The following is a 57,671-nucleotide window of genomic DNA, read 5'->3' on the forward strand; positions in this document are numbered from 1 at the left end:
TGACATGGGCATTTTTGCATATAAAACAAACAGTGAATGGCAAGCGTTAATAATGCTCTCTTTGTGAGAGTGTATTGCGTCTAATCATGGTGTCACTGGGTGTAAGCATCATTCGAAATCGTTTTAAGCATGACGATAAAATAAGCAAAAATGCGCATATATTTAACAGTGATATTATATTAGCGTTAAGTGGCAATTTTTGACATTCATATGAATGATTTTTTGAGGGTTTTTGCTCGCAGTGCGAACTTATTTCTCGCTGCGCTGTGATTTTTGCGTCAGTTAGCGTGTTGTCTTTCTTCTTTCTTCTTTCTTCTTTCTTCTCTCTTCTCTCTTCTCTGTCTGCCAGTTCGCACATTTCCCCAGTGACCAGGTGCTGAATGTTACGGAAAGGAACGTCAATGTTGTTCGCAGAAACCCAGTGGCAATGCTTAGTGTGCTAAATAATTAGCCAGTTGAATTGCATGGGTGTCTGTGTGTGGTTTTATGTAAATTATTGAATTTTAATTATATATACCGTTTCGTTCATATTGATTTACTTTTACACATCAAATCTTCTTTTGACAACAAGTGCTTTATTTGTAAGTCTTATTTTAATTGAACGTTCAATCAAAAAACATTTTTGCTACATTTTTAACCAATCAAGGAGGGTTCGATGCCAAAAGTAGGGATGCCCGCAATTCGCCGCCCACAGCTCGTTGAGGCAACCATGTCTGCCATTGACGATGTTGGTTTGGCCGGAGCAAGTGTCGCCCTGATCAGCCGAAAGGCTGGGGTATCAGCGGGGATCATTAACCATTACTTTGGTGGCAAACACGGATTGCTAGAAGAAACCATGCGTTCTGTGCTCCGTGAACTCTCTAAGGGTGTTCAACAAAGGTTGAACATGACCGATCCAAACGATGCCAAAGGGCGCATTCTCGCCATTGTTGATGGCAACTTCGACCCCAATCAGGTGAGCAGCAAAGTGACCAAAACCTGGCTGGCATTCTGGTCTCATGCCATGCACGACCCCGCTTTATTTAGACTCCAACACGTCAACGAAAGGCGTCTGCTTTCACATCTTCGCGTTGAACTCAAAAAACTGATGCCCTCGGATCGCGCTGCGTTTGTTGCGCAGGGAATTGCTGCGTTGGTTGACGGCATCTGGCTTCGTGGGGCGCTCAATCCGCAAGGTATCGATTCGCTAGAAGCGGTTGCGACGATTGAAGACTACCTCGAACGCCAACTTCAAGACTTTCCATCCATATCAAAAGGCAATAATTAAATGGATATTAAACAGTTATACATTCACGGAGGCTACGTTGATGCGACCTCCGGCGAAACGTTTCAAACCCTAAACCCAGCAACGGGCGAAAAGCTGGCTGACGTGCAACAAGCGAGTCAGTCCGATGTGGATGCAGCAGTCAAATCAGCTTGGGAAGGCTTTCAGGTTTGGTCGGCAATGAGTGGTGCGGAACGTCGTGCTATTTTGAACCGCGCCGTGGCTATCTTGCGTGAACGCAATGATGAGCTGGCAGCACTAGAAGTGCTGGATACCGGTAAGCCGATACAAGAAGCGCAGTACGTTGATGTGGTGACAGGCGCAGACGTGATTGAATATTACGCGGGTCTGGCGGTGTCTATTCAAGGCGAACAGCAAAGCCTTGGTGAAAATCAGTTCTTCTATACGCGCAAAGAGCCTTTGGGCGTATGTGCGGGCATTGGTGCATGGAACTATCCGATTCAAATCGCGATGTGGAAAGCGGGCCCAGCGTTGGCGGCAGGCAATGCCATGGTATTCAAGCCCTCAGAAGAAACCCCGTTAACCACGCTGAAACTGGCTGAGATCTTTACAGAAGCAGGCATGCCTGATGGCGTGTTTAACGTGGTTCAGGGCGATTACCGTGTCGGACAGATGCTCTCTCGCCACAAGGATATCGTTAAGGTCTCGTTTACGGGCGAATGCGGAACGGGCAAGAAAGTCATGGCTGATGCAGCAGGCTCGCTGAAATCTGTCACGATGGAGCTAGGCGGCAAGTCACCACTGATCGTGTTTAACGATGCTGACATTGATAACGCCGTTTCAGGTGCCATGCTTGCGAACTTCTACACCCAAGGTGAAGTGTGCACCAACGGCACTCGCGTGTTTGTACATGATGATATCTACGACACTTTCCTCGAAAAATTGGCAGCTCGAACAGACAAGCTAATTGTGGGCGACCCGACACATCCTGATAGCCAAATCGGCGCGTTGATCTCCAAAGACCATCTCGAAAAAGTGCTTGGCTTTATCGAACAAGGTAAGCAAACCGACGCGCGCTTGCTGTGCGGCGGCTACCAAGTTACCGAAGGTGGGCTGGACAAAGGTAACTTTGTTGCGCCGACCATCTTTGCTGATTGCACCGACGACATGCCTCACGTGAAACATGAGATTTTCGGCCCTGTGATGTCAGTGCTGCGTTTCAGCGATGAGCAAGAAGTGATTGCCCGTGCAAACGATACGCAGTATGGCCTTGCCGCTGGCGTGTTTACCACCAACTTCTCTCGCGCACACCGTATGATAGCCAAGTTGCAAGCGGGTATTTGTTGGATCAATAACTGGGGCGCATCGCCAGCAGAAATGCCCGTTGGCGGTTATAAACAGTCCGGTATTGGCCGCGAAAATGGCGTCGAAACACTGAATCATTACACCCAGACCAAGAGCGTTTACGTCGAGTTGGGTGATGTAGATAGCCCGTACGCGTAATAGGATTTTTTTAGCATCATGGCAATTGAAACAGAATTTGATTACATCATTGTCGGGGCGGGTTCAGCGGGTTGCGTGCTGGCGGATCGCCTGACGGAATCTGGCGAGCACAACGTATTGATCCTCGAAGCGGGCGGAACAGACCGAAGCATTTTTATTCAGATGCCGACCGCGCTTTCTTACCCAATGAACACCGAAAAATACGCATGGCAGTTTGAAACCCAAGCCGAAAGCGGATTAGACGGCCGTAAATTACATTGTCCTCGCGGCAAAGTGCTGGGTGGCAGTTCTTCCATCAACGGCATGGTGTATGTGCGTGGTCACGCCAGTGACTTTGACCAATGGGAAGCCAACGGGGCGCAAGGTTGGAACTATCAATCTTGCTTGCCGTATTTCAAACGCGCTGAAACCTGGATTGGCGGCGAAGATGACTATCGCGGCGGCAATGGCCCTGTTGGAACATGTAACGGTAACGACATGGCACTGAACCCGCTTTATCGTGCGTTCATTGATGCAGGCGAACAAGCGGGTTATCCGGTCACCGAAGATTACAACGGCTATCAGCAAGAAGGCTTTGGCCCAATGCACATGACGGTGGATGGCGGCGTACGTGCGTCTACGTCGAATGCCTATTTACGTCGTGCCTTGAAACGCAGCAACCTCACGCTGATCAAAGGCGTAACGGTGAACAAGATCTTGCTGAAAGAAAAGAAAGCCGTCGGTGTTTCGTACCAAAAAAGCGGTCAACACCATGAGGTGAACGCACGCAAAGACGTGATCAGCGCGGCGGGCTCTATTGGTTCACCGCAGTTGCTTCAGCTCTCCGGTATTGGCCCGAAAGCTGTGCTGGAAAACGCAGGGGTTGAGGTAAAGCACGATCTGCCGGGCGTGGGTGAGAACCTGCAAGACCATCTAGAAGTTTACTTCCAGTATTTCTGTAAAGAACCCATCACCCTTAATGGAAAGCTTGGTTTGATCAGCAAAGGGTTGATCGGTACGCGCTGGATCTTGTTTAGAGATGGATTGGGCGCAACCAACCACTTTGAGTCATGCGCATTTATTCGCAGCCGTGCTGGGATCAAATGGCCGAACATTCAATACCACTTTTTGCCTGCCGCGATCCGTTACGACGGCAAATCAGCAGTGGAAGGGCACGGTTTTCAAGTGCACGTTGGCCCAAACAAACCAGAAAGCCGCGGTTATGTGCGTATCACCAGTGCGAGACCTGACGACAAACCCGCGATCGTTTTCAACTACATCAGCACAGAACAAGACAAGCAAGACTGGCGTGATTGTATTCGTTTGACCCGAGAAATCATTGCACAAGCAGCCTTTGAGCCCTATCGCGATGGCGAAATTCAGCCGGGCGAAAACGTGCAAAGTGACGAAGAAATCGATGCATGGGTGAAAGCCAATGTGGAGAGCGCGTATCACCCATCATGTACCTGCAAAATGGGCGCAGACACTGATCCAATGGCGGTGCTTGATGCTGAACTGCGCGTACGTGGCATTGAAAATCTGCGCGTGGTGGATTCTTCCGTGTTCCCAACAATCACCAACGGCAACCTCAATGGCCCAACCATCATGGTGGCAGAGCGTGCCGCAGACATGATCTTGAATAACGCCTTGTTACCTTCCGCTGATGTGGCGGTATGGCAGGATCCAAACTGGCAGACTCAGCAGCGTTTGGTTCTGCCAGAAAACGCACCTGAAAGTGAAACGGTTTCGGATGCGCATAGGCAATAACAGTCAACCAAGAATAGAAAAACCGATCTTGTGCATCGAGTAGCTAAACCAAACTCGAGAATAAACAAGACAACGCATAAAAACTGAAGGGCGCGGCTTACTGCAACGTCCGCAGACAAAGAAAGGAAGAGGAAAGCATCATGGATACTAAACAAACTCAACGACTGAGCGCACTAAGCCTGACCGTAGCAGCAAGCTTGATTGCTGCGCCAGCGATGGCAAACCAGTGTGAGAAAGTGAGTTTTTCAGATGTAGGTTGGACGGATATTACCGCCACCACCGCAGCAACGACGCTTGTACTGCAAGGTATGGGATACGAAACCGACATACAGCTGCTGTCTGTCCCTGTTACCTATACCTCGCTGGCAAACGGTGACATCGATGTATTTTTGGGCAACTGGATGCCAACCATGGAAGGTGATATTGCCAAGTACCGCGATGCAGGCACGGTTGAAACCATCAACATGAACCTTGAAGGCGCGAAATATACCTTGGCCGTGCCAAAGTACGCCTTTGAAGCGGGCGTAAAAACCTTCGAAGATATCGCCAAGTTTGAAGATAACTTCAAAGGCCGCGTTTACGGCATTGAGCCGGGTAACGATGGCAACCGTCTGATCCAAGACATGATCGATGCGGATGCATTCGGCCTGAAAGACTTTGATCTGGTCGAGTCCAGCGAAGCAGGCATGTTGTCACAAGTGAAGCGCGCTGTTCGTCGTGACCAGTGGATTGTGTTTTTAGGCTGGGCACCACACCCAATGAACAGCAACTTTGAGCTGGAATATTTGGCGGGTGGTGACGAGTACTTTGGCCCTAACTATGGCGGTGCGAATGTTTACACCAATGTGCGCCAAAACTTCACCACCGAGTGTCCGAACGTTGGCAAGCTGCTGACCAACCAGAAATTCTCGTTGGCGATGGAAAACGACATCATGAACGGCATTTTGAATGATGGCGTGAAGCCAGAAATCGCTGCAAAAGAATGGCTACAAGGTAATCCAGAAGCGCTAACCGCATGGTTAGACGGTGTGAAAACGCTCGATGGCAAAGATGCACTGCCAGCCGTTAAAGCACATCTCAATATCCAGTAAGGCATTGACTGCTGCCCGTCCGCAGTAAGTGTCGGGAGCAGCGGGTGAGGGCGCATTGATAGCGCCACTCACCCAAACCATGATGGATTTTGGAGTACACATGAACTGGATTACTGACAATAAAATACCCCTCGGCGATTACATGGAAACCGGCGTAGATTGGCTAACCGATAACGCTGCTGGCTTCTTCGATGCGCTTTCCCTGTCACTAGAATGGCTGATCTTATCCCTTGTCGATGTGATGCAATGGATGCCGCCATATGTGCCCATTCTGCTGACCGCCGGCCTTGCTTGGCTTTTACACAGAAGCATCCCGCTGGTGGTGTTTGTTTGTGCCGCATTATTGCTGATTTTAAATTTAGGCTACTGGACGGAGATGATTGAAACCTTCGTACTGGTGCTCACGGCTACCTCGCTATCGGTATTGATCGGTGTGCCACTTGGCATTCTCGCCGCACACCGCCCGTGGCTGTATACCTTTATGCGTCCGGTTCTCGATTTAATGCAAACCATTCCTACGTTTGTCTACCTTATTCCAACGCTGGTGTTGTTTGGTCTTGGCGTTGTGCCGGGATTGATCTCCACCATTATCTTCGCCATCGCTGCGCCAATTCGTTTGACCTATTTAGGCATTCGCAGTGTGCCGGAAGAGCTGATTGAAGCGGGCAAAGCCTTTGGTGCGACCCCAAGTAAACTGCTGTTTAAAGTCGAACTGCCCGCCGCCATGCCAAACATCATGGCGGGGATTACCCAGTGCATCATGCTGTCGCTTTCCATGGTGGTGATCTCGGCGCTAGTGGGCGCCGATGGTTTGGGTAAACCGGTTATCCGTGCGTTGAATACCGTGAATATTTCTCAAGGCTTTGAAGCGGGTCTGGCCATTGTACTCGTGGCCATCATTTTGGATCGCTTATGCAAAGCACCGGCATCACAAGGGAAAGAGGGATAATCATGAAGGCAGTAACCATAGAAAATTTGGACGTGATTTTCGGTCAGTCGATTGATAAAAGCCTGACCTTGTTAGATGACGGAAAAACGCGCCAGCAAATCCAAGAAGAAACGGGCGATGTGATTGGCGTGCATAACGCCACACTGAGCGTCGAACAAGGCGAAATCTGCGTACTGATGGGGCTTTCAGGCTCCGGCAAATCCAGCTTGCTTCGTGCGGTCAACGGCTTGAACCCCGTCACTCGCGGTTCGCTAAAAGTACGCAATGGTGATGAGATGGTCGATCTCGCGGGTATTGATGACAATGCGCTGCGCCATTTGCGCTCACACCGTATTTCCATGGTGTTTCAAAAGTTCGCATTGATGCCTTGGCTATCCGTGGTTGACAACGTCGCTTTCGGTTTAGAAATGCAAGGTGTGGGCAAAGACGAGCGCCGTCAACGTGCCATGGAAAAACTCGACATGGTTGGTTTAACCGAATGGCATGACAAATTGCCCCATGAGCTTTCAGGCGGCATGCAGCAGCGTGTTGGCCTTGCGCGCGCGTTCACCATGGACAGTGACATTCTGTTGATGGATGAACCCTTCTCGGCACTGGACCCACTGATTCGAAACCAGTTGCAAGACGAGTTGTTAGAACTTCAACGTAAGCTCAACAAAACGATTTTGTTCGTGAGCCACGATTTGGATGAAGCGCTGAAACTGGGCAATAACATTGCCATTATGGAGTCAGGCAAAATTATCCAACACGGTAAGCCAGAAGACATCGTGTTGCGCCCTGAAAATCAGTACGTGGAAGATTTTGTGGCGCACACCAATCCGCTCAACGTCTTGCGTGGCCGTTCGTTAATGACCGCCATTGGCGATCTTGAGCGCGAAGGAAACACCTTGGTATTGAACCGACACGAACAAACCGTGTTAGAAACCGATGCAGAAGGCCAAATCACGGGTGCGAAACGTCTAGACACCAATCTTCCAATTGTTCGATGGCAAGAAGGCGAGAGCATCACTGATCTTGCTGTGGACTCGGTTGTGATTACGTCGGCAGATACGTCTATGCGTCATGCACTGGAAATCCGCTATCACACGGGGCAGTCTGTGTTGCTCAGTGACGAAGAAAAGATCATCGGTGTGTTGTCGGACAATGATTTCTACCACGCGTTGCTTGGTAAGCATTTCTCTCAAGACGCCGCATAGCAATTTTGGTAATGGGAAAACAAAAAACGCCAACTTTTTGAGTTGGCGTTTTTTTGTATTTAAGATTGCTGCTTATTTACCGCAGCATTTCTTGTATTTCTTTTCGCTACCGCATGAACATGGGTCATTACGGTTTGGCGTTTTTTCAAACACTGTCGTTTGTGGCTTGCAAAGCAGTGTTTCGAATTCAGTGATTTCTTCTGGTTGCTCTGCATCTACTGTAATGGTCACAAACAGTTGGTTTTCAAGCGCCTTAGCTTCTAGCTCAGCTTTACGCTCTTCTGTTTGTACCGTCAGCATCAACGGAAGGTCTTCTGAACCCGGTTTTGCTGCACGCTTGGTGTTATAACCAAAACTTTCGTATTTTGGTTTTTTTTCAATTCTGCCTTTATAGAAAAACTTAGACATGGGATTTTCCGGGTTAGTTGAATGCGGAGTGAGGTTATACAGCAAAACGCACCCGCAATAAATATTAACGAGACATGAACCCGCAATTCATTGCTGCTAACGCACCAGAAGGCGGGGATTCTGCTGAAATCATCGCCTACAGCGGCTCAGGTTAACAAAATGCTTTAGCGGGTGGCTTTGAGCATCAGTTGATGAAAGGCATCACTGTGTTTGTCTTCTTCACTGCAAACACTCAGTAAATCATCGATGAAATGCTTTAATGCACGGTGCTCAATCTGCTTGATCTGCACTTGCTGGGCATTCGGTAACATGTGATACATGCTTGCCGCGCCAAAATCACCGAAGATGATATTCGCTTGGTCATCGAACAAGGTGTTATGGGCGTACAAATCGCCGTGACAAACCTGACTGTTATGCATGTGCTGAAAAACGTCTTCCATCTGCGCGACGATTTTTTCGATCTGTGCAATCGACAGAGTAAAACCGGGTGGGAAGGTATCTCGCGTGCAGGTTTCGAAGTTTGGTGGCAGGCCAAGATTCTTAAAGTGCGACGGGATCAAATTCATCACCAGTGCAAGAAAACCGGGCTCGCTGACCTGTGCTAACGACTGCACAAGGCTAGGATGATTGCCGACCTTTAAGCACGCATTAAGCTCGTCCTGTGGGTAGCCATCACTGGTGACTTCGCCTTTAAATACTTTCACCGCAATGTCATTGGGAAAATCGTCTTGATTGGCATTCCATACGGCTTTTGAAATCACGCCCGATGCGCCCTGACCGAGCACTTCTTGCAGTTCAAAACTGGATGATGGCACATGCGGCACAGACTCAACATTCGCATCAGATTGGCAGAACGGATTCCCTGCAAACGCAAACCACGCCAGTTTTGGCAGGCTAAGCAAGTGATCGGGGCATTCACGCAATTGGTTTGCAGAAATACGCAAGAGTTCGAGGTTTTCCAATTCGCCCATCGTGTGTGGCAGCGAGGTTAACTTATTCCCTGCCAATGCCAGTTTTTGCATGCGTGGGCGTTGGCCTACTGCATCTGGCAAGGTCTCGAGTTGATTGTCAGTTAAGATCAACCAGCGCAGTTTTGGCGGCAACGCCTTTTCGGAAACATAGCGGATTTGGTTAGCTTTAAAGCCAATCATTTCTAACTCTGGGCATTCCCCAAGCACTTCGGGCAGTGCTTCAAACAGGTTGTTTGAGGCAAAGATGATTTTCAGCTTGGTCAGTTGCTTGATCTCAGCGGGCAGAGACGAAAGCTGGTTTCCAGACAAATCGAGAATTTCTAAGCTGTCAGCCAGCGAAAGGATCTCTAGCGGGAAGGTGGTGAGATTGTCGGAAAGGCTTAGGCGTTTAATGCCTGCAAGTTCGCCGGAAACGAGCTGAGAAAGCGTGTGCAAAATGAGAAATCCATGCTGATCAAAACAAAAGGGGGCTAGTTTACAAGAAAGATGATCAAAAAGGGTAACGACTTACGCTGCTAGAGGCTGGCACAGCTGCCATAGCTGACATAGCTGGAAAGGTTCAATGGTTCGTCAATGCCAATACAAAGAGAAAACCTACGAAAGCCTCAACGCGAAAACCGAAGGATATGCCCTTTGAAAATCTGATCTAAATAATCGGTGTTTTCTGGCTTGGTGTGATCGCTTACAAAACCGTACTCAACCATCTTGGCGCTCAGTTTGTTTTTTCGTCCTCTGCCGGGGTCAACAATAATGACTTCGCACTTTTCGTTGGCATGGTTCTGAATGAAATGCGCGAGCAAATCCACATGCTGATCTTCATAGAGCAAATCACTTCCAATGATCAGGTCAAACAGACCGAGCTCGCTTGTGTCATCCGCCCAATCAACACGTTCAAAGGTAATGTTATTGCCGTTGTTTAGCTGGGTGTTTCTATCAAGAAAACCTTCTACTTCAGGGTGATGATCTGTCGCGGTAATGTCGGCATCTTGCTCGTTGAGTAACAAGCTCGATAAGGCAATGCCACAACCCATTTCAAGAATTCGCTTCCCTTCGGTATCAAAGCTCAACATATGGTTGGCGAGAACCAAACTCGAAGGCCAAACCACACCAAAAATCGGCCAAGAGGCAGAGGAAATACCCAGCCCGAACGCGATGCCTTTCGGATCACTGAACTGCTGCTTGTCACGCAGTGTGCAGATATGGATATCGGTGTTGCCGATCTCGATCGTTTGATAGCGAACACGAACAGGAGGAGTTTGGGTTGTCATAACATTTCCTAGCGAATAGAGAGACGAAGCTCAGCCAAATATCGCGTGGAGATATAGATGACGAAACAGATGAATATTCAGGTTATAGCAAATAGGGAGTGACACAAGGTATTAAACGTAGTGCTGTGGGTAATGCGAGGCAGAGATACAAAAAGAGCGCCATCGCTTAGGCGCTCCTTGTCGAAAGCAGTTTTGCTTGCGCAGGCAAAAGATTCGCGTTGTCGAATCAGTGCGTTTTTCTTGGGCCGTTACGCACCATGTCTTTACCGTTATCGAACACTTCTTGTGTTACCCAGCGAGCAAGGATCAACTGATGGTTGTCGTCTAGAACCGCAACAAATGGGCGACCATCTGAGTTGTTGGTCGCAAGGGCCACGCCTGCCACACCTTTTAAGCCTAAGCCGCCGCTTTCAATCGAGATAAGGAAAGCTTCTAGTTCTTGAAGGTTGTCGATAATATCAAGTTCGTTATTCATTTGTTCAACACTCTTTGTGTGCTTGAAGAATTTTACTGCGCGGGATTATTTCACGTCAGACCGTGATTTGGCAATGCACTGCGCCTTTGCCAAGCATTCATCAAAGTCACCATCCACCTGGATATGGGGGAATAATCGGCACATTTGTTGATGCTCACTCGAAAATCCAAGGGCTTATTGATGCATTCATCTGTTGGAGGGCGACAATACGCACCCATTTATTTTCGAGGAATCATGGTTCATGGAAGAACTGGTTGGCGGTCGTGAAGGTGCTATTTATAAACGTGGGGATGTTGTGGTAAGGCCATTGAATCCTTGGTCTACCACTGTTCATCGCTTGCTGAGCCATTATCACGCGCAAGGTATCAAAGAATGCCCCACATGCTTAGGCGTAGAAGGTGACACTGAGTTACTCAGTTACGTGAAAGGCGACGCGTACAATTACCCCTTAACGGGCGCGATTGCCAGTGAAACCGCCCTGATAACGGCGGCAAAATTGTTAAGAAAGCTACATGATGCTTCAACATCGTTTCTAACTGAACACCACACCGATTCATTGACATGGATGCTACCCGCGCGACAACCGCAGGAAGTGATTTGTCATGGTGACTATTCGCCATACAACGTGGCATTGAATGGCAAAACAGTGGTTGGTGTGTTTGATTTTGACACCGCCCATCCCGCCCCGCGAGTCTGGGATATTGCCTATGCCGTGTATTGCTGGGCCCCGTTCAAAACCGACAAGATCGACGCATTGGGTACGCTGATAGAGCAGAGTGAACGCGCCAAGCAATTTTGCGATGCCTATGGCGCGACAAAGCAAGATCGCACTGCATTGGTGGATACCATGGTGGCGCGTTTAACTGCCTTAGTGCGGTTTATGCATGATGAAGCCAACGCAGGCAATGCGCAGTTCAAAGCCAATCTTGAAGATGGGCATCACCTGAGCTATTTGGCAGACATTGATTATTTAAAGCACAACCAAAAAACGATAACGGCGAGGTTGTTGGCGTGAGGTAGGGATCAAGCTGAGGTTTTGGGGGTTTGTGCCTCAACGTTGCTTAGAGTAAAAGCGCATCAAAATTCTGCGCAACTGAACTTCTCATATTTAAGCCAATGACCGATAGCGTATCTGTATTGATTTAAGTGTTGGTTAGATACTCAGGCCTGATGGTGACGGTGCATAATCTTCAATCTCACCGGTTTGTCACTTTTCAACAACGTAATTTTTTCAGGTCGGATCTTAGTTTTATAAAACAGAACGTTACGCTTGATGGTAGAATTGCAGTTTGTTTTTATGTCACTAAATGGCGTGTTTAAACACACCATTTCTGGGTCTAATACACTGTTAGCCATTTACACAAGGATGTAATGTGTTCGGAAACCTATTTAAAAAAAGAAAAAAACAAATGCCTATTGAACTCGATCCAGAACAAGATGAGTTCCTAGGTTTGGCAATTCAAGAATATAACCAAAAAAGAAAAGAAACTCACAAGAAATATGATTTTGATAAACAAGCTTGGTCTTTTGAGCAAGATACAAACGTATTTCAATTGCTAAAAGATAAAAAAGTAATTTATGAGGCAGATGGGCAGATACTTGGCTCATAGCTTAAAAGTGATGGCAAATTTGAGTGGGCGTGGAATAATCCAAACTCCTCTAAATCATCATCAATTGAATCCAAATTAGTACGTAAATATGGTAAAGAAAACAACTTACCATATTTCTCTGACGGAACAGCATTAATTGGTAGTGAGGAGTTCGCCGCATATTTTTGTGCTGTTGGTGTAAAACTTTCAGACTCAGAAAGTGCATTTCATGGTGATGTAGGTAATATGGTTGTATATATTATGCTCAAAAATTTCCGTGAAGTAACAACTGCAAAGTAATGTTATTTATATAAAAATGGCTAACAAGTTGCTTAAACGGAATAAAAACAGTTGGCCATCGCTTCGCGATTATAGCCAACCATTTTTATCCGCTTAGCAAGGCATTAAGCCCCAGAATTCAAATAGATGATTTATCGTTAGAAAGGAATGAAATGAATTTTTTAGAGCAGATTGAAACTTTGGTAATTCAAGTTGCAACGTCAAGTTTTACGAAGGATGTCGATAGAAATATAGATATCGTTAAAAAGAGATTTGGCTTAGGAGATGAAGACTCATATACACTACAAGAAATTGGCGATTACTATGGTATCACACGTGAAAGGGTTCGCCAGATTGAAGCAAAATCTCTAGCTAACTTACGTAAAGTTTTAAATGGTGATGAAATCCGGAAGTGCTTAACAGCTCCCGATTCGACGATCATGGAGTTTGAAGCCCTTAAGCTGAACATTTATGAACAAGATTATATTCTCATTGAAAGCGATGTGATTAACTATTTCTGTGAAAGGTATAACGTAGATGCTGACTCTCTAAGCTTAAATGTTGTTCCAGTTATTTTAGAAGTATTGGGCTACGATAAACTACCAAGTAGAATTAATGGTTATTCAGAAGAACTAGTGGACTGTTGGTTCTTGACTGATATGTTTGATCGAAAAACAATTGAAAGCGTATTTAGGTCATTGCAAAAATATAGTGGTAAAGCTGAAAAAGTTAAAATATTTGACCTTATAGTGAAGGCAAAGCGTGAATGTGGTGAAAATCTTAATAGAGATATATTACATCTTATATTGAAAGTTTGCTCAAATTTTCAGAAGGTAGATGAAAATTTGATTGAAGTAAGATTTGAAAGTTTATCTAGTGTGGCTGAGAAAGCATACAGAGTTCTTGAATATTATAACGAACCCAAACATTACAACGACATATTGCGAGAAATTAACTTTAGACTATCCAAGGCAGGAGTTGAAAGGTTAGTTTTAGACACTAACGTAAAAAACCAAATGGTTTCCGACAAAAGATTTGTTGCCATAGGTAAAAGTGGTTATTGGGCTTTAAAAAAGTGGAATAGTATTTCAACAAAATCTATAGCAGAACTGATGGAACTTCATTTTCACAAAGAAAATATGCCTCAGTCAATTGATCAATTGTTTGTCTATGTCTCTTCTAAAAGACCAGGAGTATCTAGGAAATCAATCATAACATACCTACATGATAAGCCACAGTTTATTAGGGTTGGAGATGGTTTGTACTCACTAAGTACATGGGGGGAGCTTTCGATTTCAAAGGTTCGAACTGATTCTAATGAGGTTTCTCTTAAGGTCAAAGATATCGTTGAAGAAGTATTTTCTAAACAAGAGTTTATTAGTAATGCTGAACTCATTAGTGTTATAAAGAGCAAGTCTAATATATCTGAAGCAACAATCAGAAAAACCATACAATCATGTTCGGAGATTGAAGTTGTTGATACTATAGGTAAGAGCAATAAACTGAAGTGTACAGATCTCCGTTTATTATCCTTATCAGATAGAAAATCGAAGAAACTTCTTCGAGAAAAAGTTCAAGAAAAGATTTTGTCAATTATGCTTGAGCGCTCTGGACGTAAAATACAGAAGATAGAGTTATATAAGCTAGTATCGAGTGAAATTGAGTGCATTCGACCTACTTTTTATGCTTATTTAAGTGAGATGACAAATGTTAAACAATATGCGTCCAATAATAAATACTACTGTGAAATGAATGTGGCTGAAAAAGCTGGTCATTCTATTGCTTATTTAGATCTTTCACCTCTAGAAAGTTGTTCTGACTTTGAAATTGTTGAAAATGTCGTTAAGGCAACTGATAAGTTGAATGAAAAGGATGTGGATATTGGACTGTTTGAGCTTGGTAGAATTTTCGAAAGTACCCTAAAGAAATATTTGTTATCTTCTAAGGGAAAAGAAGAGTTTGATATTGTAAATAAAGATTTGAATAGACTGGTGTCTATGATTTCTTGTGTGGAGAGAAATAAAAATGTTATTCCAATCACATTGAAGCAGCACCACTTGACCCTTCTTAGAGAGGATAGGAACTTAAGGGCTCATGATGATATACCAACAAAAAATGAGCGATTAATAATACTAGCGAAAGCACCTTTTATAGTAGAAATGTATATAGACTACATTATCAAGTTTTCTCAACTAACTATGGAAAGCTCAGAAATATAGGCTTAACAAATAAGAATAAGTGTCGCGCAGCCGACACTTTATTCGGGTGTTGAACAAGCCCGACGCCTCTTTATTTTGTAAATTGCTCGGATGAGCATAGGATGGATCTACGCCCGTCACTTTTGTCAGGACGAGCGTAGCCATGAGGTTAGTGGAGAACCATCAACTTCAATGATTTACGTTAACGGTACGTGTGTTCTCGATTTGTCCTCCTCTGAGCCAGTGACGGCAACACTGTGTCACGCATTCGGTGAATAGCCAAAATGGCTTGGCGCTCAGGCGATTTAACGGGAACAAAGCGCGTATTGGGGCGCTGTTTCTGAAAAACTGAACGGCTTCGCAGATAGCGATGGCATCATTAAGGTCATTTTTGCCTTTGGTGCGATACGGGCCGACATATTTAGCGGCCATAATACGAGCATCATGGCCTAACTTGATGAATTCTCTGGCCCAAAAATGCGCACCACTGCAAGCTTCCATGCCTATACGCATGGGTGGCATATTTGCTAATGTAGTCAGCAATTTAGCGCGTGATAGAGATTTATGAAGAATGACCTTTCCACGGTCATCAACCGCGTGCAGTGAGAAGTGGTGTTTGGCAAGGTCAACACCGCAAAAAATTTGAGAAGACATAGAACCTCCGGTTTTGAAAAAGACACCTAAGTGTGGCAAATCCACATGAGGGGGGATCCATGTCATTCGTTATGTGCCTTCACAAACCACTTATCATACGTTCAGTTTAGGGAAGGGTGTCGCACAATTCCGAAGTGGCCAATTTTTGTATGTTTTCAACTAAGTGTTTTTGGCATAGTAGAAAACAACTGTAAAACAAAAGAAAAGTCATTAAAAGTAAATTTGCTTTTGGTAAACACATCGTTTTGATGCCCAATATTTTGTTAAATATCTGAGGAAACTATGGATACAACCAAATACATTCAATTATTAGCCAAATTATACTTGGGTCTCTTGGTTCTTTACATATTTTCAACGTTTATGTTGCAAGATTATTTACCTCAAGAACTCAGGGGGTTTTTAGAGGCTGAAATTGAACGAGAGCCCACACAAATAGAAGATATCGCTTTTGTTCCTATTGTTACTCTCGTCATCTTACATATAGCGTCTTTAATTGGATTTATCCGAACTAAAATATGGTCTGCAAAATACTTTGTATACACCACTATAGGTTTAGCTGTTGGTTCGTTATTTATGGGACCGTACGTAGATCACGCGGTAGCAGCGACGATTAGTAGCGTTTCAGTATCAATCGCGGGCGCAATAATTGCTATGCTATACACCACAAAATCGGCATTTAACCCATAGTTGAAAAATAACGCGACAAGCTCTGTTCTATAGGTAGGATTCAAATATAGTGGTCAAATCAAATTGGCCACCATAACCACACATCTCGGCAGATAACAAGGCCATTAAACACCGCCCCTTTGGGGGCTGGACTCGCAAAAAACGTACTCGCCGTTTATGGCAGCGTTATATTTGTTTTGCATAACAATACTCAGGAAGATCGTTGAAAATTCTAAACGTAATTATTCTCGGAATACTTATACTTACGCTGCCCATAACTGCAATAGGTATACTTTTCGGGTTAGCGGGAAGTACATCCCATTTCATTATGATCATATTGATTGGATATATTGTAACAATTGTAACTGGTGCTCTAAGTTTTTTTTGGAAAGTGTTCCGCTATTACCCATTAATTGGGTTGCTACTGATTGCTATTGGTTTCAGCCTAAATCATCAATACTGGAAGCAACATAATATAGATTTGTGCGTAAAGCTAAGAGCAAACCCCTCTTGTATTGAAGATAATATCGGCTTCAATTGTTCAAACTTTGAAGGTCATGGTTTTTCGACCGGAAAAGGTATATGTAAGAATGTACCAGAAAAAATATAACAAATTGCTTAACAAAGACTCCCAACGCTTGGCGACTTCAGTCGCAATTTCAGCTCCGTGTTTATGGCACAATATTCAAGTTGAGTGGCATCGCGTTGTCGCTTGTTAGCAAGGCGTTATACAATTAAGGAGAAAAATGAAGCCTGATGTACACGGAAGTAGAATTGTTTTGAGGTCAATTCAAACGGATGATTCTGATGATTTGTTTGAAATTTATGGTGATATTCAAACAATGGAATTTGCCTCAGATCCAGTTTTTACATCGAAAGATATGATGGTTCAGATGCTAGAAAGCGTCGTCCGACTAGAGAAATCAGGTGAATCGTTGGAATGGGCGGTTATGGAGCAAGAGACAAACAAAGTTATTGGAACTTGTGGCTTACATAACTTTAATGCTAGCGGTGATTCCTGTGAGGTCGGGTGCTTACTAAATTCATCGTACTGGCGACAAGGGTATATGTCGGAAGCGCTTCGTTTACTATTTTCTTATGCCAAATCTTTGGGCATTGAAAAATTGCATGCAGATATTGATGACGGTAACTTTCGGTCTCAAGCTTTGTTTAACAAACTAGGTTTCAAAGCTAAAAACGGTCAGTTTCAGCGCTTGCTGTGAGGCATCGTATAACAAAGGTTTTGAAGGTGGACGAAAAACATCTCCGTCATTTTTGTTAAATCAGTTTTTGGCGTTTAAGGTGGCTCTATTGCGTGAATCTAATGTTTTTCGCCCCTTAAAAAGACTACATGGATCCCCCTGTTCGTCAAACATCCGCAAGACATTCTGAGATCTGTTATGGACTGCCGCTCTACATTCGGGTTTTCTCTGACTCTCGTCATGGCCCTTATGACATTGCACGGTTGCAGTGCCCCTTTTCTACTAAACAGATTGGCGTTAGAGGGCATCAAATGTGCCCGCCGCATTAACAGGCTCTCTGCAAATGGTCTTAACCTATTCTCATCAGCTGCGTCTGCAATGACCCGGTTGGGGTGTTTCTCTATGTGGCTTGTGTATTAGGCCACGTAGTCTTGGTATTCGGTTTGATTGTGTAACAAAGCCCAGATGATTCGGGCATTCTTGGCGGCGAGCGCAACAATGGCTCGATTCATGCCTCGCCGTTCAAGCACATTTCGCCCCCAGTTGCTGAGCCTGTCCTGTTTCTCTCCAAGGTTAGTGATGGCCGCTCTCGCACCATGAACGAGCAAGGTTCGGAGATACTTATCACCCTGTTTGGTGATGCGCCCAAGCCTGGGTTTACCGCCAGTCGAATACTGCTTAGGTACGAGTCCGAGCCAAGCGGCGAAATCCCGACCTGAGTCAAATTGCTCGCCTTTGCCAATGGTTGCAAGGATGGCGGTTGCCGTTTGAGGGCCAATGCCTCTGACCTTCATGATCCGCATGGCATTGGGGCTAGCTTTTACAACAAGATCGAAGCTCTGCTCTGTCTCCTCGATACGTTGGTTGAGCGTTTGCAGGTGCTCAAAGCAATCCGCTAAAACAGCACGCGCAATATCGGGTATTCCGTTTTCAGCGGCCTCAAGAATGAGCGGTACTTCGCGATGGATCGCGGCGCGACCTGTAGGAAGGACAATCCCGAATTCCGCCAATAGCGCCCGAATTCGGTTGATAAGGGCTGTACGTTCCCGAACCCAATGCTCACGCATTCGGTGAATAGCCAAAATGGCTTGGCGCTCAGGCGATTTAACGGGAACAAAGCGCGTATTGGGGCGCTGTTGCTGAAAAACTGAACGGCTTCGCAGATAGCAATGGCATCATTAAGGTCATTTTTGCTTTTGTGCGATACGGGCCGACATATTTAGCGGCCATAATACGAGCATCATGGCCTAACTTGATGAATTCTCTGGCTCAAAAATGCGCACCACTGCAAGCTTCCATGCCTATACGCATGGGTGGAATATTTGCTAATGTAGTCAGCAACTTAGCGCGTGATAGAGATTTATGAAGAATGACCTTTCCACGGTCATCAACCGCGTGCAGTGAGAAGTGGTGTTTGGCAAGGTCAACACCACAAAAGATTTGAGAAGACATAGAACCTCCGGTTTTGAAAAAGACACCTAAGTGTGGCAAATCCACATGAGGGGGATCAATGTCATTCGTTATGTGGCAAATGGTAGGGATAAATTGCGAGAGTTTAGGAAGGCATTGCCAAAAGATAGTGATGCAATAGCACTAATATCAGTCGAAGGCTGGAAATATGCGTATAAAGGCATAATGACAGATAAGGAATTGAATTTAATCGATCCAATTGCAAGGGCAAAAGGTAGAGCAAAATTCATAAGTGAAAACCCTCTATCAACTCTTGTTGCTAGTTATGGTGGTTCGCTTGTTGGGTTTGTCGACTTCGAAAAATCCCGAGATGATGATAGCCTCGATTATGTTGGTGAGATTTGGGCTATCTATGTTCTTCCGCAGTTTATTGGTAAAAGCTTTGGAAATGATCTCATTGCATTGTCGTTTCAGGAGTTATCTCAAATGGGTTTCAGTGAGGTGACGGTTTGGACTCTGAGGGATAATCAGGTAGCTAGAAATTTTTATGAGCGGCAAGGCTTTCAGCTCGATTCAAAGGAAAGGCTATACAAAGGTTTAAAGGAAGTAAGGTATCGCAAGACGTTAGATAAAGTCACATAACCAGGCTATCAACGGGACGCTTTTGTCAATGCGGCAGATTATGGAAGTGTTGTAAATACAAAGAATTAAAGCAGTTTGGGCGGTTTGATATGCGCCTGTTATCGCGACGTTATGTGAACGGTGATGTATGAGATTTAGCGACATTTTGGATATATTTGAGCGTGAGTATGAGCCGATACTATGTAAGTTTTGTCATTATAACCTTTCAGTGCAAGAAGCTATAGATACTCAAGATGATTACATTTGGCATCCTGGCGTTTATGTGTGGTTTCATCCGAAGGATGGTGTTTTAAGAGTAGGACGAAGCTTATCTAACTCGCGAAAAAGGTCTCTTGAGCACGTCGGGCATAACACCGGTGGTCTTATTAAGGAATATGCACAGGATTCTGAGACACGAATATGTTTATTCAACGTGAAAGATATTAGTGACTCTCACTGGGTTGCTTCTCTAGAAATCTACTTTGAGAGCGAGCTAAATCCAGTTTTGAAAGCTGGGCGGCAAGGCTAACAGAACAAATAAAAATAAGTGTCGCGCAGCCGACACTTTATTCGGGTGTTGAACAAGCCCGACGCCTCTTTATTTAGTCAATTGCTCGGATGAGCAGAGGCCGGATCTACGCCCGTCACTTTTGTCAGGACGCGCGTAGCCATGAAGTTAATAGATAACCATTTACTTCAATGATTTACGCTACTGTTTTATGTTTTCCGTTTCAAATTGAATGGCGGCCTGTTCTTCAATGTGGCGGAAGTAGTCACGGTCTTCGGTCAGGATATGCATGATCAACCAATCGGTTAGGAATGTTTTTACTTTTTCGGGCTGGTCAATCAGGCGATTGTCGGTGATTTCATACTGGGTTTCGTACACTTCAAAAATTTGAGTGATCAGCTTGTGGTGGTGCGCTTTGTGACGCAGGATTTTCTCTTCAGGATAACCCACTTCTTCAAGCAACTTTTCTTCACGGCGGAAGTGCGTTTCTGCATAACGAATTAACTTATTCAGCGTTTCAAAAATCACCTGATCATCATCACCCCGACGAATGTTGTCGTAGAAGCGATTGGCAATATCGAACAGCATCTTGTGCTCGTCATCAATGCTTTTCACGCCGGACTCGAAAATCTTTCCCCAAGCAATAAATTTTGTCGTCATATCATTCCCTTAACCTAATAGAGCGAGTGTAAGGCACTTAAAATTTGGGCGAAATGATAAGCCTCACGAATACTAGGTTTTCGCTCAGTAAGAGTGATAAATGAGTGGTGGGTGTATTTCCGTGCGCTAGATCGGTTGATTGGCGGGATTCGCGTTAAAGAGTCATTGGGGGTTGACCTTGTCGTCTATTATTCGATATATATCGAAATGAGCTTGTTGTGCTCGCGAATACCGGATTAAGGGTTACTTGATTATGGCCTACAAAAACACAGAAAAAGCCAAAAACGAAGCGGTGGAGTGGGCTTTAACCCATGGCATGGCGTTGAAACAAACCCTGGATTCAGCAAGGCACCCCGCGTTTACGCTAACGCCTACTGTGATTGAAAAAGCGCGTTTTGAACGGTTGCAGTCCTCAGTGCATTTGATGGGGAAATTGGTTCATGCGGTGTCGCAAGATCATGCATTTTTGCTTGAGGCGATTCGCCCGATAACGGCAGGGAATGTGTTCTTCAAAACGTTGCTGAATATGGCGGAAGATGTTCACAGCGATAGCACCAGTAACAAGTGTTTGCCTCTGCTGTTGATGCGCAGCGATTTTATGGACGATGGGGTGTTAGGCCCGAAGTTAGTGGAATTTAATGGCATTGCGGCGGGCATGGGGCCGTTTGGTCAGCGTATTCATGAACTGCATTGCTATTTGTCGAAGCAATGGCCTTCACCGTATGCGGAGTGGTCGGGTGATGAAGTCGGGCTGCCTGTTAGCAATTCCGCGTTACAAGGTTTAGCGGAAGGCATTGCGGCGGCGACATGGAAGATCAAACAGGAATTTTCAGATGCAGGTGCACCGACATTTCTCATGGTGGTGCAAGAGCATGAAGACAATGTGTATGACCAACATTTGTTGGAACACGCACTTCAAGACAAGGGGATTCGCACGGTACGGCGCACATTTCGAGAACTGTATGATGGGCTTTCATCAGGTGAAAATCAGCGCCTGTTGTTAGATGGTATTGGCGCAATTGATACGGTGTATCTGCGTGCGGGTTACCAGTTTTCTGACTATGTGGCGCACGACATCATTGATCGCGCATGTTGTGAGGCGCTTACGCAAACTCGTGTGATGATTGAAAAGCATCGCGTGGCGGTGAATGCCACAGTGAGCCAACAGTTGGCGACCAGCAAACGCGTTCAAATGCTGCTTTCTTCCCAAAGTGCTGAGTCGTTAACTCGTTTTGGCTTGACCCAAACAGAAGCGGAAGAGGTGAAGCATTTGTTGGGGGATATGATCCCAGTTGACGCACAAAGTGCTGATTGGGTTCAACACCGTCCGTTAGATGAGTGGGTATTGAAGAATCAGGGGGAGGGCGGTGGCCACTGTGTATTTGGCGAGGACATTTATACTAAGCTGAAGGCGTTGGATCCCAACGAATATGACGCGTGGGCGTTGATGCGCAGGCTGCATCCTCTTCCTCGCTCGCGAGCCGCGTATGTGGTACGAAAAGGCGAGATCTATGTGATTGACGATCTGATCAGTGAAATTGGCCTGTTCACGGTTCATATTGATGGAGAGCCTGCACTTGAAAGCGGCGGTTATGCGGGCTATTTGATCCGCAGTAAATCGTCGCAAGTTAGCGAAGGTGGCGTTCACAGCGGCATGGGCGCGTTAGATTCGTTGGCGTACAAGCGGTATGAGAATACCTAGCAGGCTAATTTTCACTATCCGGTGCTTTGGGATAAGGGAATTTGACGTGGCCGAAACGAATAATAAACACGGTAATGGCCATGATCAGCGACGCCACCGAAATGGTCATGATTCGCCAATCGTCCATGTTTTTCATGTCGAGAATCAGGTAACGAGCAAGGGCGACAATACCGATGTAAAGCGGCATACGAACCGGCACTTTGCCGGACTCAAAGAAGCTGTGAACCATCGCCAGCACTTCAAGGTAGATAAACATCAGCAGCAAATCGCCGACTGAAACGCTTCGGTTGGCGATAACTAAGAAGATCTCTTCACCTATGGCGTAAATCGTCGCGATGACAATCAGCACCAATACAACATTTTCTAGACCATGTATGACTTTGGTTGTCGTCTTATGCTTCGGCATCGCCATCTCAAACTGTCCGTGGTTATAAGATCAGTCTAACGAGATAACTTGGGAGGGGTTTGTATCATTAGCAAGAGCACACTCCCTCAGTGCTGAGAGAGTGTGTAGGTGAACAACGCGAGATCTCGAAATGTTTAGCGTTGTGCTACCAAGTAATTCAACGCACCGCGAATCGCCGCGACTTGCGCATCGTTGCACTCTTGGTCGGTGACTTTTTCGCTGTCTGGGTACACTTCGGTGGTGGTGCTGTACTGGCAATCCGTAAAGCCAGTGCACAGTCCCAATGATTTCACTGGGTAGTTGATCACGCCTTCCTGTTGAACAGGCGAACCGATAATGTTTCCTTCAGCATCCGCAGGGGCAATGTGTGTCACTTTGCGCACCTCGTCGATCACCGCGGTTTGAAAATCTGCATTCGGGTTTTCACTGTCTCCCACGGTATAGAATCCATCAGGCACAGTGTCTTCTTCGTAATCTTTGCCATCACGAGCGGCCAGTGCTGGGCGGAACTCGGATTCGTCTGTGTCTGTGGTTTCATGAAGGTCGATATGTGTGAAGATCTCTACGCCCAAGCTTTTCACCCACGCCATTACATTGGCGGCCTCTTCCGATGGGCTGTTCTGCACAAATGAACGGTTTGGATCAACCGCAATTGGGTTCCAACGGTTGATGGTTTCATAACCCCAAGGGCTGATACACGGTGCAACAATCAGGTTGAAGTGCTCGGTATAATCCAGCGCCTCGGTATCAAGAAATTGCAACGCGCCATGCACACCGCTGGTTTCGTAACCATGCACGCCGCCCGTGATCAGAATCGTCGGTTTGCTTTGGTCAAAATCACGGCTTCGAATACCAAACTGCGGGTAACGCGATGCATCAAAAGACAATGCGCCGTATTGCGTGACATCGAAGCGGTCTTTTAACGCCTCGATTTTTGTCATCACATCCTCTTTGTAGCTGCGCTTAATGCTGGTGGTTTTGAGCCACTGTGCTTTTTCTTCATCTCCCCAAGGTTGGCCCGGTGTGCCGATAGGAAAAGTGATGGATGTTGTCATGGTAATTCCTTACTGAGAGATGGTGAGTTGCTTTCTAGGTTAAACGGCTTGTTGGCTGACAGGGTCAGCATTTTCTGCAAAGAGAGTAGCACACTCTTTTGCGCATTCCATTGCCATCATATTCTGATTGATGACTATTTGGCCATTAATGGAAAGAGGTCATGGTGACATTTATTCCTGTTTATATTTCATAGGGTTAGTGCCTGGCTAAAAAATAATTTCTCTTTTTTAAGCCATCCTTAAGTGATTCTTAAGACTCACTGATTAGGCTCTCATTATCGCTTACAGCTAGGGAAGAAGCGGAATGGAAAAGAAGCCTACATTCACCACCTTCGAGATAGTGACAGAATCGCATCCATTGAGAGCGGACGTGGAGCACTATATTGCCGAACGTTATCGCATCGCGTTTGATGCCACTGTCACTGAGTTCATGCCTTACTTCTCCTGCGCGTTAGATGAAGAAGGGAGCATCTTATCGGTGTGTGGCTTTCGCACAGCAAACAACGAACGCTTGTTTCTTGAGCAGTATTTGCATCTTCCGGCTGAACAGCTTATCTCACAGCATTTTGGTGCGCGCGTTGAACGCAGCGCGCTGATTGAATTTGGTCAGCTCGCTTCATTTTCACGCGGGGTATCGCTACAGCATTTCACTTACCTTTCCCGCTATCTGGTTGAGCAAGGATTTAGCTGGTGTATTTTCACCGCGACGGGGCCACTGCAAGCCATGATGAAACGATTTGGCTTGGCGCCCGTGTCGCTGGTAGATGCCGATTCAGCATGCATTGATAACGCTGAATCTGTGTGGGGGAGCTACTACCAAACACAACCTAAAGTATCGGCGGGAAGCTTAGTGGCAGGGGCTAAGCAGCTTTCGCAGATTGACCTGAGAGCATCAAACGCACATTTGGCTTCAAATACGCCCATGTACAAAACAGGGCTGGGGGTGTCCCATGGTTAATGTGTTAGCGCGCATCCGCCATTTTGCACAGACCACGCCGACCAAAACGGCGTTGGTCGGCCGTGACGCCATTGGTGTGATTGGTAACGTGGATTACTGCACTTTATGGCGCGACATTCAAACCTTGAGTGACACGCTTAAACAATGGAAGACCAAGCGTATCGCGTTGCTTGCTGAGAACGGCATTGCCTGGGCGAAGGTTGATCTTGCTGCATTACTGGCACAGGTGACGGTTGTGCCCGTGCCGACGTTTTTCTCTCGTGAACAAGTGGCGCATCTTGTTGCGAAAGCGGATGTGGATTTGTTGGTGGGGGATTGGTCGACACTGGCTATTTCACCCCAAGGTGAACTGGCCGGATTACCCTGCTACTCGCGCCTTGCCGCCCACACATTGAGCAGCGATACGATAGCAAAGATAACGTTCACCTCGGGGTCAACCGGTTCGCCAAAAGGTGTTGCCCTTAGCGCGGAAATTATTGATGCGGTGACGCAATCTTTGGTTGAGGCTGTCAGCACCCAAACTGTTTCGACTCAGCAAATCAGTTCGACTCAGCAAATCAGTTCGACTCAGCAAAGCATTTCGCCAACTCGTCATCTTGTCGCGCTGCCGTTATCGACGCTGCTTGAAAATATCACGGGGATATACGTGCCATTGTCATTGGGTGTTGAAACTGTGGTGTTAGAAGGATTCGAAGTGGGGCTTCGCGGATCAAGTGGCTTCTCACCGGATATTTTCGGCGCGGCGTTGGCACAATACCAACCAGAGAGCATGGTGGTGACGCCCATGTTGCTGTTGGCTTTGACAGAAATTGCCAGTGTGCAGCCAAGCATTACACAGCCTTTAACATTCATCGCCGTCGGTGGCGCGAAAGTGCCGGCGTCTTTGCACCACAAAGCGCAACAGCTTGGTCTGCCCGTGTTTGAAGGTTATGGGCTATCTGAATGTGGCTCGGTGGTCAGCCTCAATACGCCATTCGCACACCGCCAAGGCAGCGTGGGGAAACCGCTGTCACATTGCCGAGTCCGTATTGCCGATGACGGTGAAATCGTGGTGCAAGGCGCGGCGATGAATGGCTATATCCATGAAGCGATAGATTGCCAAAACGATGACATTCATACCGGGGATCTTGGCTACCTCGACGAAGAAGGTTACTTGTTTGTTTCAGGCCGCAAAAAGAACGTATTGATCACCGCGTTTGGACGCAATGTCAGCCCTGAATGGATTGAAGCAGAAGCCTTGGCTTACCCACATTTGCGTCAAATGGTGGTGCTTGGCGATGGCTGTGCCGTGTTGTCTGCGGTGGTGGCAAGTCATGACCATGAACAAACGCTTAGCCAAATTGCGCAACTTAATCGCCGCCTACCGGATTATGCCGCCATCGGGCACGTTATTTTCACCCAACCTTTTCAGCATGAGGACAGTTTAATGACCGCGAATGGTCGACCGCGTCGTGATGTGTTTGCACAACAATTCTCTTGTTTTATCCCAAATAACCAATGCGTGAGCGTGGCGGATTTTTCCGTGACCAGTTGCTCCGATATTTCACTGACTTGAATACGTAGGGAAGCTATTGCCATGAACATGAATACTTCAAGCAACACGATGACAGACAACAACACCCCGTTTTTTAACACACTGGAGCAGCAAACCTTGGCGGCACGAAATGCCATGTTAAGCGCACCCATTTTTGAGGCGTGTCGAGCGGGCAATGTTGACCTGAATACTTACACCGCGTTTTTGGTGCAAGCCTTTCATCACGTTAAACACACCGTGCCTTTGCTAATGGCCTGTGGCTCGCGATTGCCAGAAAGCGATGAGTGGCTGCGTCAGGCCATTGGTGAGTACATTGAAGAAGAAAAAGGCCACCACGAATGGATTCTAAATGACTTAAACCGGTGTGGGTTTGATGCCGAATTGGCTCGCTATAACCAGGCTGAAGGTGCGGTGGGTTTACCTATTGAAATGATGGTTGCGTATCTCTACCACCAAATCGATAGACGCAATCCCATGGCCTTTTTTGGCATGGTTTGGGTGCTGGAAGGCACGAGTGTGTCCGTCGGTGGTGACATGGCTGCACTGGTGAAACACGGTTTGGGTTTGCCTGATGCGGCAATGAGCTATTTGACCTCACACAGCACATTGGATGTCGAGCATATCGGCTTTTTTGAAACGCTAATGAACCAAGTGACGAACCCTGACGATCAGGCCGCCATTATTGACGGTGCTAACCGCGTGTTTGCTCTGTATGGCCAAATGCTGTGTGAACTGCCGCTTAAGCAACAAAGCCATGCTGCATAGCGTTTAGCCAATAGCAAAGTGAAGAAGGGGACAAACATGAAACTGAATGGCAAACGCGTTTTGCTGACAGGCGCAACGGGTGGGATCGGGAAAGAGATCGCTGCTGCGCTCGCAAAGCAAGGTTGTGAACTTATAGTGGTGGGCAGAAAAGCGAACCAGCTGGCTGAACTGGTGGCAAGCCTTGACGATTCATCGCGCCACCAATCTTTGATCGCTGACTTGGCGCGAACCGAAGGCCTTGACGCGGTATCGCAGTTTTGTGCCTCGCTTGATGTTGCGGGAAAGCCCGTCGATGTCGTGATCAACAATGCTGGCTGTAACACCTTTCTGTATCTGCAAGATCGCGATGCAGCATCGGTAAAACGAGACGTTGAATTGAACCTGATCGCGCCCATTCTACTGAGCCAAAGTGCGCTTGGTTGGATGGCGAAAGACGGGGTGATCCTCAATGTGGGTTCTACGTTCGGGGCGATTGGTTTTCCCGGTTACACCAGTTATTGCGCCGCAAAAGCAGGGTTACAGCGCTTTAGTGAAGCACTCAGCCGAGAGCTAAATGGAACGGGTAGGCGCGTTCAGTACTTGGCTCCCAGAGCGACCAATACCTCGTTGAATGATGCGCGTGTGACTGAGATGAACGAAAAGCTAGGAAACAAAACTGACGAAGCGGCATTTGTGGCGGCGCAAACTGTCGCCATGCTCAAACAAGAGGCGTCAGTGAAATGGATCGGCTGGCCTGAAAAATTATTCGTCAGGCTCAATCAGTTGTTTCCGTCTTTGGTGGGTTCTGCAATCAAAAAGCAGCATCAGACCATCACGGAATACGCGACAAAAACACGCTGCAAATAAGCAAACGGATAATCTTGAGGGAACGACGATGAACACAAGTATCAGCAAAACCATTAACACCATCTTGAAAACCACCACCAAATCATTGTTTGTTATGCTGGCAATGGCTGCGAGTTTTAACGTTACCGCTGCAAATGCAGATGAAACGCTCAAAACAGTACAAAAACAGTGGGCAAAGTGCCAATACGACACCTTTAATAAAGAGAACAAAATCAGTTGCCTGAATTCTTTGATTGCAATGAACCAAGAAGAGTTGGACAGTGACCCATCACGTGATGATCTCAAAGTCTGGCTTGCCATCAACAAAAGCACGCTAGCCGGTGCGGAAGGCGGATTGGGTGCTTTGTCTTTGGTGAAAGAAGCGAAAGGTCTGCTTGAAGAAGTGATTTCGTCAGACTCACAAGTACTTGAAGGGTCGGCATACACCAGTTTGGGCTCACTGTATTATCAGGTGCCGGGGTGGCCAATTGGGTTTGGGGATGACGATGAAGCCGAGCTTATGTTGCAAAAAGCCCTCGCAATTAATCCAAACGGTATCGATCCAAATTTCTTTTATGGTGACTTTCTAGCGAACAACGGCGACACAGCACAAGCCATCGCCTTTTTGAAAAAAGCCCAAAAAGCCGCACCGAGAGAAGGGCGTGAATTGGCAGATCAAGGGCGACAACGCGAAATTGAGCGCAAGCTGAAGGAACTAGAATAACAATGCGAATTCTTTTGATTGAAGACGATCAAATGTTAGGTGAATCCATGGTGGCCTCATTAAGCCGCCATGGATTCACCGTTGATTGGGTACAAAAAGGCGGCGGCGTAGAATGGCTGCTCAAAACGGAAAGCTTCACCGCAGTGATTCTGGATTTAACCCTGCCAGATGTCGATGGCATCGACGTGCTCAAAAGACTGCGACAGGCCAAACACACCATACCTGTGATGATTCTGACAGCGCGAGATGACATAGAAGATCGCGTTGAAGGTCTAGACGGTGGTGCAGACGATTACATGGTGAAACCGTTTGCGCTGGAAGAGTTGTTGGCGCGTCTGCGTGTGATGATCCGCCGTATTTCGGGTTATGTGGACACGAATATTGAACTGCATGGCGTGTCGGTGTCTCTGGCAAACAATCGTGTTGAGTTAAACGGCGAAGCGATCAAAGTCACACCCAATGAATTTAAGTTACTCACAACACTCATGACCCATGCAGGCCGCGTGATGAGCAAAGACCAATTGCAGCAAACCTTGCATGGCTGGGATGAAGGTGCGAGCGAAAATGCCATAGAAGTCCACATTCATAATCTGCGAAAGAAAACGGGCGGTAATTTGATAAAAAACATTCGAGGTGTGGGATATATCATTGAAAAATAAAGCGCCTATTTCGATTAAACGAAACCTGATTTTTAGCGCTGCGGTATTAAGCAGCTTGCTGGTTCTGGGTTCATGGTTTTTCATGTATACCGAAACCCGTCATGAGATAGACGAAGTCTTTGATGCTCACCTTGGTCAATCCGCAAAAACATTGGCGCTCGCCGCGATGAGTTGGGGTGACAGTCCACCGAAAAAACTGGACGAGATCTATGCCGATTGGTTTTCTTCCATTAACAAAATGGCGGTGGATGAAGAAACGGCTACGCCGTATGGGCATCCGTACGAAAAAAAGGTGCTGTTCCAATATCTGTCTAACGGCAAGCTCGTCGGCAAAAGCGCCAATGCTCCGGATGTATTTTTAGGCACCTTAAACGAAGCGGGCTATAAAGATGTGACGTTTGAAGGGGAACGTTGGCGTACCTTTCAATTGCCTTTTACGCCGCCTGGTGACACGTCACCGGCATTCACGATCCTCGTCGCTGAAAAGATAGGTATTCGAGAGGAACTGACAGCAGAAGTGGCGCTTTCTATCGGGCTTCCACAAATTCTATTGATCCCCTTCCTTATAGCGTTAATTGCTTTGCTGGTTAACCGCTATTTTCGCCCGATTGAAGAACTACGAAAGCTGATTGCTTCGAAAAGCATTAATAACTTGCAGCGTATACGCGTAGAAAACGCCACGATTGAGCTTGAGCCTTTGGTGAACCAGATTAACTTTTTGCTGGCGGAGTTGGAAAATGCGTGGAAGCGCGAAAGACGCTTGATCAGTACGGCAGCCCATGAATTAAAAACACCATTGGCCGTATTAAGGTTAAACGCTGAAAATGCGATTCAAAGTGATGATGAAAAAGAGCGCAACAAAGATCTGAGCAGCATTTTGGCAGGCATTGATAGAACCGATAGGGTGATTCAACAACTCTTGGTGCTCTCTCGTGTGGAGCAGCAAAAAGACATTGTCCTGCAGCCAATGGATCTTGTGAGCATGCTTCGTGAAGAGATCGCCAACTTGGTGCCTATTTCACTCAAGTATTCACAGACAATTTCTTTGGTTGGAGCGGAAAAAGCGTCGGTTAACGCGCACCCCGTTATGCTTTCCATTTTGTTTGCCAACTTGATAGACAACGCTATTCGCTATTCAGGGCAAGGTTCTTCGATCACGGTAGACGTTGAGCTGCTTACTGACTCAAGTCAAGTGGCAGTGACGGTGTCTGATAAAGGGATGGCGATGCCAGACGACGTTCGCCAGCGCATTTTTGATAAGTTCTATCGCGGTCATTCTAACAAAGGGGATGGTGCAGGCTTGGGTATGTCTATTGTGAAAGACATTGCGCAGATCCACAGTGCGAATGTGCAGGTAAAAAGTGCAGGTGAAGGCGAGAGTGGCAATCAGTTTGTCGTCGTGTTTGACCGTATCTGACTGTGTTTAGCAGCTAAATGCTGATCGTTAGCGCCAAAAAAAGGGCCTAAATGTCTTTAGGCCCGATCAGCAGTCGTTTTCAATACTTGGAGTATTTAATTACTTGTAGAAAACTTCTACTTTGCCTTTCAGCGTCATCAGAAGCGGTTGACCACGACGGTCCAATGCTTTCGGTGATGGAAATTTAACCCAACCTTCGCTGATGCAGTATTCTTCAACGTCAAAACGCTCTTTGCCGTTGAACATAATGCCGATTTCGTGCTCAAAACATTCTGCTACATGATGCGGGCTACGTGGATTACCTGAAAGGCGATCTGGCAAAGCGGGTAGCGAGTTAGTGTCGTTCATGTTCGTGACCTGTAGTCAAAAAAAGTGCGTCATTGTAGTCAAGATAACGCCCGCGCTCAAGCAGCGCTGACGGTTAGATATAATTGGTCGAAAATGTAGCCAGATTGCTGTTTGTATTAACGACATGTCAGGTAGTCAGAAACACAAAAAATGATAATATGTTGCCTCTCGACATATCATGAGATAGAACACCAATGTCAGCTCAAAACCCAGTAGTTAACGATGTATTTGTCGCTTTCCAAGTGATACCTCGACTAAAAGAAGGTAACAACTTTGAGGTTGTAGACAAAGCCATTGAAGTTGTTAAAGCAGCGGATGTCCCTTATCAAGTTGGGGCAATGGAAACAACAATGAGAGGGGAGTTAAATCATCTACTTGAGATCGTTAAACGAGCCCAGCAGGCTTGCTACGACGCAGGTGCGCTTGAAGTGATAACCAACATCAAGATTCACAGTAAAACTGAAGCGGCCACAGACACGTTTTGTACCTATGATCGCGGCGTGACCAAAGCAAACCATATGTTTGTTAACAAGTAACGTTTTAGCCGTCATCGTGCTTTCATCCGATGACGGCGAACAATTTCGTGATCCCGCTTTTTGATTTATAACCTCGCACTGTTTACACCTTTGATTTTAAGTATTCTCCGCCAAATACTCTTCCAAGCGATCTGATAACCATGCGGTCAATGCACCGCCTTGTGCATCCATTGACGTAATTTCACCATAAGGTTGTAACTGCATGGCGCTTGAGTGGCGAAGTACCTGCAATGTGCCGCTTCTTAGGTACTTTCTCAGCAGTACCGAAGGGACGTTTGACCAGCCTGAACCGTCCAATACGGCATCGCGCAAGTGCTCATAAAACGGCAGCGCAATGTAGTGGGGCGAAATAGGGTCGAGGGCTTTAAGCCCTTCGTCATCGACGTAAGCTAGCGTGATTTCGGTGTAACGTTCTAAATCGGCGCGTTGAACACGTTTGAGGTTGGCGAGAGGGTGGTCTTTGTGAACCACCGACATCATGCGAACCTGCCCCAACTTTTTCGAACTGATGCGCCCAAACGCGCGTGTTTCTGGCAGAAGACCAAAGGCCACATCGACCATGTTCTCATCGACCATTTCGTAAAGTTCTGGGGGCGGCGCAACATACAGCGACACACTTGAATCGGGAAATAGCTGGTGGATTTCACGCATGGTGGCGCGCCAAAACGCTTCGGGAATGGCGTCGTCTCGCCCAATTCGCAGGGCGGATTCAATGCCGCTTTCAAATTGTCGACATTTCGCGTCTATATCATAGGCCGCTTGTAATAGGCGTTCACAATCATCGTGGATCATTCGGCCCACATTGGTGAGGGTGACGCTGTTCCCTGAACGCGCCAGAAGCTCAACACCCAAATTATCTTCCAATGCGCTAATGGCTGCACTGACCGTGGTTCGACTTTTATCTAGCTCACGCGCCGCTCCGGCGATGGAACCTGTCTCGACGGCGGTGAGAAACATTTCTATTTGGCTACTTCGCATTTTATGTCCATGTTTGCGCATGTAATCGGCAAAATGATTTTAACTCTAAATAAAAATAAGAAAAGCTCAGCGACAAAAAACCTGTCGCTCAGCAACTCATTCATTGTCAAAAAAGCCGTTATTGTGTGTCTCAAGCGCTAATCAAAGGCGCAGCAGTCAAATTTTTTGTCACTTTGTGGGGATTTATGTCGTGTGAATATGCGAAAGAACGTAACTTACTGAAATTTTCTACCTTTGCTTGTTTTTGCTTTGCCGCGTTGGGTGTTGGCATTGGCCTTTGGGCAGGTTCCATGGCGATCGTTTTCGATGGTGCTTACTCTTTGGTCAGTTTGGTTCTGTCATTGATGGCACTGGGCGCAACGATCTACATCGGCAACGGAACAACAAAGAACGGAAAATCGGGTAAGTCGGTTTCTGCGCAAAAAGCCGCGGTTATTGAATCACTGGTGGTGTTGATTAAAGGTCTCGCTGTTTCAGTGGTCTGTGTGGTGTCGTTTGCATCTGCTTTTGAAGCGATGTTTAACGGTGGCCGTGAAGTAAACGCAGGCTTTGCGCTGATTTTTGGTGTGGTTAACCTTGTTGCGTGTATGGCGTGTTATTACATCGTCAAAAAACACTCAGGCAAAAACGCGTCGACGATTTTGAAGGCGGAAACCAGTCAGTGGCTGATGGATACCGTTATTAGTGCGGCAGTTCTGGTCGGCTTTATCGTGGCGGCGGCTTTGATGGAGGCGGGTTTCACTGAGTATGCAATGTATGCAGACCCAATCATGGTGATTCTGGCTTCGGTTTACTTTGCTACTGTGCCAGTAAAAATGGTGGGTGACTCAACGAAACGTCTGTGGAGCATCTATCAGCAACAAGAACGCGTTACTGGCCATCGCGTATTGGCTTGAAAGCACCGCAATTAATCGAATGAAATTTTAAGAAAGGGCAGCTCAGTGAGCTGCCCTTTTTTGTTTTCAATCTGCGTCAGTCACTGCACGTTATCGATTAATGGTTGCGTCTCTACGTTAAATTCGTCGGATATCAGCAAGTTTGGTCAAGTCAGTGGATGTTGCGTGAGTTATTGTTGTGTCTGTAACTGGGACATAGCAGAACGAACGGAGCGCGTCACGATGTGTAACACTGCTCAGCGTATGGAAAAGGTACGTGAGTATATTGAACTCAATTTGGATGACCATTTCGATCTCGATATTTTGAGTCGCATCGCTCATCTCTCTAAGTACCATTTCCATCGTTTATTCTCAGCGGAATACGGGATCAGTGTTGCCACTTATGTGCGCCTTCTTCGGCTAAAAAAGGCCGCATATCAGATCGCGTACCGCACAGAACTGCCTATCACCAATATCGCACTAGATTGTCACTACGAAAGTAGCGAAGCGTTTTCTCGCGCATTTCGCAAAGTTTTTGGGCAAAGCCCTTCTGCGTTTCGAGAGGATCCTGATTGGCCGGCTTGGCAATCGCACTTTGAAGGCATCTTTAAACTGCGTAATGAGGCATTTATGAAGCAACCCAAATTTGATGTGGAGTATGCGGAACTGCCTACGATGCATTTGGCGGTATTTGAGCACAGAGATGTACCTGAAAAACTTCACTATTCAGTGAAGCAATTCATTGATTGGCACAAAGGAATGACGCTTCTGCCTAGCCACTATCGAACCTTCAATTTGATTTATGACGACCCAGAAGAAATTGTTGATACCTCTTTTCGTTTAGACATTTGCTGCCAGATTGATACGCACACGGATGTTTCTGATCCGCGAATGGTTCGAAAAACACTTGAGGGAGGGCGATGCGCGAAGATACGTTTTGTTGGCAGTGATGATGTCATTGGTTGTGCGGTGAGGTTTCTATATTCGCAGTGGTTGCCGGCTTCAGGTGAAACGCTACGCGACTTTCCCGTGTTGTTTGAGCGAGTGACGTTTTTCCCTGATGTCCTGGAGCATGAAATGGTCACCGATGTTTATCTTCCAATTGCTTAAAAATTTGGCTGTTAAACCCCAACTATTCGTAGGCTTACTTCATGAACCTTTCTTTGAATATCTCGCTAAAAAGAAAAGCCCTAGTGCTTCGCAGTCACCTTACTCTTTTTATCAATTACTACTTATTGACTGTTCTGGTGCTGATGTTAAAAGGTGAACTGTTCAACGTCGCCTTGCGAGTTTGGTCAGACGAGCCACTGACATTTTGGGAAAATGGGTTGTGGCAAGTCACACTGATGGTTTCCTTTGTCGTTGCCCTGTATGTCTATCTCACGGATATCAACAATTAGTGCGACGATGCTTTCTCTGGCGATAGTCGCTCTGCCACAAGCTCAATCCAATGTTTGACGGGCATATCGCTGCCGCAAGCTAGGTGAAGTTGGCAGCCAATGTTCGCGGTAACGATAACCTCGGGGCTATCGCACTGTAACGCATCGAGCTTACGCTTCAAAAGTTGCTGGCTGAGTTCAGGTTGCAATAAGGAATAAGCCCCCGCCGATCCGCAGCATAATTGGTCTTCTTTTGTTTGCGTTTGGATCACGCCAACTTGGGTTAGGGTTTTGTATAGATTGTCTTTGCGGTCGATGCCGTGTTGCAGTGAGCATGGGCAATGCACGGCAGCGCGTTGTTCGCTGTTATTAAGCGGCAAACGGCTCAAATCTTCTTTCGCCAACACATCACTAAGATCTTTGGCTATGGCAGCGACCGCGTTGGCTCTATTTATATACGCCGCTTCATCGCTTAATAGCTCTGGATATTCTTTAATGGAAATCCCACAGCCAGAAGCCGAAATCACAATCGCCTCTGCGCCGTTTTCAATGTGCGGCCACCATGCATCGATGTTTTGTTTTGCTTGCTCGATAGCACGTTGGTGTTCAGCGAGATGAAGATTCATCGCGCCGCAGCAGGTTTCTTTGTTCACGGTGATAAGTTCAATGCCAAGGTGACTCATGACAGCACGCGCAGCCGATAAGGTATTCGGGGTAACAGCTTGTTGTACGCAGCCTTTAAACCCAATCATGGTTCGATGTGCTGGTGCTGGTGCTGGTGCTGATGCTTTTGTCGTTGGCATTGACAAGCTTGATGCTGAGACGCTGGCATAGTGCTTATCTGCGGTTTGCCGCTCGGGCAGTTTCTTTTTTAAGTGACGCGGTAACAAAAACTGAAAGGTGCGGGCCATGGTGACACCAAACCCTACCAGAGCGGAATGGGGAAGCAGGCGGGTCAGCGTGAAACGTAGCAATTTTTCTTTGGGTGATCGGGGGACTTTCGATTCAATGTGTTGCCGGCCAATATCGAGCAGTTGGCTGTACTTAACGCCGGACGGGCAAGTGGTCTCACAGCTTCTGCATGTTAGACAGCGATCGAGATGACGCTGGGTGTTTTCGGTGACTTCCCCTCCTTCAAGCATCTGTTTGATGAGATATATCCTCCCGCGTGGGCCGTCTCGCTCATCACTCCGTTCTTGATAGGTGGGGCAGGTGGCATTGCAAAATCCACAATGCACACAGCGTCGCAGGATATCTTGGGCTTTTTGGCCTTCTTTTGATTTTAGAAACGCACTATCGAGGTTCGTTTTCATCGTGAAATCTCCCCAAGCCAAGGATACATGCGACCGGGATTGAACAGGCTTTGTGGATCAAACGCGGCTTTTAGCGATTGGTGCAATCGTTGGTGGGTGGGGGATAACGGATGAAAACAAGGCGGTTGCCTGTTTTCGGTGCCATAGCAATCCACGTGTCCGCCGTGTTCTTCTGCGACAGGGACCAATTCTTCAAGTGTGGCGTCTGTTTTTACCCAACGTAGATTGCCCGCCCAGTTGATCAGGCTGTGCTCATACTGCGCCAAATGTGGCGAGGCAGGATTGATAGAAAACCGATATAGGTGGCCTTGTTGGTGAAAAAAGGGATGACGAAAATTACGAATAGAACGCCAAAATAGAGACTGGTGCTGGAGCGCTTCTCCACCCAGACTACTCGCGGTTTGCCGCACTGTCTGCTTTGAACCCGCAAGACGAAGGAACATGCTGCCATCCACCCATGCCGCACCAGAAAGCGGACAACCATGGGTAACCAGTGATCGCATTTTCGTGATGGCAGATTGGGCGGACATTTCCAATTGCAGTGTTTCGATAAGCTCTGGTTGTGGCATTACACGGAGACTGACTTCGGTAAGAATACCGAATGCCCCCATGGCGCCTGCTTGAAGGCGTGACAGGTCGTAGCCCGCCACATTCTTCATGACCTGACCGCCAAACCGCAGATGCTCACCAAAGCCGTTGATCAGTTTTACGCCAAGAATCGCATCACGCAGCGAACCATGAAATGGGCGAGAAGCACCATTAATGTTGCAAGCCACCGAGCCGCCTAACGTGGCTTTTCCTTCAAACGCGGGCGGTTCACCAACCAGTATTTGGTTGTGTTCGGCCAAGACTGATTGTAACTCCGCGATACGTGTGCCCGCTCGTGCCGTGATCACCAATTCGCTGGGGTGGTAAGCAATGATGCCGCTGTGGTTGGTTAAGGAAACGGACTGACCGACTGGCTCATGGCCAATGAAAGCTTTGGTATTGCCGCCAATCAGGTTTAGGGCAGTGTGGGTGGCCTTTGCATCCAAAACTTGCTCTAAAAGGGTATTGGAAAGATCAGCCATTCGGGTTTCCTCCCGCGAGTTGCTGATTTTCCATCACCGTGTGTTCTTGGCAATGCTTGGGCGTTGGAATGCCTTTGCCAGGATTGAGCAAGCTGTCAGGGTCAAAGGCGGCTTTTACTCGATGAAATTGCGTAAGTTCGGCGTCAGTAAACTGGTGATACATTTGTTCGATTTTTTCCAGCCCAACACCATGCTCTCCAGTAATGCAGCCACCCGCTTCCACGCAAACACGCAATATTTCTGCACCAAAGGCTTCGGTTTTTTCGAGTTCGCCCGGCACATTGGCATCAAACAAGATCAGTGGATGAAGGTTGCCATCTCCGGCGTGAAACACATTGGCAACGCGCAACCCAAAATACTCAGAAAGACGATGGGTTTCGGCCAACACGGGGGCCAATTGTCTGCGCGGAATGGTGCCGTCCATGCAGTAGTAATCCGGTGAAAGCCGACCGACGGCAGGGAACGCAGATTTACGGCCTTTCCACATCAGTGCTCTCTCAGCATCATTGCTGGAGACTCTTAACGACGTTGCCCCCGCTTTGTCGAGGATAGATTGCGTGATGGTGAGTTGGTGGTTCACATCGTCTGCGTTGCCATCCAATTCACACAACAACAGTGCTTGCGCCTCTTTGGGGTAACCGGCATGAGCAAAGTCTTCCGCTGCTTGAATGGCGTAGCTGTCCATCATTTCTAATCCGGCAGGAATAATGCCTTGGGAGATGATGTCGTTGACGGCGTTGGCGGCATTCTCGACCGTATCAAAACCTGCGACGATCACCCGCGCCAGTTCGGGCACTGGCAAAAGCTTCACGGTGATTTCGGTCACTATAGCTAACATGCCTTCAGAGCCTGTCAGTAACGCGAGAAAATCAAACCCCGCAATGTCTGCACTTTTGTCACCGACAGATAAGCGTTCACCCTGCGCCGTGACTACAACCAGTGAAACGATGTTATGCACCGTGAGGCCATATTTGAGGCAATGCACACCCCCGGCATTTTCCGCAACATTGCCGCCAATCGAGCAGGCGATTTGCGAAGAAGGGTCGGGCGCGTAATAAAGACCACAATCGGACGCTGATTCTGAAATCGCTAAATTGCGAACGCCGGGTTGTACCACGGCGAGGCCGCTTTCTTTGTGGATGTTGAGAATGCGATTGAATCTCGCGAGAGACAACACTATGCCCCCTTCAATGGGAAGCGCACCCGCGGAAAGCCCTGTACCTGCACCACGCGCAACGACCGCAATGGCATGTTGATGGCACAGCGCCATGATAGCCATCACTTCTTCTGTTGAAGCGGGAAGAACAACACAGGTAGGTAGCGAGCAGTAGACGGACAGCCCATCACATTCATAAGAATGGAGTGTTTCTTTGTCCACAATGATGTGTTCACTGCCAACGATGCGCTCAAGCGCGTCGAAAACTTCGGCTTCCATGCATGCCTCCCTTGTCCGGTGGGTGTGGTGTTTGCGTTCAGATGTTAAAACGTTAGTCGATCCTGTTACCTTGGCGCGGACAATCCCTACACTGCTCGGTAAAAGTGTGGGGCATGTTGCTTATTGCTCGCAACTATTACCGCTAGCAATACTGAATTGCTATATGCGATCAAACCTTGCGTCATTGATTTTGGATAAGAGGTCAATGTGCAGTCCCTATATATAAGATATTCATCTACATTGGATTTTCATGACTAGTGGTTGTATGGTTTGTGTTCACTCAAGGAGGAGTTATGGATAGCTTAAAACTGAAAGTACCACCGGTGCTGCAGGTGATACTGGTGTTGTGGCTGATGAAGGGAATCGCCAGCATATCGCCATCGAGTGAATTTTTAATGCCTTACTCTAAGATGTTAATGGTGGGCTTTTTGGTTATCGGTGGCGTGTTTGGGATTTCAGGTGTACTCGCGTTTCGTCGACATCAAACGACGGTGAATCCGACGCTAAAGACGACGTCGACGTCGTTGGTACAATCGGGGGTTTACCAAATCACGCGTAATCCTATGTATGTCGGTCTCTTGTGTATCTTGATGGCCGCAGCCTGCTATTTTGCTAATTTATATACCTTGTTTGGCTGTGTGTTGTTTGTGTTCTACATGAATATGTTTCAGATTGAGCCGGAAGAAATGTATCTAACAGAACTGTTTCCTGATGAGTACCCAGAGTATAAAAACAAAGTTCGCCGTTGGCTTTGAAGCATTTTCACTTCATGTGGTTGCGCTAAAGTGAGATCTACATGTTTCAATTAGCGAGTAGTGCGAAGAAAAAGACAACATGCGTGTTTATGTTCGATAAACTCAAGGTATCTCAGACGGAAACCAACAACTAAGTCAAATGCTTGCCATACCTGTTCCTTTCGTTGTGTCACTGCTGCTTGTGATTGCCGCCATGCTTTTGTATTTAAAGCTGGGGCAATCCGGTATGAAATCGATCCTGTTCGCGCTTCTTTGTGCCATTTGTACGTCGGTAGTTGGACTACGTTGGACGTTTGACCTCCAAATGCTGAGATTTATTCAGCCTATTTTGGCATCGATTCTGCCAGTTGCTGCGTGGTATTGTTTTGCGAGAGCGCATCATATAAAGCCGCCTTCTCGTTGGCATTGGTGTTGGCCTTTTGTCATCGCGGCTTGTTCGTTTAATTATCAAATTTGGCCGCAAGCAACTGATATCGTCTTAATTGCTTTATATGTGGGTTACGGCGGTGCATTGATACGTTCTTCTTTCACAATGCCGGAAGAGGTGCGCTTATCAAATGTCGAAAGAGTCATCATGGCGGAACGAACGGCAGGGGCAATGCTGCTTTTCTCTGCTTTTATTGATAGCGCGTTGTCGTTTGATTTCGTGGTCTATAACGGCGACCACGCGGCATTCATTATTTCACTGTCATACCTTGTTTTGATCCCTATAGTGGTTATCGCCGTGGCGATTGTTGGTTTCAGTACGCTGCAAAACCACACAGAGACGACGAGCGAATCAACACGGATTTTGGTCAGTGACGCCGATAGACAAACGCCCGAATCACCCACACAGAGCAAATCTCAAATGTCTGATCAAGATGCTACCGATATCATGAACAAGCTTGATGTGTTGATGATAGAAAAGGCATCATTTCGAGATCCCGACATCACGTTAAGTCGTTTATCCCGGCAGCTTGGGATACCTGCCAAACAGGTTTCTATCGCAGTGAATCAAATTCGTGGTGAGAATATTTCTAAAGTTATCAATGCTTATCGCATTGAACATGCGAAGGTTTTGTTATCAACAACAGAAGACAGCATTACGGAGATCTATCTTGCCTCTGGATTTCAGACTAAATCGAATTTTAATCGAGAGTTTCTTCGTGTGGTTGGTCAAACGCCAAGTGCCTTTAGAACCTTATCGGAATCGCCATCTTAGTTATCGCTCACTGCTGGGGGTGACTGCCGAGTTAAAAAACTGCGCAATATCCGTGAATATTTGGTCGTGTAGCGTATTTCTGTCTGTATCAACGCCGTCCTTACATACCACACCATCGCCGGGCCGTTCCTCTTCTAATATTTGGTTTGCTCCGGGTTTACACAACTGCATAAAACTGAAATGGGTCGCTTGCTCAAAAACTTTATAACGACGGTTGAGCAAGGGAATGTGTTCGGCAAGATAGCCTGACTCCAATGCTTGCGGCAAATCTCCAATATCAATACCCGCTGCCAGAATAAGTACCGGTGTATTGATGGTATTTAGACTCGCTGTCGAGAAACTGCGGGCAAGGCCGAGATCAAGAATAACCACGTGTTTGAACCTATCATCGGAAAAGTCGTTGGATGTTGGTTCGCCCATTTGTGAAGACTGCAATCCAAGCTCCTTTGCCAGCCCACAAGTCCGTGGGTTCGGAAATAAAAGACACTGTTTTTGGAAGGTGCCTCGGTCGAATTTCGCGCCCACTAACTGCGCAACACTCCAGCCCCCCAATGAGTGTCCAACAGCCGATATGTTGTTGGCATCAATGACACGATTCCAGCGCTCATCGCTTAACAAAAAGTCCAACACTCGTGTTAAATCGCGAGGACGTTGCCACCATTGTGCAGCTTGATGGGGAGAAATATCAAAAGTGGTGGTGCCGGGGTGATCAGGGGCGGCGACGATGTAACCCTTTTTGACCAGATCGTTTGCCAGCCAGTTGAGATTCCGCCAACTGCCACGGTATCCGTGTGACAACAAGACAACGGGATGTTGGGCCTGATTCACTATTGCATTCTTCACAACAGGGGTGCCTTGAAATGCAATGTTGTCTGCGACCAATGCGGCTGGAGAGGTGTCAATTGTTGGATACCAAAGCGTGACATTTAACGGGCGATGGGGATCATCTTCAAGTTGAAATTGAGTGAATCCGACGGTATTTGCCAACGCATTGAAAGAAAGAAAGAGAAGTAGCAGAGAGGCAATAGGGTTCATGTTGTCATTCCTTGTCAGATGTCAGAAGGTTGTATCGAATACGGTTTCGAATAATATTCCCTCAAACCCTGTATTGATGCGCCTTAAAACCGGATCGAGGACGACCTAAAACCGATTCGAGTACCTATTAGGCGCAATTTTCAGCTTTCCTTTTCTTTCTTCACTAAAGTATTCCAATCCAGAGATTTAATGATACTGTATATAAAAACAGTTAAGCTAGGTGTCTTCGATGCTCACATCTCTTTCGATTGCTAACTATCGATCTATCATGTCTCTTACGCTTCCCCTTGGGGCGTTGAACCTGATAACAGGACCTAACGGCAGTGGTAAATCGAACCTTTATAAAGCGCTTCGTTTACTGGCCAAAACGGCCTCTGGTGGCGTGATCAATTCACTGGCGGAAGAAGGTGGTTTGCACTCAACCTATTGGGCGGGGCCAGAAACGATCTCTGACGCGATGAGGCGCGGTGATGTTGAGGTTCAAGGCACTAAGCGAAACAATGTGATGAGGCTTAAGCTGGGATTTGCCAGTGACACCTTTGGTTATGCGATCTCGTTGGGGCTTCCTGCACCGCAGCAATCTGCATTTGCGTTTGACCCTGAAATTAAACACGAATGCATTTTTAACGGTGACTACTATCGACCGGCAAGTTCGTTGGTTGAGCGTAAAGGGGGCGTCGTTAAGATCCGTCAAGGCAGGCAGTGGGAAGTGATTTCTCAACACATTCCTAATTACGACAGTCTGTTTGATTCTCATGCCGACCCGGCGTCGGCAGCGGAAGTTTTTCATGTTCGAGAAATGATTCGAAGCTGGCGTTTTTATGATCATTTCCGTACTGACAGCGATGCCCCTGCGCGAAAACCACAGCTCGGCACACGTACGCCTGTGTTACATCACGATGGTCGAGACTTGGCAGCTGCGCTACAAACTATTATCGAAATTGGCGACAATGAAGCGTTAGATCACGCCATAGAAGACGCTTTTCCCGGTTGTAAGCTGCGTGTTGTCACCAAAGACGATGGCCGTTTCTCGTTGGAGTTTTTCCAAAAGGGTTTATTGCGACCATTAACGGGCGCAGAGCTTTCTGATGGAACGTTGCGATTTGTGTTGTGGATAGCGGCACTGCTTACGCCAAGGCCGCCTGCGTTGATGGTACTGAATGAGCCAGAAACCAGTTTGCATCCTGATCTATTGCCCGCTTTGGCGCGTTTGATTGGTCATGCTTCACAGCACTCTCAGATTTGGGTGATCTCTCATGCAAATCGACTTATCAATGCGCTGAATGAACATCCCGATTGCCATTCCATCGCGCTGGAAAAAGTGTTGGGCCAAACGGAAGTGCAAGGCCAAGGAATGCTAGATGGACCGAATTGGAATTGGCCTGAGTAGATCAGAATATCGAGTGGGATTGGAAAAAGTGACAAAAAATCGTGACAAATGCCTCTTTAAAATTGTCAGCTAACTCCTTTTGTTTCAAGTAAAAAGATCGCATATCAAATAAAATGCCCAAAAACGCATGCAATTCTGTATGTGCTGTTAAAAATTTGTGTCTATAATTATCTCGCTTAGGTAATTTTTAGGATGAGCGTGCTGTAAACATGTTTGCATATAAAATGTGAGATGTTCATCGCCGAACGATGACAAGGATAACCACTATGCGGGTTCCATTTATTATCAAACTTTTGTTTCCAATTTTGCTGCTGATGGGCTTGTTGATTAGTCCGGTACTTTATGCGTTTTAGCGTGCGTGGATTCGAGTAAAAAAAACAGCCACCTTTTTAGGTGGCTGTTTTTTTTGTTTCAGCATCGTAGTTGAAACTATGATGACAAGCTTTCCAGCGAGTTTTCTTTGTCCAGTGGATAGGCGGAAACCGCGAGCTTAAAGGCCGCAGGGACAAAGTAGAACGAAAGTAGAGTTGTAAGTAACGTACCCCCTGCGATAGCAATCGCGAATGGTGGCCAGAAACCACCGCCCGCTAAGATAAGTGGCAAGAAGCCTCCAATCGTGGTGATAGTTGTGGAAGTGATGTGGCGTCCGCAACTGCTGACGGCTTCAATAATCGCTTCTCGGTCTCCCGCTTTTGCTTCTGGGCTGGCTTTTAGCTCTGCCAATATGACGATTGCCGCATTAATGGCCAGCCCGACTAACCCCAATAATCCAATGATTACTGTGAAGCCAAATGGGTAGCCAAAAAACCAGACAGAGAGAAGGCCGAGTCCAGCAGCCTGTATGCCCACCAGGAAGATAATGCCACTGAGTCTGAATGAGTTAAAAGACACCACGACAACGGCAATGAGCAATGTAATGACTATGGTCAGATTCGCCATGAGCTGATTGACGGATTCGTTACGTTCTGCTGATTCGCCGCCGAATTCAATCCTATAACTAGGGGGCAACTGAATGTTGGCCTCTGCAAGCTTTTGGTTGAATGCATTGAGTGCGGTTTGAGGCAAGACACCTGCGGTGAGGTAACCTTCAATGACATTGATGCGCTCACCGTTCCGCCTTGGGATCGCACCGCGACTCGGTTCAACATTCAAATCAGCGATCGCCGTTAAGGGCAGATCCGTCGGACCTTCTTCTCCAGCCAGTGGCAATCTAATTCGGCCTAACTGCGAGAGGCTGTTACGCGCTTCGTCATCCACCCTGACGCGCACAGGGATAGATTCCGTTTCCTCAATCACGCTGCCTTGTACAATGCCAGACATTGAGGCGTTAAGCAGTGTGGCGATATCCCTGAGGGACATGCCTGTAAGCTGACTTGCTTCCTCGTTCACCTTAACAGTGACTTTGGGCACGCCGGGCTGCAAGGTTTCACGTGTGTTGATCACATCGGGCGTTTGCGCCATTAATAGGCGGATTTCCTCGCCAATTTCACGTAGTGTACTGAGGTTTGGCCCGTAAACACGCACTTCGAGTGGTGCATTAAACGGAGGACCTTGCTCCAGCTTTCTGACCAAGATCTGAGCGTGGGGCAAGGCACGAGAAAGATCCCTTTGCAGTTGTGGGATCATTAAGTTGGCGGCATCAAAGTCTTTCGCTTTCACCATCGCTTGCGCGAAGTTTGGTGCGCCACGTTGTCTGCCCATCATGTTGTAGTAAAACGATGGGAAGTTGTTGCCAATCACCCAGCCAACGCTCTCCACATCCTCATTTTTTGCCATTATACGATCGATTTCTTGCGTGGTTTCTAAGGTGGCGGTCATGCTGGCTTGCGGTGCGAGATAAACCTGAATCTCAAACATGTCTCTGTCTGACGGCGGGAAAAACTGCTCAGTTAATTGGCCTGCCGCCCAAAAGCCTGTCATTGGCAAGATCAAGACCAAGGGGATTGTGATGAGCGGAAAGCGAATGGCATGTCTGATCGAGCGTCGAAACCATGAGCTGAGCCAAGGCAGGGTGATGCCAGCGTGATACCAACGAGTGCTAGAGTCTCCTGCTGGTAACCAGCGAGCTGCAAACGCAGATACGAGCAATTGAGAAACAATGTATGAACCTACCAAAGAAAAGCTGACGGTGATGGCAATCGCGCCAACAAACTCGCCCGCCGGCCCTGGCATGAGAAAAATGGGGGCAAAGGCCAAAATGGTAGTAAGGGTTGAGCCTAGCAGCGGCAGCCAAAGATGACGAATAGCGCGCATGGCGGATTCTAGTCGTTTCACGCCTTGCTGGCGGTAGTGCTGAATGGTATCAACCATTACGATGGCGTTATCCACCATAATACCCAGTGATACGATCAAGCCCGTGACGGACATTTGGTTGATCGGTAGTCCGGTAAAGCTCATCAGCGCAAGGGTAAACGCAGAGGCAATGGGCAGTGACAGCGCCACCAGTATCGCGGAGCGAAAACCCAAGGTGATGAACAGAACAATCAGCACCAGCCCAAAACCAAGCAGCAGGCTTTCCACGAGATCGGACAGGCGGTTTTCGGTATAGCGTGCTTGTTTGAAAATAGGTTCAAGCGAAATATTGGTGGGCAACTCAGTGCGAAAGGCATCCAGCATCTTGTCTGCCGATGCCGTCCAACGGTCAACACGAATATCACTTTGCATACGTGCAGAGACAAGAACTGCGGGCTTTCCGTCAATAATGGCGAGCTGAGAAGGCGGTGATGCTGCCGCTCTTTCAATGGTGGCAATGTCTTCGAGTCTGACCAAAAAACCATTCCTGTCTATGGCGACGGGCACACGTTTGACGCGATCGACCGAATCTAATGCGCCTGCCACTTCAAGTTGAAAACGCGCATCTTTGCTGTGCAGTTCTCCCGCAGCATTCTTGGCATCGGCACCTGAAATGGCATTGGACAATGATAGGGCTGATTGACCCAATGCGCTGGAGGCCGCGACATCCAAGGTGACAAGAATTTCTTCATCAGGTAAGCCGTGTATATCAACAAAATCCGTATCAGAAAGGTTTCGCCATCGCTTTGCTAATTCACTGGCATAGCGTCCCATGATCAATGCGTCTGGCTCACTGGCACCTTGCCATTGCAGCGATACTATGTAGGTAAAGGCGTTGGAGTGGTCGTTATCAAAGTGAGGAGCAAAAGCATCTTGTGGAAGCTGAGGTGCGGCATCGCCTAACTTATCGCGGATCTTCGACCAAACAGGTTCGGCATCGATCACTTCGTCGTTTAGCTCAACGGTAATAACTGAAATGCCGGGCTTAGATTGCGATTCAATTAAGTTAATGTCATCTAATCCTCGCAGCGAGCTCTCGATTTCTTCTGTCACCAAGGCTTCAACCCGTTCTGCACTTGCACCAGGATACACAGTGGTGATGGTTGCCCATCGGTTGATCAGCGCAGGATCCTCAGCGCGGGGTAAAGTTGATAGCGCCGATAGCCCTGAAACCAGAAGTAAAACCGTAAACAGCACCAACAATCGCGTATTTTTGAGTAGCTTCTCCATGGTGCTTACTCCGTCGCCATTTGGACTTGTTGCCCAGCAATGACGCGCTGTAATCCTTCAACCACCACCCATTCACCGTCTTCTACTGCCCCAGACACATAGGCATTTTTGTCGTCAGCATGAAGCACCTGCACGGATCGACGTGCGATTTCATGCCCCCCGTTTTTGTTTGGCACGACAGCATACACATTCCACATACCGCGCAGTCCATCCGTGATGCCGGAGATCGGCATCCAAAACCCTTGGTCGGGTGAAAGGTAGTCATATTGCAGATAAGCCAACTCGCCATTTAGGGCTGTCGTCTCTTCCGGTAGCAGAAAGCGTAAGGTGACGGTTCGCGAACGCATGTCGATGTCTGCGCCCGGGTTGAGTAATTTGGCAGGGTATTGCGCGTTGCCAATGCGAATGGTCGGGTTTGTCATGTTTCCGATATCCGCCAACGCTTTGGCTGGCACGCCAATATGTGCCTCTTTTTGAGCATTTGCTAACAAGGTCACTGTGGGCGCACCCATGCCGACAACATCACCTTGAGACACGAATCGATGACTGATCTTTCCGCTGTAAGGGGCGTAGATAGTGGATTTTTCTTTTCGCAATGCACTGGATGCGAGAGAGGCATCGAGCTGGCGAATGTTGGCCAATAGCGCATCGCGTTGACTGGTCAGGGAGTCTATTTCAGCATCTGCACTAAAGCCTTTTTTCTTGAGTTGACGTTGGCGTTGCAGGTTGTTTTTGATCAAATCAAGCTGGGCGTCGAGTTGCTCTAATTGCGCTGAAAGCTGCTGCGCCTCAGTATCAAGCAGCAGGGTGTCGAGTGAAATCAGTGCATCTCCCGTTTTTACCGTGTCGCCCACATCCACCAAGAGTGCGTTCACCTTCCCGCTTAATTCGAAACCAAGGTTGGCACTTTGGCCTGCTTGCACGGTTCCTACAAATTCACGGTTAACGGTGTAACCGGGTGTCATTTCTACGGCCAATGTCGTCACCGTAGGGATGTTCTGTGAGGCTGTCTCGTCTTGAGCTTGTGTTTCACCATTACACGCCACAAGTAGAGAGAGTGACGCAACTAAAACAAGGGAGGGCGCATATCTATGCATGGCAAAATACTCATCATCCATTTAGTATTTAGACTAGACTGTCTAGTCCATATTGAGTAAAAATAGAGCAATCAAACTAGACTGTCTAGTTTGATTTGACGTAAATTTAGTGACGTTTCATTTAAGGAACATTGATGACAGCGCACCTCACTCAGCGAAAAGAGCAAAAAAGAAAGCAGATCTTAAAAGCCGCTATCGAGCTTTTTTCAAAGCAGGGCTATGGCATATCGATGGATGTGATCGCCGAGCATGCGAATGTCAGTAAGCAGACGGTTTACGCACACTTTTCGAGCAAAGACCATTTGTTTGAGACCTGCATTATCGACAAATGCATGAGTGCTGGTTTGAACTGGGATCTTGAAAGTGATGATCGTCCTGGACATGAAGTATTATTTGAATATGGCTGGCTGTTTCAGAACATGTTGTTGGGTGAAGAGGCGCGGAATACGTTTCATAACACCATGCGTCAATCGGATACGCACCCAGAGATTGCGAAGATTTTTCTTGAGCAGGGGCCGAAACGAAATATTGCCTTGCTGAGCGATTACTTGAGCAAGTTGAAGAACAGCGGCGATTTACCCTTTTGTGAAGATACCGAAGCCGCTGCCATGCAGCTTCTTCTTATGCTGCATGGCCGTTCAGTGTATTGGGGCTTTTTTGGCTTTGATGCGGGCGAAGATGAAGCTACGCGTCAAACCTACATCAACAAGAGTGTTGAAGTGTTCCTCCGCGGCTATGGATACCCCTCGACATTGCTCTAACACTTATACATTACTTTAACACTTATGCTGATACGAGCAGGCGCGCTGATTCAATGCAACAGAACGACTAGTTGCTCACCATCAGAGATTTGTATTCGTCGAAAGCAAACTGATCCGTCATGCCACTGATGTAATCTTGCAGTAAGCGACAGCGAAGATAAAACTCCCACAGTTCGGTGTTTTCTGCCGTCGAGTGCTCCTTCAATGCCAAACTGTATGCCGCAACATGTTTGCGAGACAGCTTATTGAACAATCTGCGCTCTACGGGAAAGTAACGTCCGTCACCTTGTACAATCTTCTGAAAATCCGCCAATGTTAAATCGAGCAGCGGACGATACTGATCGAGTAACCCGCCAATGATCTTATAACCCTGCAATTCCAGCGTTTCTACTTCTGGATCGTTAAAAACGTGTTTTATTGCCACTTGTTTGAAGGTTTGCGTAATGGCATGGAATTGGCTGTTGTCTTCAATTAACGCGCGGTTAAATTCACCAGTGAAAACGGTATCAATATGATCGGTGAATTGCTTGGCGGCATGATTCACCAAAGGGTGAACCATGACGACGCGTAGCTTGATGAAAAATTTGTGGGTTTTACTGATTTCATCAACTTGGGCATCGTTGTACACGCGATTTAGTAAGTCGTCGAACGTCTGATTGTTTTTGATCGGGCGGTTTTCAGGCTCAAGCGCTTTATAGGTGTTCTTCAGGTGCTCGGTCAATGCTTCAAGAGATAGAATGCGCTTTTCTACAGCATCTTCCAAATCTGCCATGCAGTAGGAAATATCGTCAGCGGCTTCCATGATATAGCTGAGAGGATGACGACAATATTTCGCCATATCGAGTTCACGCATCATGTCTTCGACATAGCTGGCTTCTGTTGCGTAGTAACCCACTTTCTTGGTGAGATAGCTTTTACTCTCAGGCACTTCTTCCTTGGTTTCTGTGGCAGGACGGGTGTACTTCAACACCGCGGCTGCTTGGCTATAAGTCAGGTTAAAGCGGTGAAGTGAATGAACTAATCGTATCGCCTGTGCATTGCCGTCGAAATGGCAAAGCTCATGAACAATGGGCGCAATGGAGGAGGCTGGACGTTCCGCCAACAATTTCGACAAGGGGTTAAGTTGGGCTAAATTGTGGTTAAACCAACGATTAATGGCATCTTCGCCACAGTGCCCAAATGGCGGATTTCCCATGTCATGCATCAAGCAGGCAATTTCGACCAAGGACTCGACAGCGCGTTCGAGCCCTAACAAACCATATTGTCGTTTTTGGTTTTCACTTAACTTGTCGTAGATGGTGTGCACGATAAAGCGGCCAACTTGTTGCACTTCCATCGAATGGGTCAGACGGCTTCTTACTGCGGAATTGCGTTCTAACGGGAAGACTTGCGTTTTTTGTTGCAGCCGTCGGATTGGCGCAGAGTTAATGATGCGTCCACGATCGCTTTCTAAAGCCCTTTGTAAGTCATTTCCATAAGGGTGAGGGCGAGCGAGGCTGATTTTCTTGTTGAAATCAATCGTAGACATTCAGGCTTCCTTGACATTAAGCAACGTTATTTCATCACCTTAGCGCTGGAAGGTAATAATGTATACCCACACAACCTCAAGATGAGAAGCGCTATATCCTGTATCTAGAGGTTGCTTGGGTAGACATAGTGGCCGTCATTTTCGGCTAAAGAGAAATGACGACATAGGATTGAACATGGCAAAGGACGTCGGGGTTTCTAAAATGCATTGGAAAGAACAGCGAGACCAGCAAGCAGACCGATAGTGAAAATGGTCAAACCTAATACATACTGGTGTTTTCGATTGGGTACTGACATTGGAGGCTCCCTATCATTGAGTCGGTCGCGATGACGCGTTAAATGCCGAGTTTGGAACATGATGTACCGAATAGCTAAATAGCTAAATAGCTAAGCAAGCAAGCAAGACAAATAGCAATTAAAATGCCAGATTCTTAGCTTTATAAAATTCAATGGTTTAGAAGAGTATTGAATGAAGCGAGGTCGATTCGGCACAGAAGTAGGGATTGGGTGTGGTAAATTCAACCACTATTTAGCAAATTTAATAAGAATGGTAATCCATGAGTATAGTTTCTGGTGTTCACCACGTCGCATTGATTGTTAGCGATATAGAACGTGCAAAAAGCTTCTACCTTGATGTGCTTGGCTTACGTTTGTTGGCTGAAAACTATCGCGAAGACAGAGACTCTTGGAAGGTGGATGTGGAACTACCAGATGGCAGGCAGTTAGAACTATTTACGTTTTCCAGCAGCCCTGAGAGGCCTTCTTACCCTGAAGCCCAAGGGCTTCGTCATTTGGCTTTTCAGTGCGACGATATTGATTCTGCAGTTCAACACCTTAAGAAAAATAAGATCGAATGTGAGCCGATTCGTATTGATCCATATACTCTAGCGCGTTTCACCTTTTTTAGTGATCCTGATGGTTTGCCCTTAGAGCTTTATGATCTGTCAAATCGATGAATCACAGGCTTGTCTCGTATTTGGGGCGAACATGTAAAGTTATGCGCTGATAATATGCCATCAGTTAATATGCAACTGATGGGGTCTTAATGAAAGAAGTGCGCCGCTGGAGACGGTTTAAATGCAACCCGCGTGTTAAAGGGCAACTGCTTTGGGCTCATAAATTTTTGCCGCGCGTGAGTATTGTGATTACCGATATCTCTGAAAAGGGCATCGGCTTTGTATCAGAATGGAAGCTAGAAGAAGGCCCTTGTGAGCTGAGGGTGAACTCCATGCCGACCTTTTTCGTCACGATCAAACATAAAGGGGCAGTCACGCGTCAAGGTCTTAAGCATTATCGCTACGGGATCTCGTTGCGTCGAAAACTGCACTCTGTACAGATGGCACAATTTCGTGAGGCACGCAAAGCAGCCTAGGCTAACCTAACCTTGAAATGTGCTTCGAGGCGATTCCCCCTTCTTCTATCGATAAACTTTCCCGCCAATTCGTGCTGTCTCAGGCACATCTTTCACCTTGGTACCTCTCAAGTACAGGTTTCCTTTCACACGCAGGTCAGGCGGCAGCGTGGCAATGTCTGTATTGGCCAGATAAAGATTTCCTTCCACGTTTAAACGTCTGGGTAAAGCCTTGATGGGGGTATCAACCAAACTCAAATCGCCTTTTACTTTTAACCCTGCCGGAAGCGCCGCAACATTTGACCCAGTGAAATTCATGTATCCGCCCACGTCAATTTTAGGCACGCGAGTGAGCTTAGAGTGGGAAGCGTTTAAATACCCTGACACTTTGAGTTCTGCGGGGAGGCGAGTGATTTCGCTGCCTTGGATATCGAGAAACCCTTTTACTTCAAGCGGCTCAGGAAGTGCGGTGATCTTGGCGTTTTTTAGCCTTAGGTTGCCATAGCCGTCGATATAACCGTGCAGCTTAATGGCATCGACAAACTGAATGTCTTTTTTGGCGGCCACGGCCGTGCTTGGGCTAAGCACGATTAGAAAGAAGAGCAAGAGGCTAAATGCGTGTCTCAACAGAACGTATCCTAATTATTCAAACGCTATTGCTGTCATTGTATACCCAAGCATCCCAAGACCGTGCTGAAAACCGACAAAAAACGTGAATGGCTGCAGTACCATATGGCGTTAAAGCCATTGATTTACTTCGACTTGGCAAAGTCTTTTTCTAATGCTTCCAATAAGCGCTTTCCGGCCTCTCCTACGTTATCAACATATTGCTTTTTGACGGATTCTGAGATTTTCATGAATGCCGCTTTTTCGCGTTGTGTGAGCGTCACCATGGTCATACTCGGTTTGGTTGCTTTGATGATGTTTAACTGGGTCTGATTCAGGGCAGCTTGTTGCTCAAAAATATAGGGCGTGAGTTCTTCTATAGTTTCATTCAGGATGCGCTTATGTTCCGCCGATAACGATAAATACCAGGCTTGATTGGCGATCACAGAGGTGGTGAATTTCTGTTGTCCTGACCAAATCAGATATTCGGTGACTTCATAGAACTTCATTTCTTCAATCGAAAAAATTGGATTGGTTTGCCCATCGATAATATGTGCCTGTAGCGAGCCGTAAACTTGCGAATAGGGAAGAGGGATGGGCTGCGCGCCAAACAATTTGAATGTTTCTATCACCAGTGATGAGTTCATCACTCGCATTTTAAACTGGTCAAAATCTTTCGGCTTTTTAATCAGCTTATTCGTTGACCACACCATGTCACCTTCGAGGTAAATCGTCATTAATCTGAGATCTTGGTCAATCAACGCATTCCCCAAAATTTCATAAAGTGTGGGGTTGGAAGAAAGGACTTTCTGGTTGAGTTCGTCGTTGGCCGAGAAAAGGTAAGGAATGGTAAACACCTGCATCTCTGGTACCAAGCCACCAATGATGCCCATTGAGGCGTGGGTCAGTTGCAAGGTTCCAATTGCTGTCAGTTCGGTAAGATCTTCAGATTCGCCAAGCATGCCATAGGAATAGATATCGACGGAAATCTGACCCTGAGATTTATCTTCAATTTTATGTTTGAACGCCTGCGCATAAATATCTTGCACCGAACCTTCGATTTCCTCGAGCCCAAAGCGCCATACCGTGGGGGCTTCGGTTGCTGCCAATGAGCAAGTGATCGCCGTCATCCAAAGCACGAAGGCAGCGATGCCCTGCAAAAACACCTTTCCCATCTTCATCATGTTGCGTCCTTTTGCAGTTGCTGCTATCTCAAAGCCCTTATTAAGTTGATAACTCAAAACACGCGTTGCCATCAGTGTAGTCAATGAGACTTTGCGATAATAAAACAGTGATGACGTCTGAGTTTTGATGTCGTTCCCACCGCGCATCACGGTATAAAAGCGTTGGTACAAGGTGAGGCTGGCTTGACCACTGTCGGTTTAGAGAACGTAACGGCAATATTTCAGCCGGGTGCTTCATTGCAAAATGTCTTTCTGTCTCGTAACCATGACTTTAGACTCCGTTGATCCTTCATATACTTGGCTCGGGATAACCACGGGCGTTCAAAGTCATGAATCAAGATATTGGTCGAAAAACCCTATCAGGGCTCTCATTTCTGTTTTCAAAATTGCCGAAGACAGAAAAATGGCTCCATATCGTGGTTATGTCATGGGTGATTTTTCAAATTGCCACGTCGTTTGAAATGCATGTTCATGCTGACACCACACATTCGCAGATAGCACTCATCGACGATATACATATATACGGCGGGTTAATTTTACTGTTAGTCAGCATGGTATTTTTCGTGTTGGTGATTAATCGTCGGCACTTTTCAGATCTCTATCCTTGGGCTTATGGCCAGTTTGATACGATCAAACAAGACATTCGAGCTTTGCTCAAATGGAAGCTCCCTGAGGCGCATCCCGGTGGCTTGGCTGCCACGGTGGAAGGGTTGGGATTGTTGGCGCTGTTACTGGCGCTATTCACGGGCTCTTGGTGGTTTATCCTGTTTTCTAAAGGCAGCACTTTAGCGCCAGATTTTCTCTCTATGCATAAAACCGCTGTTGGAGCGATTGAGGCCTATGTTTACGGGCATGGACTTTTTGCGTTGTTGCATCTGTTAACGTGGTGGCGGCGCTAATCAAGATCCGCAGCCCAGCCTATTTACACCCGAATTCCAATTGATGTTCGACCTCGTTGAGAGGTGCGGTTTTCCTTGCTGGTGTGTCAGTGATGTCTGCTGTAAAAAGCGATATGCAATTTTTTGTCTATAATTTCGTCAGGTCACTAACGAAAGGCATTCGAAATGGAAACGTGGAAAGAACAAGAAGTTGCCGAATTTGCAGTTGCGGTTATATCAAAAAGATCGATTTCTGATGTTGGCGCCGAGTATCAAAAGTCAGGCAAAGGCCAGGATTGGCAAAATTGTATGACTCTCCAGTTTGAAGGCTTCAATGATGCGCGCGTCCTGAGTCTCGATCATATTTGGAAAGACATGATTGAGAACAAAAAGACCGAATTTTCGGGCGAAGTTCTGGCGTGTGAAACTGTTTCGAATAGCGGTGAGTCTGTCCAGCTTAAAACGCCATATGAAGTTGAGATTCGCGTCAGTTATTGACGCCTAGTCAGTCACGCTTTTTCGCGTTTTTCTGTCATCGTTGGGCGGCGTACCCTCGTACGCCATTCTTTCTCTTTCTCTTTCTCTTTCTCTTTCTCTTTCTCTTTCTTTTTCTCTTTCTTTTTCTTTTTCTCTTTGTTCATTTTATTACTCCACTGTCCCCGCTCGGATTTTGGTGTGTTGTTTTAAACAAACAGACAGAAAGCATAAACAAAAAACGGTAGCCATATTTGAACGTAGCAAGTGTCAAGTTGCTCTGTTTTACTTGGCTTTGCCAGCATTTTCCTACTGTGATTGAAAGTCATCAGACCTGAATTTCAAATCTAAAATCAAACGAAATGACACAGATCTCAATTCATATGTACGAGAGTTTGTTTGTCGCGTTGCTGTGCTGATTGGCTCGCGACTAAAGCGTTGTGCTGAACTCAGCGAATCGCATGTATTGGGCGTGATATCTCCATTTTTCATATCTATATTGAGTATTCGCTGACATAAGATCAGTGCAGATTTTGGCGAGTTGCCGCTTTTTGTCTTGTTTGGGAAGAGAAATGCTGAGATTAACCTTGCTGGGAACGGGCGCCGCAGGAGGTGTGCCGTTGTACGGTTGTGAATGTCTGGCTTGTGAAAGGGCAAGGTCGCATGCGGCATTTGAAAGAAAACCCTGCTCGGCCATGCTTGAATGGGGGAGAGGGGGTGCGCAAGAACGTTTGTTAATTGATGCGGGTTTGATGGATTTGCATTCACGTTTTGCTGCCGCTACTTACCATGGTTTTTTGCTGACGCACTTTCATGTTGACCACGTGCAGGGGTTGTTTCATCTGCGCTGGGGCAATACCGCGCCGATTCCGGTTTGGTGTCCGGATGATCCGCAAGGCTGTGCGGATCTGCTAAAGCATCCGGGGTGTTTGAACTTCAAACCGACACTGGAACATGGGGAATCTTTTCATTTAAACAGATTGACGATTACCCCGCTGGCAATGAAACACTCACGACCTACCGTGGGCTTTTTGTTTGAATATGGCATCATGAGTTTTGCTTATTTGACCGACACTGACGGTCTTCCCGCACAAACGTTAGATTTGCTTCTTGAACGTCAACCGTTGGATGCTCTTGTGCTTGATTGCAGCTTCCCCCCTGACCATGACAGGGGAAATCATGGCAACCTAGAGACCGCTCGCCTGATTCATGAAAAGCTAAAACCGAAGGAATTGATCATCACGCATATTGGTCATGATCTCGATCGATGGTTAATGGAAAATGGTGTTCCCAGTTGGGTGGAAATAGGACGTGATGGAATGGAGATTTAGCCGCATAGCCTGGGACAATAAAACGAGAAATCCGCGTTTGGTATGAAAACCAAACGCGGATTTTTAATTATTTTTTAAGCTCACGCAACAGCGCCATGCGTAAACCAGTCGAGTATGGTTTTATGCGACAACAGAGCGGTAGAACCATCTTTCATAGCGCTTTCCATCGACGAGTCTTATTAAGCGAGAAATAACGCCGACGAGTAGCAAGACAAACATCAATCTTCCCCAAAAAATGGTGTTGAAGTCAGCACCGATCACCAGCATCAGAACCGTGTCCTCGATGAGGCTGTGTAGCATCCCTAGCAAGGTAATTGCAGTAAAGATATCACGCGGTGGAATGTGGCCTTTTTTGGCTTCACTGACCAATAATCCACCTCCATAAGATAGCCCTAGGGTGATACCAATGAGCGTCAGATTGGTGGCTTCTTGACTAATGCCCAGTAGACGCAAAAAGGGGCTGAGCACTTTAGCAATGAGTCGTTCGATGCCAAGCACTTTGAGAAGGTTTAACATGAAGATAAGCGCAAAAATGATGACAAAAACAATGGCAAGGTTTTGCACTTGATTGAGCGCCCAATCTGAGAGGGGAATATCACCAGATACTGAGCTTTGCCAGATGATTTGCGCTGGGTCTTGTAATGAGCCTGTGGTTGTGTAAATCAACTTGAGCAACCAAGCAAACAGTAACGCGCCGCCAACGCGACTGAAAATCGCCCACCATATAGACACACCGGATTTCTTCGCCAAGCTCACTTCGATGGGCATTGAATGCGCCAGCAAGATCATACAGCTTAAAATTGAGGCTTGAGCAACGGTCATTGGCACGTCGAGGTTGACGAGTATGACCAGAGACGAATAGATATTGATGAACATGGCGGTGGCCCAGACCAAACCCATTTCGCTTGGCAACCCAACAATTTCCATCAACGGTGCGATGAAACCAGAAAACCATTCAACGCCTCCCATTTCTTCGAAAATTTTCACAACGATAATGGTGGGGATCATGATTTTATAAAGCGTTGTTGCGACGCTCACACTGTCTTTTAATGTCCGACTCAAAAACGCTTTAATTCCATCCATGCTTTCAGTGCTCCCTTAAACGCTATTGGTCGGCTATTGGTCGAATGACTTAGCTTTTCGCTGCTATCGTAACTCGTTTTTTCTGCAAGGTATTTCTAAACCCTGCGATTTATCGCGATGATCGAAAATCGACGTTACGCTGTATTAATGGAGACAATGAACATAAGAAGAAAAATACATGCATTTCAACATTCAAGATATCAACGCGATGGAAGAGCGCTATCGCGCAAAATTAATTAACAGCCTGTCTGGCTTTAAGAGCGCTAACTTGATTGGCACGACAGATGGCAAGGGAAACCATAATCTCGCTATAGTTAGCTCTGTATTTCATATTGGCGCGAATCCTCCGCTGGTGGGTATGATTAGTCGCCCTCACACCGTCACTCGCGACACCTTAGAGAATATTGAAGCCACTGGCGTCTATACCATCAATCAGGTGTGTGCAGACATTTGGAAACAGGCGCACCAGACTTCAGCACGTTACCCTGCTGAAATGTCGGAATTTGAGGAAACCGAGTTAACACCAGAATGGGTTGATGGCCTTGTTGCGCCTTATGTGGCAGAAAGCCGGGTGAAGTTCGCCTTAGAAGTTCGTGAAACACAAACGCTGGCGGTCAACGGTACGGTACTTATCATCGGTGAAATCGTGCAAGTCATCGTCGATGAAGAAGCGATTGCAGATGATGGTTATATAGACATCGAAATGCTGGAAACCGTCGCGGTATCGGGCTTAGACAGTTACCATGTTACAAATAGGCTGGCTCGGCTTAGCTATGCCAAACCGGGAAAAGGAATTGAAACGTTTTAGCGCCAAAATTAGTCTTTGTCGAGCCAGCGTTCATCGTGCTGAAATATCACAATAAGCCCCCTATAGTTGT

General features: G+C 46.8%; 54 protein-coding genes and 3 pseudogenes. 35 read left to right on the forward strand and 22 right to left on the reverse strand.

All coding sequences use genetic code 11. The features are described from left to right. Positions 1-655: 655 nt before the first annotated feature. From betI to choV, 6 genes are all read left to right on the forward strand, one after another. Positions 656-1,267 carry a transcriptional regulator BetI gene (betI, locus tag AB8599_RS20705; protein WP_016958517.1) on the forward strand — a complete coding sequence of 204 codons (612 nt, stop codon included), beginning with the start codon at positions 656-658 and terminating at the stop codon, positions 1,265-1,267. Continuing rightward, entirely contained in the window at positions 1,268-2,728 is a 1,461-nt protein-coding gene (gene betB, locus AB8599_RS20710) for a betaine-aldehyde dehydrogenase (protein ID WP_407333622.1), read from the forward strand. A gap of 18 nt (positions 2,729-2,746) precedes the next feature. Next, positions 2,747-4,474 carry a choline dehydrogenase gene (gene betA, locus AB8599_RS20715; protein ID WP_407333623.1) on the forward strand — a complete coding sequence of 576 codons (1,728 nt, stop codon included), beginning with the start codon at positions 2,747-2,749 and terminating at the stop codon, positions 4,472-4,474. Positions 4,475-4,614: 140 nt separating this feature from the next. Beyond that, positions 4,615-5,565 carry a choline ABC transporter substrate-binding protein gene (locus AB8599_RS20720; protein ID WP_407333624.1) on the forward strand — a complete coding sequence of 317 codons (951 nt, stop codon included), beginning with the start codon at positions 4,615-4,617 and terminating at the stop codon, positions 5,563-5,565. Between the two features lie 100 nt (positions 5,566-5,665). Beyond that, positions 5,666-6,514, forward strand: coding sequence for a choline ABC transporter permease subunit (choW, locus tag AB8599_RS20725; RefSeq protein WP_371732658.1), 849 nt, complete (start codon positions 5,666-5,668; stop codon positions 6,512-6,514). Positions 6,515-6,516: 2 nt separating this feature from the next. Next, complete coding sequence (gene choV / locus AB8599_RS20730; protein ID WP_407333625.1) at positions 6,517-7,710, forward strand: choline ABC transporter ATP-binding protein; 1,194 nt, start codon at positions 6,517-6,519, stop codon at positions 7,708-7,710. A gap of 72 nt (positions 7,711-7,782) precedes the next feature. On the opposite strand, the gene AB8599_RS20735 is transcribed toward choV, so the two are convergent. The 4 genes from AB8599_RS20735 to AB8599_RS20750 form a co-directional block, all read right to left on the reverse strand. Further along, on the reverse strand, positions 7,783-8,118 hold the full coding sequence (locus AB8599_RS20735) for a PBPRA1643 family SWIM/SEC-C metal-binding motif protein (protein ID WP_407333626.1): 336 nt from the start codon (positions 8,116-8,118) through the stop codon (positions 7,783-7,785). A 164-nt stretch (positions 8,119-8,282) separates the two neighbouring features. Further along, positions 8,283-9,524, reverse strand: a complete 1,242-nt coding sequence (locus AB8599_RS20740) for a leucine-rich repeat-containing protein kinase family protein (protein ID WP_407333627.1) — start codon at positions 9,522-9,524, stop codon at positions 8,283-8,285. Positions 9,525-9,694: 170 nt separating this feature from the next. Then, complete coding sequence (locus AB8599_RS20745; protein ID WP_407333628.1) at positions 9,695-10,357, reverse strand: class I SAM-dependent methyltransferase; 663 nt, start codon at positions 10,355-10,357, stop codon at positions 9,695-9,697. Positions 10,358-10,583: 226 nt separating this feature from the next. Then, positions 10,584-10,832, reverse strand: coding sequence for a hypothetical protein (locus AB8599_RS20750; protein WP_407333629.1), 249 nt, complete (start codon positions 10,830-10,832; stop codon positions 10,584-10,586). A gap of 241 nt (positions 10,833-11,073) precedes the next feature. Here AB8599_RS20750 and AB8599_RS20755 point away from each other — a divergent pair, with 241 nt between their 5' ends. The 4 genes and pseudogenes from AB8599_RS20755 to AB8599_RS20770 all read left to right on the forward strand — a co-directional run bounded on the left by AB8599_RS20755 (position 11,074) and on the right by AB8599_RS20770 (position 14,919). Next, positions 11,074-11,847 (forward strand): phosphotransferase, encoded by a 774-nt coding sequence (locus tag AB8599_RS20755; protein ID WP_407333630.1) that lies wholly within the window; start codon positions 11,074-11,076, stop codon positions 11,845-11,847. 358 nt (positions 11,848-12,205) lie between these two features. Further along, positions 12,206-12,442: a hypothetical protein gene (locus tag AB8599_RS20760; RefSeq protein WP_407333631.1), complete on the forward strand. Its 237-nt coding sequence runs from the start codon at positions 12,206-12,208 to the stop codon at positions 12,440-12,442. 18 nt (positions 12,443-12,460) lie between these two features. Further along, positions 12,461-12,721 (forward strand): annotated as a pseudogene (locus tag AB8599_RS20765) (DUF6882 domain-containing protein); the annotation flags it as partial. Between the two features lie 152 nt (positions 12,722-12,873). After that, entirely contained in the window at positions 12,874-14,919 is a 2,046-nt protein-coding gene (locus AB8599_RS20770; RefSeq protein ID WP_407333632.1) for a sigma factor-like helix-turn-helix DNA-binding protein, read from the forward strand. A gap of 238 nt (positions 14,920-15,157) precedes the next feature. Here AB8599_RS20770 and AB8599_RS20775 read toward each other — a convergent pair. Further along, a pseudogene (locus AB8599_RS20775) lies at positions 15,158-15,552 on the reverse strand (transposase); the annotation flags it as partial. Positions 15,553-15,834: 282 nt separating this feature from the next. Between AB8599_RS20775 and AB8599_RS20780 the strand changes: the two are divergent. Next, positions 15,835-16,239, forward strand: coding sequence for a hypothetical protein (locus tag AB8599_RS20780; RefSeq protein ID WP_017009817.1), 405 nt, complete (start codon positions 15,835-15,837; stop codon positions 16,237-16,239). Between the two features lie 725 nt (positions 16,240-16,964). Further along, positions 16,965-17,441, forward strand: coding sequence for a GNAT family N-acetyltransferase (locus AB8599_RS20785; RefSeq protein WP_407333633.1), 477 nt, complete (start codon positions 16,965-16,967; stop codon positions 17,439-17,441). Positions 17,442-17,836: 395 nt separating this feature from the next. On the opposite strand, the pseudogene AB8599_RS20790 reads toward AB8599_RS20785, so the two are convergent. Then, positions 17,837-18,872: pseudogene (locus tag AB8599_RS20790) on the reverse strand (IS110 family transposase). Between the two features lie 30 nt (positions 18,873-18,902). Here AB8599_RS20790 and AB8599_RS20795 point away from each other — a divergent pair. Further along, complete coding sequence (locus AB8599_RS20795) at positions 18,903-19,472, forward strand: GNAT family N-acetyltransferase (RefSeq protein ID WP_407333634.1); 570 nt, start codon at positions 18,903-18,905, stop codon at positions 19,470-19,472. Between the two features lie 688 nt (positions 19,473-20,160). Here AB8599_RS20795 and AB8599_RS20800 read toward each other — a convergent pair. Beyond that, positions 20,161-20,619 (reverse strand): bacteriohemerythrin, encoded by a 459-nt coding sequence (locus AB8599_RS20800; protein ID WP_407333635.1) that lies wholly within the window; start codon positions 20,617-20,619, stop codon positions 20,161-20,163. A 253-nt stretch (positions 20,620-20,872) separates the two neighbouring features. Between AB8599_RS20800 and AB8599_RS20805 the strand changes: the two genes are divergently transcribed. Beyond that, the gene (locus AB8599_RS20805; RefSeq protein WP_407333636.1) at positions 20,873-22,321 is read left to right on the forward strand and encodes a glutathione synthase; all 1,449 of its coding nucleotides are present in this window, start codon (positions 20,873-20,875) and stop codon (positions 22,319-22,321) included. Between the two features lie 4 nt (positions 22,322-22,325). Here AB8599_RS20805 and AB8599_RS20810 read toward each other — a convergent pair whose 3' ends face one another. Together AB8599_RS20810 and AB8599_RS20815 are read right to left on the reverse strand one after the other, a co-directional pair. Next, a complete protein-coding gene (locus AB8599_RS20810) occupies positions 22,326-22,727 on the reverse strand; it encodes a phosphate-starvation-inducible protein PsiE (RefSeq protein WP_407333637.1) in 402 nt (133 codons plus the stop codon). Positions 22,728-22,861: 134 nt separating this feature from the next. Beyond that, a complete protein-coding gene (locus tag AB8599_RS20815) occupies positions 22,862-23,782 on the reverse strand; it encodes a M14 family metallocarboxypeptidase (protein ID WP_407333638.1) in 921 nt (306 codons plus the stop codon). Between the two features lie 304 nt (positions 23,783-24,086). Between AB8599_RS20815 and AB8599_RS20820 the strand changes: the two genes are divergently transcribed. The 7 genes from AB8599_RS20820 to AB8599_RS20850 are packed head-to-tail and all read left to right on the forward strand — an operon-like array spanning position 24,087 to position 30,664. Beyond that, positions 24,087-24,740 (forward strand): thermostable hemolysin, encoded by a 654-nt coding sequence (locus tag AB8599_RS20820; RefSeq protein ID WP_407333639.1) that lies wholly within the window; start codon positions 24,087-24,089, stop codon positions 24,738-24,740. Then, on the forward strand, positions 24,733-26,295 hold the full coding sequence (locus tag AB8599_RS20825) for an AMP-binding protein (protein WP_407333640.1): 1,563 nt from the start codon (positions 24,733-24,735) through the stop codon (positions 26,293-26,295). Before AB8599_RS20820 ends, AB8599_RS20825 begins: the two co-directional genes overlap by 8 nt. Positions 26,296-26,316: 21 nt before the next feature. Continuing rightward, positions 26,317-27,039, forward strand: coding sequence for a TenA family transcriptional regulator (locus tag AB8599_RS20830; RefSeq protein WP_407333641.1), 723 nt, complete (start codon positions 26,317-26,319; stop codon positions 27,037-27,039). A gap of 36 nt (positions 27,040-27,075) precedes the next feature. Continuing rightward, a complete protein-coding gene (locus AB8599_RS20835; RefSeq protein WP_407333642.1) occupies positions 27,076-27,885 on the forward strand; it encodes an SDR family oxidoreductase in 810 nt (269 codons plus the stop codon). A gap of 28 nt (positions 27,886-27,913) precedes the next feature. Then, the gene (locus tag AB8599_RS20840) at positions 27,914-28,588 is read left to right on the forward strand and encodes a tetratricopeptide repeat protein (protein WP_407333643.1); all 675 of its coding nucleotides are present in this window, start codon (positions 27,914-27,916) and stop codon (positions 28,586-28,588) included. Positions 28,589-28,590: 2 nt separating this feature from the next. Next, on the forward strand, positions 28,591-29,247 hold the full coding sequence (locus AB8599_RS20845) for a response regulator (RefSeq protein WP_407333644.1): 657 nt from the start codon (positions 28,591-28,593) through the stop codon (positions 29,245-29,247). Continuing rightward, positions 29,237-30,664: an ATP-binding protein gene (locus tag AB8599_RS20850; protein ID WP_407333645.1), complete on the forward strand. Its 1,428-nt coding sequence runs from the start codon at positions 29,237-29,239 to the stop codon at positions 30,662-30,664. Before AB8599_RS20845 ends, AB8599_RS20850 begins: the two co-directional genes overlap by 11 nt. Positions 30,665-30,763: 99 nt before the next feature. On the opposite strand, the gene AB8599_RS20855 is transcribed toward AB8599_RS20850, so the two are convergent. After that, positions 30,764-31,012 carry a DUF3297 family protein gene (locus AB8599_RS20855; RefSeq protein WP_407333646.1) on the reverse strand — a complete coding sequence of 83 codons (249 nt, stop codon included), beginning with the start codon at positions 31,010-31,012 and terminating at the stop codon, positions 30,764-30,766. A gap of 194 nt (positions 31,013-31,206) precedes the next feature. On the opposite strand from AB8599_RS20855, the gene AB8599_RS20860 reads away from it, so the two are divergent. Then, positions 31,207-31,548 carry an MTH1187 family thiamine-binding protein gene (locus AB8599_RS20860; protein WP_407333647.1) on the forward strand — a complete coding sequence of 114 codons (342 nt, stop codon included), beginning with the start codon at positions 31,207-31,209 and terminating at the stop codon, positions 31,546-31,548. A gap of 96 nt (positions 31,549-31,644) precedes the next feature. Here the strand turns inward: AB8599_RS20860 and AB8599_RS20865 are convergent, their stop codons facing one another. Then, complete coding sequence (locus AB8599_RS20865; protein ID WP_407333648.1) at positions 31,645-32,526, reverse strand: LysR family transcriptional regulator; 882 nt, start codon at positions 32,524-32,526, stop codon at positions 31,645-31,647. 125 nt (positions 32,527-32,651) lie between these two features. Here AB8599_RS20865 and AB8599_RS20870 point away from each other — a divergent pair, with 125 nt between their 5' ends. From AB8599_RS20870 to AB8599_RS20880, 3 genes are all read left to right on the forward strand, one after another. Then, complete coding sequence (locus tag AB8599_RS20870; protein WP_407333649.1) at positions 32,652-33,422, forward strand: cation transporter; 771 nt, start codon at positions 32,652-32,654, stop codon at positions 33,420-33,422. 222 nt (positions 33,423-33,644) lie between these two features. Then, entirely contained in the window at positions 33,645-34,511 is an 867-nt protein-coding gene (locus AB8599_RS20875; protein ID WP_407333650.1) for a GyrI-like domain-containing protein, read from the forward strand. Positions 34,512-34,552: 41 nt separating this feature from the next. After that, positions 34,553-34,801 (forward strand): hypothetical protein, encoded by a 249-nt coding sequence (locus AB8599_RS20880; RefSeq protein WP_407333651.1) that lies wholly within the window; start codon positions 34,553-34,555, stop codon positions 34,799-34,801. Here AB8599_RS20880 and glcF read toward each other — a convergent pair. From glcF to AB8599_RS20895, 3 genes are read right to left on the reverse strand one after another with little or no spacing between them, the layout of a single operon-like run. After that, positions 34,798-36,093, reverse strand: a complete 1,296-nt coding sequence (glcF, locus tag AB8599_RS20885) for a glycolate oxidase subunit GlcF (RefSeq protein ID WP_407333652.1) — start codon at positions 36,091-36,093, stop codon at positions 34,798-34,800. The genes AB8599_RS20880 and glcF overlap by 4 nt on opposite strands. Then, the gene (gene glcE, locus AB8599_RS20890; protein WP_407333653.1) at positions 36,090-37,163 is read right to left on the reverse strand and encodes a glycolate oxidase subunit GlcE; all 1,074 of its coding nucleotides are present in this window, start codon (positions 37,161-37,163) and stop codon (positions 36,090-36,092) included. Before glcE ends, glcF begins: the two co-directional genes overlap by 4 nt. After that, positions 37,156-38,598, reverse strand: a complete 1,443-nt coding sequence (locus AB8599_RS20895) for an FAD-linked oxidase C-terminal domain-containing protein (protein ID WP_407333654.1) — start codon at positions 38,596-38,598, stop codon at positions 37,156-37,158. Before AB8599_RS20895 ends, glcE begins: the two co-directional genes overlap by 8 nt. A gap of 293 nt (positions 38,599-38,891) precedes the next feature. Between AB8599_RS20895 and AB8599_RS20900 the strand changes: the two genes are divergently transcribed. Then, positions 38,892-39,353, forward strand: a complete 462-nt coding sequence (locus tag AB8599_RS20900; protein ID WP_407333655.1) for a methyltransferase family protein — start codon at positions 38,892-38,894, stop codon at positions 39,351-39,353. 139 nt (positions 39,354-39,492) lie between these two features. After that, positions 39,493-40,554: a helix-turn-helix domain-containing protein gene (locus AB8599_RS20905; protein WP_407333656.1), complete on the forward strand. Its 1,062-nt coding sequence runs from the start codon at positions 39,493-39,495 to the stop codon at positions 40,552-40,554. Here the strand turns inward: AB8599_RS20905 and AB8599_RS20910 are convergent, their stop codons facing one another. Further along, positions 40,555-41,589 (reverse strand): alpha/beta hydrolase family protein, encoded by a 1,035-nt coding sequence (locus AB8599_RS20910; RefSeq protein ID WP_407333657.1) that lies wholly within the window; start codon positions 41,587-41,589, stop codon positions 40,555-40,557. A 229-nt stretch (positions 41,590-41,818) separates the two neighbouring features. On the opposite strand from AB8599_RS20910, the gene AB8599_RS20915 reads away from it, so the two are divergent. Then, positions 41,819-42,979 carry an AAA family ATPase gene (locus tag AB8599_RS20915; protein WP_017003407.1) on the forward strand — a complete coding sequence of 387 codons (1,161 nt, stop codon included), beginning with the start codon at positions 41,819-41,821 and terminating at the stop codon, positions 42,977-42,979. A 429-nt stretch (positions 42,980-43,408) separates the two neighbouring features. On the opposite strand, the gene AB8599_RS20920 is transcribed toward AB8599_RS20915, so the two are convergent. After that, positions 43,409-46,501: an efflux RND transporter permease subunit gene (locus AB8599_RS20920; protein ID WP_407333658.1), complete on the reverse strand. Its 3,093-nt coding sequence runs from the start codon at positions 46,499-46,501 to the stop codon at positions 43,409-43,411. A 5-nt stretch (positions 46,502-46,506) separates the two neighbouring features. Beyond that, positions 46,507-47,598, reverse strand: coding sequence for an efflux RND transporter periplasmic adaptor subunit (locus AB8599_RS20925; RefSeq protein WP_407333659.1), 1,092 nt, complete (start codon positions 47,596-47,598; stop codon positions 46,507-46,509). A gap of 134 nt (positions 47,599-47,732) precedes the next feature. Here AB8599_RS20925 and AB8599_RS20930 point away from each other — a divergent pair, with 134 nt between their 5' ends. Continuing rightward, positions 47,733-48,359, forward strand: coding sequence for a TetR/AcrR family transcriptional regulator (locus AB8599_RS20930; RefSeq protein WP_407333660.1), 627 nt, complete (start codon positions 47,733-47,735; stop codon positions 48,357-48,359). Between the two features lie 67 nt (positions 48,360-48,426). On the opposite strand, the gene dgt is transcribed toward AB8599_RS20930, so the two are convergent. Continuing rightward, positions 48,427-49,887, reverse strand: a complete 1,461-nt coding sequence (gene dgt, locus AB8599_RS20935) for a dGTPase (protein WP_407333661.1) — start codon at positions 49,885-49,887, stop codon at positions 48,427-48,429. 556 nt (positions 49,888-50,443) lie between these two features. Here dgt and AB8599_RS20940 point away from each other — a divergent pair. Together AB8599_RS20940 and AB8599_RS20945 are read left to right on the forward strand one after the other, a co-directional pair. Further along, on the forward strand, positions 50,444-50,842 hold the full coding sequence (locus AB8599_RS20940; RefSeq protein WP_407333662.1) for a VOC family protein: 399 nt from the start codon (positions 50,444-50,446) through the stop codon (positions 50,840-50,842). 89 nt (positions 50,843-50,931) lie between these two features. Next, entirely contained in the window at positions 50,932-51,258 is a 327-nt protein-coding gene (locus AB8599_RS20945) for a hypothetical protein (RefSeq protein WP_407333663.1), read from the forward strand. A gap of 45 nt (positions 51,259-51,303) precedes the next feature. On the opposite strand, the gene AB8599_RS20950 is transcribed toward AB8599_RS20945, so the two are convergent. Then, positions 51,304-51,804 (reverse strand): hypothetical protein, encoded by a 501-nt coding sequence (locus AB8599_RS20950; protein WP_407333664.1) that lies wholly within the window; start codon positions 51,802-51,804, stop codon positions 51,304-51,306. A 185-nt stretch (positions 51,805-51,989) separates the two neighbouring features. After that, positions 51,990-53,024 carry a TRAP transporter substrate-binding protein DctP gene (gene dctP, locus AB8599_RS20955; RefSeq protein WP_407334445.1) on the reverse strand — a complete coding sequence of 345 codons (1,035 nt, stop codon included), beginning with the start codon at positions 53,022-53,024 and terminating at the stop codon, positions 51,990-51,992. A gap of 332 nt (positions 53,025-53,356) precedes the next feature. On the opposite strand from dctP, the gene AB8599_RS20960 reads away from it, so the two are divergent. Continuing rightward, the gene (locus AB8599_RS20960) at positions 53,357-53,926 is read left to right on the forward strand and encodes a hypothetical protein (RefSeq protein ID WP_407333665.1); all 570 of its coding nucleotides are present in this window, start codon (positions 53,357-53,359) and stop codon (positions 53,924-53,926) included. 165 nt (positions 53,927-54,091) lie between these two features. Next, entirely contained in the window at positions 54,092-54,403 is a 312-nt protein-coding gene (locus AB8599_RS20965; protein WP_407333666.1) for a hypothetical protein, read from the forward strand. An 11-nt stretch (positions 54,404-54,414) separates the two neighbouring features. Here AB8599_RS20965 and AB8599_RS20970 read toward each other — a convergent pair whose 3' ends face one another. Beyond that, a complete protein-coding gene (locus AB8599_RS20970) occupies positions 54,415-54,546 on the reverse strand; it encodes a hypothetical protein (RefSeq protein WP_407333667.1) in 132 nt (43 codons plus the stop codon). A 405-nt stretch (positions 54,547-54,951) separates the two neighbouring features. On the opposite strand from AB8599_RS20970, the gene phnP reads away from it, so the two are divergent. Then, the gene (gene phnP, locus AB8599_RS20975; protein ID WP_407333668.1) at positions 54,952-55,710 is read left to right on the forward strand and encodes a phosphonate metabolism protein PhnP; all 759 of its coding nucleotides are present in this window, start codon (positions 54,952-54,954) and stop codon (positions 55,708-55,710) included. Between the two features lie 120 nt (positions 55,711-55,830). Here the strand turns inward: phnP and AB8599_RS20980 are convergent, their stop codons facing one another. Then, on the reverse strand, positions 55,831-56,793 hold the full coding sequence (locus AB8599_RS20980) for a hypothetical protein (RefSeq protein WP_407333669.1): 963 nt from the start codon (positions 56,791-56,793) through the stop codon (positions 55,831-55,833). A gap of 178 nt (positions 56,794-56,971) precedes the next feature. Here AB8599_RS20980 and AB8599_RS20985 point away from each other — a divergent pair, with 178 nt between their 5' ends. Further along, a complete protein-coding gene (locus AB8599_RS20985) occupies positions 56,972-57,601 on the forward strand; it encodes a flavin reductase family protein (RefSeq protein ID WP_407333670.1) in 630 nt (209 codons plus the stop codon). Positions 57,602-57,671 lie beyond the last annotated feature (70 nt).

Origin of the sequence: Enterovibrio litoreus (genome assembly GCF_045679545.1) — a bacterium.
Taxonomy (GTDB): domain Bacteria; phylum Pseudomonadota; class Gammaproteobacteria; order Enterobacterales; family Vibrionaceae; genus Enterovibrio.

Excerpts from the sequence above, each read along its gene's own strand:
- betB (WP_407333622.1), top strand. The coding sequence starts at position 1,268 with ATGGATATTAAACAGTTATACATTCACGGAGGCTACGTTGATGCGACC.
- AB8599_RS20720 (WP_407333624.1), top strand. The coding sequence starts at position 4,615 with ATGGATACTAAACAAACTCAACGACTGAGCGCACTAAGCCTGACCGTA.
- AB8599_RS20880 (WP_407333651.1), top strand. The coding sequence starts at position 34,553 with ATGAACCTTTCTTTGAATATCTCGCTAAAAAGAAAAGCCCTAGTGCTT.
- AB8599_RS20800 (WP_407333635.1), bottom strand. The coding sequence starts at position 20,619 with ATGACGACAAAATTTATTGCTTGGGGAAAGATTTTCGAGTCCGGCGTG.
- AB8599_RS20755 (WP_407333630.1), top strand. The coding sequence starts at position 11,074 with ATGGAAGAACTGGTTGGCGGTCGTGAAGGTGCTATTTATAAACGTGGG.
- AB8599_RS20920 (WP_407333658.1), bottom strand. The coding sequence starts at position 46,501 with ATGGAGAAGCTACTCAAAAATACGCGATTGTTGGTGCTGTTTACGGTT.
- dctP (WP_407334445.1), bottom strand. The coding sequence starts at position 53,024 with ATGAAGATGGGAAAGGTGTTTTTGCAGGGCATCGCTGCCTTCGTGCTT.
- AB8599_RS20905 (WP_407333656.1), top strand. The coding sequence starts at position 39,493 with ATGCTTGCCATACCTGTTCCTTTCGTTGTGTCACTGCTGCTTGTGATT.
- choW (WP_371732658.1), top strand. The coding sequence starts at position 5,666 with ATGAACTGGATTACTGACAATAAAATACCCCTCGGCGATTACATGGAA.
- phnP (WP_407333668.1), top strand. The coding sequence starts at position 54,952 with ATGCTGAGATTAACCTTGCTGGGAACGGGCGCCGCAGGAGGTGTGCCG.
- AB8599_RS20805 (WP_407333636.1), top strand. The coding sequence starts at position 20,873 with ATGGCCTACAAAAACACAGAAAAAGCCAAAAACGAAGCGGTGGAGTGG.
- AB8599_RS20825 (WP_407333640.1), top strand. The coding sequence starts at position 24,733 with ATGGTTAATGTGTTAGCGCGCATCCGCCATTTTGCACAGACCACGCCG.
- AB8599_RS20875 (WP_407333650.1), top strand. The coding sequence starts at position 33,645 with ATGTGTAACACTGCTCAGCGTATGGAAAAGGTACGTGAGTATATTGAA.
- AB8599_RS20785 (WP_407333633.1), top strand. The coding sequence starts at position 16,965 with ATGAAGCCTGATGTACACGGAAGTAGAATTGTTTTGAGGTCAATTCAA.
- betA (WP_407333623.1), top strand. The coding sequence starts at position 2,747 with ATGGCAATTGAAACAGAATTTGATTACATCATTGTCGGGGCGGGTTCA.
- AB8599_RS20815 (WP_407333638.1), bottom strand. The coding sequence starts at position 23,782 with ATGACAACATCCATCACTTTTCCTATCGGCACACCGGGCCAACCTTGG.
- AB8599_RS20750 (WP_407333629.1), bottom strand. The coding sequence starts at position 10,832 with ATGAATAACGAACTTGATATTATCGACAACCTTCAAGAACTAGAAGCT.
- dgt (WP_407333661.1), bottom strand. The coding sequence starts at position 49,887 with ATGTCTACGATTGATTTCAACAAGAAAATCAGCCTCGCTCGCCCTCAC.
- AB8599_RS20960 (WP_407333665.1), top strand. The coding sequence starts at position 53,357 with ATGAATCAAGATATTGGTCGAAAAACCCTATCAGGGCTCTCATTTCTG.
- choV (WP_407333625.1), top strand. The coding sequence starts at position 6,517 with ATGAAGGCAGTAACCATAGAAAATTTGGACGTGATTTTCGGTCAGTCG.
- AB8599_RS20860 (WP_407333647.1), top strand. The coding sequence starts at position 31,207 with ATGTCAGCTCAAAACCCAGTAGTTAACGATGTATTTGTCGCTTTCCAA.
- AB8599_RS20845 (WP_407333644.1), top strand. The coding sequence starts at position 28,591 with ATGCGAATTCTTTTGATTGAAGACGATCAAATGTTAGGTGAATCCATG.
- AB8599_RS20865 (WP_407333648.1), bottom strand. The coding sequence starts at position 32,526 with ATGCGAAGTAGCCAAATAGAAATGTTTCTCACCGCCGTCGAGACAGGT.
- AB8599_RS20820 (WP_407333639.1), top strand. The coding sequence starts at position 24,087 with ATGGAAAAGAAGCCTACATTCACCACCTTCGAGATAGTGACAGAATCG.
- AB8599_RS20900 (WP_407333655.1), top strand. The coding sequence starts at position 38,892 with ATGGATAGCTTAAAACTGAAAGTACCACCGGTGCTGCAGGTGATACTG.
- AB8599_RS20930 (WP_407333660.1), top strand. The coding sequence starts at position 47,733 with ATGACAGCGCACCTCACTCAGCGAAAAGAGCAAAAAAGAAAGCAGATC.
- AB8599_RS20895 (WP_407333654.1), bottom strand. The coding sequence starts at position 38,598 with ATGGAAGCCGAAGTTTTCGACGCGCTTGAGCGCATCGTTGGCAGTGAA.
- AB8599_RS20780 (WP_017009817.1), top strand. The coding sequence starts at position 15,835 with ATGGATACAACCAAATACATTCAATTATTAGCCAAATTATACTTGGGT.
- AB8599_RS20970 (WP_407333667.1), bottom strand. The coding sequence starts at position 54,546 with ATGAACAAAGAGAAAAAGAAAAAGAAAGAGAAAAAGAAAGAGAAAGAG.
- glcE (WP_407333653.1), bottom strand. The coding sequence starts at position 37,163 with ATGGCTGATCTTTCCAATACCCTTTTAGAGCAAGTTTTGGATGCAAAG.
- AB8599_RS20915 (WP_017003407.1), top strand. The coding sequence starts at position 41,819 with ATGCTCACATCTCTTTCGATTGCTAACTATCGATCTATCATGTCTCTT.
- AB8599_RS20855 (WP_407333646.1), bottom strand. The coding sequence starts at position 31,012 with ATGAACGACACTAACTCGCTACCCGCTTTGCCAGATCGCCTTTCAGGT.
- glcF (WP_407333652.1), bottom strand. The coding sequence starts at position 36,093 with ATGAAAACGAACCTCGATAGTGCGTTTCTAAAATCAAAAGAAGGCCAA.
- AB8599_RS20810 (WP_407333637.1), bottom strand. The coding sequence starts at position 22,727 with ATGCCGAAGCATAAGACGACAACCAAAGTCATACATGGTCTAGAAAAT.
- AB8599_RS20910 (WP_407333657.1), bottom strand. The coding sequence starts at position 41,589 with ATGAACCCTATTGCCTCTCTGCTACTTCTCTTTCTTTCTTTCAATGCG.
- AB8599_RS20835 (WP_407333642.1), top strand. The coding sequence starts at position 27,076 with ATGAAACTGAATGGCAAACGCGTTTTGCTGACAGGCGCAACGGGTGGG.
- AB8599_RS20945 (WP_407333663.1), top strand. The coding sequence starts at position 50,932 with ATGAAAGAAGTGCGCCGCTGGAGACGGTTTAAATGCAACCCGCGTGTT.
- AB8599_RS20925 (WP_407333659.1), bottom strand. The coding sequence starts at position 47,598 with ATGCATAGATATGCGCCCTCCCTTGTTTTAGTTGCGTCACTCTCTCTA.
- AB8599_RS20745 (WP_407333628.1), bottom strand. The coding sequence starts at position 10,357 with ATGACAACCCAAACTCCTCCTGTTCGTGTTCGCTATCAAACGATCGAG.
- AB8599_RS20840 (WP_407333643.1), top strand. The coding sequence starts at position 27,914 with ATGAACACAAGTATCAGCAAAACCATTAACACCATCTTGAAAACCACC.
- AB8599_RS20735 (WP_407333626.1), bottom strand. The coding sequence starts at position 8,118 with ATGTCTAAGTTTTTCTATAAAGGCAGAATTGAAAAAAAACCAAAATAC.
- betI (WP_016958517.1), top strand. The coding sequence starts at position 656 with ATGCCAAAAGTAGGGATGCCCGCAATTCGCCGCCCACAGCTCGTTGAG.
- AB8599_RS20830 (WP_407333641.1), top strand. The coding sequence starts at position 26,317 with ATGAACATGAATACTTCAAGCAACACGATGACAGACAACAACACCCCG.
- AB8599_RS20770 (WP_407333632.1), top strand. The coding sequence starts at position 12,874 with ATGAATTTTTTAGAGCAGATTGAAACTTTGGTAATTCAAGTTGCAACG.
- AB8599_RS20985 (WP_407333670.1), top strand. The coding sequence starts at position 56,972 with ATGCATTTCAACATTCAAGATATCAACGCGATGGAAGAGCGCTATCGC.
- AB8599_RS20940 (WP_407333662.1), top strand. The coding sequence starts at position 50,444 with ATGAGTATAGTTTCTGGTGTTCACCACGTCGCATTGATTGTTAGCGAT.
- AB8599_RS20965 (WP_407333666.1), top strand. The coding sequence starts at position 54,092 with ATGGAAACGTGGAAAGAACAAGAAGTTGCCGAATTTGCAGTTGCGGTT.
- AB8599_RS20980 (WP_407333669.1), bottom strand. The coding sequence starts at position 56,793 with ATGGATGGAATTAAAGCGTTTTTGAGTCGGACATTAAAAGACAGTGTG.